52 protein-coding genes (2 of these 52 only partly in view) are annotated in these 55,561 nt (G+C 66.0%); 21 read left to right on the forward strand and 31 right to left on the reverse strand.

The features are described from left to right. The 4 genes from ACM0M4_RS29320 to ACM0M4_RS29335 form a co-directional block, all read right to left on the reverse strand. A protein-coding gene (locus tag ACM0M4_RS29320) for a LysE family transporter (protein ID WP_003096365.1) crosses the window boundary here: on the reverse strand, positions 1-567 show its 5' portion. The gene continues 63 nt to the left of window position 1, outside the view; the window shows 567 of its 630 coding nt (coding positions 1-567); the start codon lies at positions 565-567; the stop codon falls past the left edge of the window. A 229-nt stretch (positions 568-796) separates the two neighbouring features. After that, on the reverse strand, positions 797-1,555 hold the full coding sequence (locus tag ACM0M4_RS29325; protein WP_003099222.1) for a TerC family protein: 759 nt from the start codon (positions 1,553-1,555) through the stop codon (positions 797-799). Between the two features lie 6 nt (positions 1,556-1,561). After that, complete coding sequence (locus tag ACM0M4_RS29330) at positions 1,562-2,140, reverse strand: mechanosensitive ion channel family protein (protein WP_003111256.1); 579 nt, start codon at positions 2,138-2,140, stop codon at positions 1,562-1,564. Next, positions 2,140-4,056, reverse strand: a complete 1,917-nt coding sequence (locus ACM0M4_RS29335) for an ATP-binding cassette domain-containing protein (protein ID WP_034017188.1) — start codon at positions 4,054-4,056, stop codon at positions 2,140-2,142. Before ACM0M4_RS29335 ends, ACM0M4_RS29330 begins: the two co-directional genes overlap by 1 nt. A 72-nt stretch (positions 4,057-4,128) precedes the next feature. On the opposite strand from ACM0M4_RS29335, the gene ACM0M4_RS29340 reads away from it, so the two are divergent. Then, entirely contained in the window at positions 4,129-4,581 is a 453-nt protein-coding gene (locus tag ACM0M4_RS29340) for a TIGR02444 family protein (protein ID WP_003114036.1), read from the forward strand. Here the strand turns inward: ACM0M4_RS29340 and algP are convergent. Beyond that, positions 4,578-5,600: an alginate regulator AlgP gene (algP, locus tag ACM0M4_RS29345; protein WP_034017189.1), complete on the reverse strand. Its 1,023-nt coding sequence runs from the start codon at positions 5,598-5,600 to the stop codon at positions 4,578-4,580. The two genes, ACM0M4_RS29340 and algP, sit on opposite strands and share 4 nt — an antisense overlap. A 125-nt stretch (positions 5,601-5,725) precedes the next feature. Between algP and ACM0M4_RS29350 the strand changes: the two genes are divergently transcribed. After that, on the forward strand, positions 5,726-6,355 hold the full coding sequence (locus tag ACM0M4_RS29350; RefSeq protein WP_033986878.1) for an FKBP-type peptidyl-prolyl cis-trans isomerase: 630 nt from the start codon (positions 5,726-5,728) through the stop codon (positions 6,353-6,355). A gap of 61 nt (positions 6,356-6,416) precedes the next feature. Here the strand turns inward: ACM0M4_RS29350 and rsd are convergent, their stop codons facing one another. The 8 genes from rsd to algZ form a co-directional block, all read right to left on the reverse strand. Then, positions 6,417-6,899, reverse strand: coding sequence for a sigma D regulator (gene rsd, locus ACM0M4_RS29355; protein WP_003120370.1), 483 nt, complete (start codon positions 6,897-6,899; stop codon positions 6,417-6,419). 279 nt (positions 6,900-7,178) lie between these two features. Further along, the gene (locus tag ACM0M4_RS29360; RefSeq protein WP_003099230.1) at positions 7,179-7,670 is read right to left on the reverse strand and encodes a disulfide bond formation protein B; all 492 of its coding nucleotides are present in this window, start codon (positions 7,668-7,670) and stop codon (positions 7,179-7,181) included. Positions 7,671-7,848: 178 nt separating this feature from the next. Further along, on the reverse strand, positions 7,849-9,087 hold the full coding sequence (locus tag ACM0M4_RS29365) for a heme biosynthesis protein HemY (protein WP_003096390.1): 1,239 nt from the start codon (positions 9,085-9,087) through the stop codon (positions 7,849-7,851). Continuing rightward, the gene (locus tag ACM0M4_RS29370) at positions 9,084-10,214 is read right to left on the reverse strand and encodes a uroporphyrinogen-III C-methyltransferase (protein WP_003123705.1); all 1,131 of its coding nucleotides are present in this window, start codon (positions 10,212-10,214) and stop codon (positions 9,084-9,086) included. The genes ACM0M4_RS29365 and ACM0M4_RS29370 overlap by 4 nt, the downstream gene beginning before the upstream one ends. Before the next feature lie 26 nt (positions 10,215-10,240). Next, positions 10,241-10,996: a uroporphyrinogen-III synthase gene (locus ACM0M4_RS29375; protein WP_003096395.1), complete on the reverse strand. Its 756-nt coding sequence runs from the start codon at positions 10,994-10,996 to the stop codon at positions 10,241-10,243. Then, complete coding sequence (gene hemC, locus ACM0M4_RS29380) at positions 10,993-11,934, reverse strand: hydroxymethylbilane synthase (protein ID WP_003114031.1); 942 nt, start codon at positions 11,932-11,934, stop codon at positions 10,993-10,995. Before hemC ends, ACM0M4_RS29375 begins: the two co-directional genes overlap by 4 nt. Before the next feature lie 108 nt (positions 11,935-12,042). Further along, the gene (gene algR, locus ACM0M4_RS29385; RefSeq protein ID WP_003096397.1) at positions 12,043-12,789 is read right to left on the reverse strand and encodes an alginate biosynthesis regulator AlgR; all 747 of its coding nucleotides are present in this window, start codon (positions 12,787-12,789) and stop codon (positions 12,043-12,045) included. Between the two features lie 4 nt (positions 12,790-12,793). Continuing rightward, positions 12,794-13,870, reverse strand: coding sequence for an alginate biosynthesis two-component system sensor histidine kinase AlgZ (gene algZ / locus ACM0M4_RS29390; RefSeq protein WP_003096404.1), 1,077 nt, complete (start codon positions 13,868-13,870; stop codon positions 12,794-12,796). A gap of 224 nt (positions 13,871-14,094) precedes the next feature. Between algZ and argH the strand changes: the two genes are divergently transcribed. After that, the gene (gene argH, locus ACM0M4_RS29395; protein ID WP_003114030.1) at positions 14,095-15,489 is read left to right on the forward strand and encodes an argininosuccinate lyase; all 1,395 of its coding nucleotides are present in this window, start codon (positions 14,095-14,097) and stop codon (positions 15,487-15,489) included. Positions 15,490-15,632: 143 nt separating this feature from the next. Here the strand turns inward: argH and ACM0M4_RS29400 are convergent, their stop codons facing one another. The 6 genes from ACM0M4_RS29400 to ACM0M4_RS29425 all read right to left on the reverse strand — a co-directional run bounded on the left by ACM0M4_RS29400 (position 15,633) and on the right by ACM0M4_RS29425 (position 24,167). Next, a complete protein-coding gene (locus tag ACM0M4_RS29400) occupies positions 15,633-16,256 on the reverse strand; it encodes a hypothetical protein (RefSeq protein WP_003099240.1) in 624 nt (207 codons plus the stop codon). A gap of 578 nt (positions 16,257-16,834) precedes the next feature. Next, entirely contained in the window at positions 16,835-20,104 is a 3,270-nt protein-coding gene (locus tag ACM0M4_RS29405) for a hypothetical protein (RefSeq protein WP_054376189.1), read from the reverse strand. Then, the gene (locus ACM0M4_RS29410) at positions 20,101-22,176 is read right to left on the reverse strand and encodes a type VI secretion system tip protein VgrG (RefSeq protein ID WP_115288911.1); all 2,076 of its coding nucleotides are present in this window, start codon (positions 22,174-22,176) and stop codon (positions 20,101-20,103) included. The genes ACM0M4_RS29405 and ACM0M4_RS29410 overlap by 4 nt, the downstream gene beginning before the upstream one ends. 199 nt (positions 22,177-22,375) lie before the next feature. Continuing rightward, positions 22,376-22,894 carry an Hcp family type VI secretion system effector gene (locus ACM0M4_RS29415; RefSeq protein WP_003083317.1) on the reverse strand — a complete coding sequence of 173 codons (519 nt, stop codon included), beginning with the start codon at positions 22,892-22,894 and terminating at the stop codon, positions 22,376-22,378. A gap of 51 nt (positions 22,895-22,945) precedes the next feature. Then, positions 22,946-23,137, reverse strand: a complete 192-nt coding sequence (locus ACM0M4_RS29420) for a hypothetical protein (RefSeq protein WP_126152514.1) — start codon at positions 23,135-23,137, stop codon at positions 22,946-22,948. Between the two features lie 49 nt (positions 23,138-23,186). After that, positions 23,187-24,167 (reverse strand): magnesium transporter CorA family protein, encoded by a 981-nt coding sequence (locus ACM0M4_RS29425; RefSeq protein WP_003096411.1) that lies wholly within the window; start codon positions 24,165-24,167, stop codon positions 23,187-23,189. Positions 24,168-24,268: 101 nt separating this feature from the next. Here ACM0M4_RS29425 and ACM0M4_RS29430 point away from each other — a divergent pair, with 101 nt between their 5' ends. The 5 genes from ACM0M4_RS29430 to ACM0M4_RS29450 all read left to right on the forward strand — a co-directional run bounded on the left by ACM0M4_RS29430 (position 24,269) and on the right by ACM0M4_RS29450 (position 29,475). Next, on the forward strand, positions 24,269-24,544 hold the full coding sequence (locus ACM0M4_RS29430; RefSeq protein ID WP_003114340.1) for a hypothetical protein: 276 nt from the start codon (positions 24,269-24,271) through the stop codon (positions 24,542-24,544). A 132-nt stretch (positions 24,545-24,676) separates the two neighbouring features. Continuing rightward, positions 24,677-25,444 carry a substrate-binding periplasmic protein gene (locus tag ACM0M4_RS29435; protein ID WP_003096415.1) on the forward strand — a complete coding sequence of 256 codons (768 nt, stop codon included), beginning with the start codon at positions 24,677-24,679 and terminating at the stop codon, positions 25,442-25,444. Between the two features lie 42 nt (positions 25,445-25,486). Next, positions 25,487-25,720 carry a TIGR02647 family protein gene (locus ACM0M4_RS29440; RefSeq protein WP_003096418.1) on the forward strand — a complete coding sequence of 78 codons (234 nt, stop codon included), beginning with the start codon at positions 25,487-25,489 and terminating at the stop codon, positions 25,718-25,720. A 148-nt stretch (positions 25,721-25,868) separates the two neighbouring features. Then, positions 25,869-28,721 carry a class I adenylate cyclase gene (locus tag ACM0M4_RS29445; RefSeq protein WP_031756743.1) on the forward strand — a complete coding sequence of 951 codons (2,853 nt, stop codon included), beginning with the start codon at positions 25,869-25,871 and terminating at the stop codon, positions 28,719-28,721. Positions 28,722-28,761: 40 nt separating this feature from the next. Beyond that, positions 28,762-29,475 carry a glycine-rich domain-containing protein gene (locus ACM0M4_RS29450; RefSeq protein WP_003114342.1) on the forward strand — a complete coding sequence of 238 codons (714 nt, stop codon included), beginning with the start codon at positions 28,762-28,764 and terminating at the stop codon, positions 29,473-29,475. Positions 29,476-29,518: 43 nt separating this feature from the next. On the opposite strand, the gene rnk is transcribed toward ACM0M4_RS29450, so the two are convergent. From rnk to cyaY, 3 genes are all read right to left on the reverse strand, one after another. After that, the gene (gene rnk / locus ACM0M4_RS29455; protein ID WP_003096424.1) at positions 29,519-29,923 is read right to left on the reverse strand and encodes a nucleoside diphosphate kinase regulator; all 405 of its coding nucleotides are present in this window, start codon (positions 29,921-29,923) and stop codon (positions 29,519-29,521) included. Between the two features lie 135 nt (positions 29,924-30,058). Then, the gene (locus ACM0M4_RS29460) at positions 30,059-30,268 is read right to left on the reverse strand and encodes a DUF1289 domain-containing protein (protein WP_003161172.1); all 210 of its coding nucleotides are present in this window, start codon (positions 30,266-30,268) and stop codon (positions 30,059-30,061) included. After that, positions 30,246-30,581, reverse strand: coding sequence for an iron donor protein CyaY (gene cyaY / locus ACM0M4_RS29465; RefSeq protein WP_003121284.1), 336 nt, complete (start codon positions 30,579-30,581; stop codon positions 30,246-30,248). Before cyaY ends, ACM0M4_RS29460 begins: the two co-directional genes overlap by 23 nt. 253 nt (positions 30,582-30,834) lie before the next feature. On the opposite strand from cyaY, the gene lptM reads away from it, so the two are divergent. The 6 genes from lptM to ACM0M4_RS29495 are packed head-to-tail and all read left to right on the forward strand — an operon-like array spanning position 30,835 to position 35,432. Next, positions 30,835-30,975, forward strand: coding sequence for an LPS translocon maturation chaperone LptM (gene lptM, locus ACM0M4_RS29470; protein ID WP_003096430.1), 141 nt, complete (start codon positions 30,835-30,837; stop codon positions 30,973-30,975). Between the two features lie 10 nt (positions 30,976-30,985). After that, positions 30,986-32,233 carry a diaminopimelate decarboxylase gene (lysA, locus tag ACM0M4_RS29475; protein WP_003118055.1) on the forward strand — a complete coding sequence of 416 codons (1,248 nt, stop codon included), beginning with the start codon at positions 30,986-30,988 and terminating at the stop codon, positions 32,231-32,233. Between the two features lie 10 nt (positions 32,234-32,243). Beyond that, positions 32,244-33,074 carry a diaminopimelate epimerase gene (gene dapF / locus ACM0M4_RS29480; RefSeq protein ID WP_003114344.1) on the forward strand — a complete coding sequence of 277 codons (831 nt, stop codon included), beginning with the start codon at positions 32,244-32,246 and terminating at the stop codon, positions 33,072-33,074. Between the two features lie 30 nt (positions 33,075-33,104). Continuing rightward, entirely contained in the window at positions 33,105-33,806 is a 702-nt protein-coding gene (locus ACM0M4_RS29485) for a DUF484 family protein (protein WP_003096433.1), read from the forward strand. A gap of 19 nt (positions 33,807-33,825) precedes the next feature. Then, a complete protein-coding gene (gene xerC / locus ACM0M4_RS29490; protein ID WP_003096434.1) occupies positions 33,826-34,737 on the forward strand; it encodes a tyrosine recombinase XerC in 912 nt (303 codons plus the stop codon). Then, the gene (locus ACM0M4_RS29495; protein ID WP_003121285.1) at positions 34,734-35,432 is read left to right on the forward strand and encodes an HAD family hydrolase; all 699 of its coding nucleotides are present in this window, start codon (positions 34,734-34,736) and stop codon (positions 35,430-35,432) included. The genes xerC and ACM0M4_RS29495 overlap by 4 nt, the downstream gene beginning before the upstream one ends. Positions 35,433-35,461: 29 nt before the next feature. On the opposite strand, the gene ACM0M4_RS29500 is transcribed toward ACM0M4_RS29495, so the two are convergent. Beyond that, positions 35,462-36,631, reverse strand: a complete 1,170-nt coding sequence (locus ACM0M4_RS29500) for an MFS transporter (RefSeq protein ID WP_221345456.1) — start codon at positions 36,629-36,631, stop codon at positions 35,462-35,464. 162 nt (positions 36,632-36,793) lie between these two features. Between ACM0M4_RS29500 and ACM0M4_RS29505 the strand changes: the two genes are divergently transcribed. Further along, entirely contained in the window at positions 36,794-38,170 is a 1,377-nt protein-coding gene (locus ACM0M4_RS29505) for a PLP-dependent aminotransferase family protein (RefSeq protein ID WP_003098233.1), read from the forward strand. Positions 38,171-38,194: 24 nt separating this feature from the next. Here the strand turns inward: ACM0M4_RS29505 and ACM0M4_RS29510 are convergent, their stop codons facing one another. From ACM0M4_RS29510 to glnK, 5 genes are all read right to left on the reverse strand, one after another. Then, positions 38,195-39,109 carry a fimbrial protein gene (locus tag ACM0M4_RS29510; protein WP_003114348.1) on the reverse strand — a complete coding sequence of 305 codons (915 nt, stop codon included), beginning with the start codon at positions 39,107-39,109 and terminating at the stop codon, positions 38,195-38,197. 423 nt (positions 39,110-39,532) lie between these two features. Beyond that, positions 39,533-39,850 (reverse strand): transcriptional regulator SutA, encoded by a 318-nt coding sequence (sutA, locus tag ACM0M4_RS29515; protein ID WP_003098240.1) that lies wholly within the window; start codon positions 39,848-39,850, stop codon positions 39,533-39,535. A 77-nt stretch (positions 39,851-39,927) separates the two neighbouring features. After that, positions 39,928-40,353, reverse strand: a complete 426-nt coding sequence (locus tag ACM0M4_RS29520) for a secondary thiamine-phosphate synthase enzyme YjbQ (RefSeq protein ID WP_003096441.1) — start codon at positions 40,351-40,353, stop codon at positions 39,928-39,930. A gap of 260 nt (positions 40,354-40,613) precedes the next feature. Further along, complete coding sequence (locus ACM0M4_RS29525; RefSeq protein WP_003109815.1) at positions 40,614-41,942, reverse strand: ammonium transporter; 1,329 nt, start codon at positions 41,940-41,942, stop codon at positions 40,614-40,616. A gap of 39 nt (positions 41,943-41,981) precedes the next feature. Next, positions 41,982-42,320, reverse strand: coding sequence for a P-II family nitrogen regulator (glnK, locus tag ACM0M4_RS29530; protein WP_003096476.1), 339 nt, complete (start codon positions 42,318-42,320; stop codon positions 41,982-41,984). A 439-nt stretch (positions 42,321-42,759) separates the two neighbouring features. Here glnK and ACM0M4_RS29535 point away from each other — a divergent pair, with 439 nt between their 5' ends. The 3 genes from ACM0M4_RS29535 to betT all read left to right on the forward strand — a co-directional run bounded on the left by ACM0M4_RS29535 (position 42,760) and on the right by betT (position 46,664). Next, the gene (locus ACM0M4_RS29535) at positions 42,760-43,020 is read left to right on the forward strand and encodes an accessory factor UbiK family protein (protein WP_003096478.1); all 261 of its coding nucleotides are present in this window, start codon (positions 42,760-42,762) and stop codon (positions 43,018-43,020) included. A gap of 40 nt (positions 43,021-43,060) precedes the next feature. After that, positions 43,061-44,554 carry a YifB family Mg chelatase-like AAA ATPase gene (locus ACM0M4_RS29540; RefSeq protein ID WP_003098248.1) on the forward strand — a complete coding sequence of 498 codons (1,494 nt, stop codon included), beginning with the start codon at positions 43,061-43,063 and terminating at the stop codon, positions 44,552-44,554. Positions 44,555-44,678: 124 nt separating this feature from the next. Beyond that, complete coding sequence (gene betT, locus ACM0M4_RS29545; protein ID WP_003096496.1) at positions 44,679-46,664, forward strand: choline BCCT transporter BetT; 1,986 nt, start codon at positions 44,679-44,681, stop codon at positions 46,662-46,664. Between the two features lie 42 nt (positions 46,665-46,706). Here the strand turns inward: betT and pchP are convergent, their stop codons facing one another. Both pchP and ACM0M4_RS29555 read right to left on the reverse strand, forming a co-directional pair. Next, positions 46,707-47,756 (reverse strand): phosphorylcholine phosphatase, encoded by a 1,050-nt coding sequence (gene pchP, locus ACM0M4_RS29550; RefSeq protein ID WP_003110458.1) that lies wholly within the window; start codon positions 47,754-47,756, stop codon positions 46,707-46,709. A gap of 150 nt (positions 47,757-47,906) precedes the next feature. Beyond that, positions 47,907-48,824 (reverse strand): LysR substrate-binding domain-containing protein, encoded by a 918-nt coding sequence (locus ACM0M4_RS29555; protein ID WP_003098255.1) that lies wholly within the window; start codon positions 48,822-48,824, stop codon positions 47,907-47,909. 148 nt (positions 48,825-48,972) lie between these two features. On the opposite strand from ACM0M4_RS29555, the gene ACM0M4_RS29560 reads away from it, so the two are divergent. Then, positions 48,973-50,439 (forward strand): NorM family multidrug efflux MATE transporter, encoded by a 1,467-nt coding sequence (locus ACM0M4_RS29560; protein WP_016254044.1) that lies wholly within the window; start codon positions 48,973-48,975, stop codon positions 50,437-50,439. Here ACM0M4_RS29560 and ACM0M4_RS29565 read toward each other — a convergent pair. Further along, a complete protein-coding gene (locus ACM0M4_RS29565) occupies positions 50,351-52,027 on the reverse strand; it encodes a putative bifunctional diguanylate cyclase/phosphodiesterase (protein ID WP_031756745.1) in 1,677 nt (558 codons plus the stop codon). The genes ACM0M4_RS29560 and ACM0M4_RS29565 overlap by 89 nt on opposite strands. A 187-nt stretch (positions 52,028-52,214) precedes the next feature. Here ACM0M4_RS29565 and rep point away from each other — a divergent pair, with 187 nt between their 5' ends. Both rep and ACM0M4_RS29575 read left to right on the forward strand, forming a co-directional pair. Further along, positions 52,215-54,224 carry a DNA helicase Rep gene (rep, locus tag ACM0M4_RS29570; RefSeq protein ID WP_003110454.1) on the forward strand — a complete coding sequence of 670 codons (2,010 nt, stop codon included), beginning with the start codon at positions 52,215-52,217 and terminating at the stop codon, positions 54,222-54,224. Between the two features lie 133 nt (positions 54,225-54,357). Then, positions 54,358-55,561 carry the 5' portion of a thiamine pyrophosphate-dependent enzyme gene (locus tag ACM0M4_RS29575; RefSeq protein ID WP_003098265.1) on the forward strand. The gene runs 515 nt beyond the window's last position, so only the first 1,204 of its 1,719 coding nucleotides appear in the window; the start codon lies at positions 54,358-54,360; its stop codon lies off the right edge, out of view.

Below are 55,561 nucleotides of genomic sequence, written 5' to 3' on the forward strand. Positions count from 1 at the left end.
GGTACGGTTCACCAGCTTCTGCTGGCGCGGCGAACGCAGTACGCGTAGCACGCGCGCAGCCAGCCCGGTGTAGCCGGCCATGACGATCAGGTCGACGACGATCATGGTGCCGCCCATGATCAGGTATTGCGCCAGCAGCGGCTGGTGCGGGTCGATGAACTGCGGCAGCACCGCGAGCATGAAGATCACCGCCTTGGGATTGCTGGCGTTGACCAGGAAACCACGCAGCACCAGGGTCAACGGTCGCCCCAGAGGCCGTTCGCCATCGGTGCTCAAGGCCTGTGGCGGCGCCTGCCACTGGCGCACCGCCAGGTACACCAGGTAGGCCACGCCGAACCACTTGATCAGGCTGAAAGCCAGTGCCGAGGTCGCCAGCAACGCACCGACGCCGGCGGCGACGATGGCGATCTGCAGGGCCAGGCCGATCTGCAGGCCCAGCGCGTTCCAGTAGCCTCGCGCAAAGCCGTACTGCAACCCGCAGGACATCGAGGCGATGGCTCCGGCGCCCGGCGACAGGCTGATGGCCCAGCAGGCGAGGAAGAAGGCGAACCAGGTACTGACGAGCATTGCACACCTCGGAAAGCGAACGCGGCTGGCGGCGGGAACGAAAAAGCCAGTGTGCACCAAGGCGGAGCAGCCGCACAGGTTTTCCGACCACGCGCCTCGCCCAACCTTTGCGGGCGCAACCTGGCGGACAGAAAAAACCCGGCAGATGCCGGGCTTTCCCGAGGATACGCGCTCAGCCATGTTGGGCAGACCACCGCGATGCGGCTATTCGCCCTGGCCCCGAACGCTCTCAGTCCGGCGAACCCTTGCGCAGCTTCACCGGCTCTTCGCCGCGCTTGCGCGCCAGGGCTCCGCGCAAGCGGATGTTCAGCGCCTCCACCGCCAGGGAGAAGGCCATGGCGAAGTAGACGTAGCCTTTCGGCACGTGCACTTCGAAGGACTCGGCCACCAGCACGGTGCCGACCACGATGAGGAACGACAGGGCGAGCATCTTCAGCGAGGGGTGTTTCTCGATGAAGTCGCTGATGGTGCCTGCCGCCAGCATCATCACGCCGACCGAGATGACGATCGCCGCGACCATCACCGGCACGTTCTGCACCAGACCGACGGCGGTGATCACCGAGTCCAGGGAGAAGATGATGTCGATGATCGCGATCTGGACGATGATGCCCATGAAGCCGTGGACCTTGCCGCCGCTCTTCTGCTCTTCTTCCGCGCCTTCCAGGCTGTGGTAGATCTCCATGGTGCTCTTGAACAGCAGGAACAGGCCGCCGAAGAAGAGGATCAGGTCACGCCCGGAGATGCCCTGGCCGAACAGGTGGAACAGGTCGGTGGTCAGGCGCATGACCCAGGTGATCGAGAGCAACAGCAGGATCCGCGTGCCCATGGCCAGGGCCAGGCCGAAGAAGCGCGCCTTCGGTTGCTGGGCCGGCGGCAGGCGCCCGACCAGGATCGAGATGAAGATGATGTTGTCGATGCCGAGGACGATTTCCAGGGCGGTCAGGGTCAGGAACGCAACCCAGATTTCAGGACTGGCGAGCCATTCCATAGATGGTTATTTCCCGTTTTTTGTTGGAGTTGAAAAACCTGGCCCACGCCAGCGACGCACGGCTTTCTGGAAGAACAGGCTGTTGGGAACCTGCAGCAGCGGGCCCGGCGAGCCATCCTCGAGGGTTTCTTCCAGTGTCGTATACAAGAGATTGATGGCAACCACGCGTCCGGTGACGCCCGGTTTGTCGGCGCTATCGATCAGCTCCACGCGGTCGCCGATGCGGAACGGCCCGACGGTGAAGATCAGCAACGCACAGAACAGGTTGGAGAGCACGCTCCAGATGGCGAAGAAGGCTACCGCCGCCACCGCGGCGAAACCGGTCAGCGCGGTCCACAGCACTTCGGCGGACACGCCCAGGCGCTCCAGCACCATGATCAGTGCGCTGACCATGATCAGCCAGCGCAGGCCCCCACGCAGCGGCAGGAGCAGCTCCGGCGGCACCGGATAACGCTCGCCGATACGGGTCACCGTGCGTCGGACCAGGCGCTGTAGCAGCCAGGCGACCAGCAGGATGAGCAGGATCTGCAGCGCCACCACCAGCGGCCCGCTCCAGGTCTGCGTCAACACCTGCAAGTCTTCCATCACTCACTGGCCTCTAGTTCTTTCTGCAGGGCTTCGAGGGTTTCCAGGGCCTCCAGCCAACGTTCCTCCAGCTCGCCTTCGCGAACCTTCAGGCTCGATTGTTCGGACAGCAACTCGCGCAATTCGTCCTTTCGCGATACGTCGTACAGGGCACTGTCGCCCAGCCGCGCCTCGATAGCGGCTAGCTTTTCGTGCAGGCCGCCGAGTTCGCGCTCCAGCTTGTCGGCCTCGCGCTTGTGCGGCGCCAGCTGCTGGCGCAGCGCGGCCGCTGCCTGGCGCTGGGCGCGCTTGTCGGTGCGTTCGGTCGGCGCACCCGGCGCGGTCTCGGCCTGCGGCGCCTTGCGCGCGCGATAGTCGACCAGCCAACGGGCGTAATCGTCGAGATCGCCATCGAACGGCACCACGCGCCCATCGGCGACCAGGAGGAATTCATCGGTGGTGCTTTTGAGCAGGTGCCGGTCGTGGGAAACCACCAGGACCGCCCCGGAAAACTCCTGTAGAGCCATGGTCAAGGCCAGGCGCATTTCCAGGTCGAGGTGGTTGGTCGGCTCGTCGAGCAGCAGCAGGTTGGGCTTCTGCCAGGCGATCAGCGCCAGGGCCAGGCGCGCTTTCTCGCCACCGGAGAAGTTCAATACCGGCTCGTCCACCCGAACGCCGCGGAAGTCGAAGCCGCCGAGGAAGTCCTTGAGGGTCTGTTCGCGCTCGCCGGGGGCGATACGCTGCAGATGTAGCAACGGGCTGGCCTGTGGATCCAGCGAATCGAGCTGGTGCTGGGCGAAGTACCCGATGGCCAGGTTCTCGCCGCGCAGCAGGCGGCCGCCCAGCTCGGGCAGGTCCCCGGCCAGGGTCTTGATCAGGGTCGACTTGCCGGCGCCGTTGGGACCGAGCAGGCCGATCCGCGCACCGGGCACCAGTTGCAGCTTGACCTTCTCCAGCACCGCCTTGTCGCCATAGCCGAGACGGCCTTCGCCGAGATCCAGCAACGGCCGGGAGATCTTGTCCGACTCGCGGAAACTGAAATTGAACGGCGAATCGACATGTGCCGGCGCCAGTTCCTCTAGACGCTCCAGCGCCTTGATCCGGCTCTGCGCCTGGCGCGCCTTGGTGGCCTTGGCCTTGAAGCGGGCGATGAAGCTTTCCATGTGCGCACGCTGCGCCTGCTGTTTCTCGTAGGCCTGCTGTTGCTGAGCCAGCCGCTCGGCGCGGGTCCGCTCGAAAGCGGAATAGCCGCCGCGGTAGAGGGTCAGCTTGCGGTTTTCCAGATGCACCACGTGGTCCACCACCGCATCGAGGAAGTCGCGGTCGTGGGAGATCAGCACCAGAGTGCCGGGATAACCCTTGAGCCACTCTTCCAGCCAGAGGATGGCGTCCAGGTCGAGGTGGTTGGTCGGCTCGTCGAGCAACAGCAGGTCGGACGGGCACATCAGCGCCTGCGCCAGGTTCAGGCGCATCCTCCAACCGCCGGAGAAATCACCGACCCGGCGCTCCATCTGCTCGCTGCTGAAGCCGAGTCCGGCCAGCAGCTTGCGCGCCCGTGCATCGGCGGTGTAACCGTCGGCGTTGTCCAGTTCGGTATGCAGGCGCGCCAGGGCAGAACCGTCGTGCGCCGCTTCGGCGGCGGCCAGTGCCGCCTGGATCTCGCGCAGGCGACTGTCGCCGTCGAGCACGTAATCCACCGCCAGGCGATCCAGGGTATCGACCTCCTGGCGCATGTGCGCGATGCGCCAGTCGGCGGGCAACAGGCAGTTGCCGGCATCCTGGCCGAGCTGGCCGCGCAACAGCGCGAACAAGCTGGACTTGCCAGCGCCATTGGCCCCGATGAGACCGGCTTTCTGGCCGGCGTGCAGGGTCAGTTCAGCAGCTTCCAGGAGGCGCTGCGGCCCGCGCTGTAGCGTAAGATTGAGGAGTCGGATCATGGCGGCGGAGTTTATCAGTTTCGCCCTTGCGGAGCGTGAGGCTGTATGACTGGAAATGTCTGGAAATTCGCGGTGGACGTCTATGCCCGGCCGGGCGTGGAAACGGCTTGCCTCGCGCTTCAGGAGCAAGGTGCGGACGTCTGCCTGTTGCTGGTCGCCGCCTGGCTTGGCAGGCGCGGTGTGAGCTGCTCGAAAGAACGCGCCCAGATCCTGGAGAACGCCGCGCGCCCCTGGCGCGAAACGGTCATCGAACCCCTGCGCAGATTGCGTTGCGCCTGGCGCGAAGCGGCAACCCACGATGCCTGCCTGGCCGAACTCCGCGAGGAAATGAAGGCCCAGGAACTACGAGCGGAACGGGAACACCTGCAACGCCTGGCCGACCTGGCCACAGCCTGGCTGGAGGGCCAGGAGGCGAATCGCAGTGCGGATGCCTGGCTGCAAGCCTGCAGCCGGGACATCTGCACGGAAGCAGAGCGCCGGGCTTTGCTGGTGCTTGGCTCGGCGGCTTTGCAGACAGCGCCTTAGGAGGCGCTGGTCGGGGCGGCGCCGTTGCTGCCCGCGGCAGGCGTTGCCGAAGCAGCGCTGGAGGCGGCTGCCGGGGCGCTGGGAGTCGCCGCAGGCTTCGCAGCAGGAGCGGTGGCGGGCTTGGCTGCGGCAGGTTTCGCGGCTACGGGTTTCGCCGCAGGCTTGGCCGCCGGTTTCGCCGCAGGCTTCGCAGCCGGCTTGGCTGCAGGCTTCGCGGCCGCGGGTTTCGCCACAGGCTTCACCGCCGGCTTGGCTGCGGGCTTAGCGGCTGCGGTTTTCGCCGCGGGCTTGGCCGCCGGTTTCGCCACAGGCTTCGCCGCCGGCTTGGCTGCGGGCTTCGCGGCTGCGGTTTTCGCCGCGGGCTTGGCCGCCGGTTTCGCAGCAGGCTTCGCCACCGGCTTGGCTGCGGGCTTCGCGGCTGCGGTTTTCGCCGCAGGCTTGGCCGCCGGTTTCGCAGCCGGTTTCGCAGCCGGCTTGGCTGCGGGCTTCGCTGCCGCGGTTTTCGCCGCAGGCTTGGCCGCCGGTTTCGCAGCCGGCTTGGCCGCAGGCTTCGCCGCTACGGTTTTCACCGCAGGCTTGGCTGCCGCCTTCGCAGCAGGTTTGGTCGCGGGTTTCGCCTTGCGGCTCTCCAAAGCCTTGCCAGCAGCTTCCTTCACCTTGCCGACACCCTGCGCCAGCTTGAGGCTTTCCTGTACGTCACGCTTGAGGCCGACGATGTAGGTACGGGTGTCCGCCTGCCGGGCCTTCAGGGTATCCAACGCTTCTTCCAGGTCGCTGATGGTCTCGCGCGCCTTGGCCTGTGCCTTGGTCTTGCCGGCCTTGGCAGCATCCTGCAGCTTGGTGCGAGCCTTGTGCAGTTTTTCCTGGGCTTTGCCACGTTGCTTTTCAAGTTTGGCCAGGAGCTTTTCCGAATCGACCAGCGCTTGTTTGCACGCACCTTCCAGGTGCTCGACAAGGCTGTGGGAAAGTTGCTGCAACAGGTGCAAGGGGGTGGTGACGGGCTTCTTGTTGGCCGACATGACGTGCCTCCAGGCGGACGTGGTTGCGCCCATACTAGACCCGCAACCCCCCTCTCGCCAACGGGTTCGATGTGCTACAAGCGACGTGCGCCAGGATTGCCCGCCGATTCGTCTGGAGAAACCGCATGCCGCGCCGCCTTTTCATCGGTCTTTTTCTACTGCCGCTGCCGCTTTTCGCCGCGCCCCCCAAGGACGAACTGGCCTATGCTGTAGGCGCCCGTCTGGGCACGCGCCTACAGCAGGAAATGCCCGACCTAGAGCTATCCGAACTACTTCTCGGACTGCGCCAGGCCTATCGCGGCGAGGCACTTGAAATCCCCCCCGAACGCATCGAAAAACTTCTGCTGCAACACGAGAACGCCACGACGGAAACACCGCGGACCACACCCGCCGAGGCCCGCTTCCTGGCCAACGAAAAAGCCCGCTTCGGCATCCGCGAATTGACCGGCGGCGTCCTCGTCAGCGAATTACGTCGTGGCCAAGGTAACGGCATCGGCGCGGCAACCCAGGTACACGTCCGTTACCGCGGCCTGCTTGCCGACGGTCAAGTGTTCGACCAGAGCGAAAGCGCCGAGTGGTTCGCCCTGGACAGTGTGATAGAGGGATGGCGCACAGCGTTGCGAGCGATGCCTGTCGGCGCGCGCTGGCGAGTGGTGATTCCTTCGGCGCAAGCCTATGGCCACGAAGGCGCTGGCGACCTGATCCCGCCCGACGCTCCGCTGGTCTTCGAGATCGACCTGCTGGGCTTCCGCTGAAATGCAAAAACGGCGCTCTCCCGCATGGAGACGCGCCGTTTCGTAACGACTCGCCGGTGAATCAGACCGGTACTGCCGAACCCTCTGCGCCGCTCTGGCTGTGGGCGTTGTGCAGGACTTCGATGAGGCAGTCCTCCAGCTCGAAGCGTTCGTGCAATTGTTGCCGCAGGACCTTCAGCTCCGCGATGAGGCAGGCTCCTTCACGGCAATCGCCGTTGTCGCAGCGGTCGTTGAAGTTCAGCGCGGATTCGGTGATGGCTTCCAGCCGGGGGAAGATCTGCTTGGCCAGCTCCAGGCCGCGCTGATCGCCGAAGGCCTTGCCTTCCGCCGTCAGTTGCTCGTAGACCTCGAAGTGTCCGGCAGATACGTAGTCCAGCAGCAATTGGCAGAAATGCTGGAGTTCTTCGGCGTTGGGCGCCGGTGCCTGAATACCGCTCAGGGCATCGAAGGCCTGCACCAGTTGCTGGCGCTCATGCAGCCAGCGATCGATCAGTTGGTGCACACCCCCCCACCGCTCTTGGGCATTACGGCAGCTTTCGAGCATGTTGTCCTCGCTTCCCTCTTCGGACGTCCCGGAGAATCATCGTCCGCTCCGAGACGCATTGCTGACGCACTCTCTGCGCTCTGTGGGAGAACGCCTGTGCAAGGGGCGGACTCCGGCGCTATGGAAAGCCAGATTATGCCCCCGGGATGACCCCATCAAGACGCCCGTACAGAAAAATTCATACGGATGTTTGATCGGTATCCCGCATCCGCTCTGGTTTTCGCCAAATCGATACGGCCGACGCTCGAGAGCTGACGAAAGACCACGCGACAGCCCGCATCAGGCACGTCGGAGGAACTGCACGATGGAGAAGCCGAGATAGGCAACGAACGCCAGCAGGCTCCATTCCGGAATGCTCAGGGTGAATAGCGTCCAGCTCACCTGGGCACAATCCGCGGTGCCATGCAGGACCAGGCGGATCACTTCCTGGAAGGGAAGCGCCTGCATCATGTAGTCGAGGCTGGGCAGGCAGGCCGGCAGTTGGTCCAGCGGAACGGTCTGCAACCATACCTGGCGGGCGGCCGTGGCCCCGCCGCCGAGAGCGAGCAGGAACACCAGCACGGAGTAGATACGCCGCCCACGCAGGCCGGGCCCCTGGATCGCGCCAGCAAGGCAGGTCAGGCCGATCAGGATGAAGAAGATCCGCTGCACGACGCACAGCGGGCAGGCCTCCAGGCCAACCACATGTTCCAGGTACAGCGCCCCGCCCATGATGGCGACGCAGGCCAGGAACGCGAGAAGGAAAAGCTGACGGGGGCTGGCCAGGGGCATGGCGGATCCACAGGTACACAGGGGAAAGGCCGCCTACGGTAGTGGAAAGCCTCCGGCCGTTTCAAGCCGCAAGTCCGCTCTGCGGCAAGACATCCCGAATCATGCCGGGCGCCCGCGACAAGCCGCCACAGTCCTGCCGATGGAGCCGAACGGGGAACGCCGGGGGCGTTCCCCATGCTCAAATGCCCGCCACCACCACGGGCAGCCCCGGAGTACGCCGATCGAGCAGGACCAGGCCCTCCTGGAACAACTGGTTGCTGCGCTCGACCTCGCCGAGCTGCGCCAGCAGGCGGCCCAGCTCGGCGCAGGTCTCGGCACTGCGCTGGAAGCTCAGGCTGGCCTCCAGGTATTCCCGGGCCTTGCCCCAGAGCTTGTTGATCAGGCACAGGCGCCCCAGGGTCAGCAGCAGGCCGGGATCGTTCGGATGTTCCTTGAGCCAACCTTCCGCGGCCTGCAATTGCTTGCCCGGATCGCGCCCGCGCACCTGCCCGTAGAGTTGCACCAGGGTCGCGTCGAAGCCTTGCTTGAGCGCATGGCGGAGGACTTCTTCGGCCTCTTCCTCGGCGCCCAGGCGAAGCAGTTGGGCGGCATAGCCCGCGACGATCGCCGGGTCTGCACGCAGCGCCGAAGGCACGTTCTGCCAGCGCTGGGTCAGCGGCTGCAACGCCGTCTCGCCCTCGTTCAGTCCACGCTCGCCGGCTTCCTGCAAGGAAGCCACCCAGGCACGGCGTTCGAGGTCGCGCAGTTCGGAATCCTTCAGCACACGCTCCTTGCGCAGCTCCGGCAGCAGGACGCAAAGAGCCTGCCAGTCGTGCTGGGTGACGTACAGCTGCTGCATCAGCCGCAATACCGTGCGGTGCTGCGGCTGGAGCCCGTGCAGCTCTTCAAGGGTATTGCGTGCCTGCGGGTAGTCGCCGCGATTGATCAGCAGTTGCGCACGGGTCAGGCCGACCAGCAATTGGGCGTCCGGCTCGCGCTCGCGAGCCCGGTTCAGCAGGTCGTCGGCCTCGTCGTAGCGTTCGAGTTCGTTGGCGGCCCGCGCCGCGCCGAGGTAATGCATCAGCGGCCGCTCGCCCATCTCCGCCGCCCGCCGCAAGTGACGCAGTGCCTGCGGCCAGTTGCCTTCGCCGAGATCGCGCAGGCCGCTGTGCTCGGCCATCTGCACGCGACGCCGGCGGTTGTAGCGCGACCAGGGGTTGACCACCCGCCCCGAGCTGCCGAGCAGGCGCAGGACCAGGCGCACCAGCACCACCAGCAGCCAGACCACCGCCAGCAGGGCGAGAAACGACCACAGGCTGGATTCGTAACGGAAGCTCTTGTAGGCGATCAGCACATAGCCGGCCTGCTCGGAAATCGCCAGCCCAACCAGCGTGGCGACCAGCACCACCGCCAGGACCAGGAGGTAGATGCGTCTCATGGACGGCCCTCCGTGGCCGGAGCCGCCTGCGCCTCGGGCACCAGGTTGCCGGCGGCCTCGCGGCGCGACACGTAGGACTGCAAGGCGCTCAGGGCCGGTGCGAGGTCAGGGACCTGCACGGTGACCGGCTGCTTCGCCAACTCATCGATACGCAACTTCAACGCGCGGCTGTCGGCCAGCTCTACGTTGAAATAGCCGTCCAGCACGTCCTGGGCCTGCTTCAGCGCCTGCTCGTAGACTTCCTGCTTGCCATTCAGCGCCGCCCACTGGGCTTGCTCCAGGGCCAGGCCGATGGTCAGGCGCACCTGCGCCAATTGCTCGCCGGCCAGCAGCGGACGAATGTCCTGGCCGGCATTGAAGTCGATGCGGATGTAGCGCGAGATCTTCTCCCACCACAGCTCCCAGGTGCTGTTGCCGTCGCCCCAGGCGACATTGCTGGCACCGCTTTCGCCTTCCTTGAAGGTCGGCGTGAGCGGTTGCAACTGGTTGACCTGCTCGCGCAACGCCGCCAGTTGCACGAACAGCCCGGTACGGTCCGGCTCCGGCAACGCACGCAGGGCCTCGAGGCTGGCCGCCAGCTTGGCGCGGGCGGCATAGGCGCCGGGATCGTTCTGCGCGCGCAGGATGTCATCGGCGCCCTGCACCAGTTCGGTGGCGCTGCCCACGTCCTGCAAGGCGGACAGGCGCAGGCTGGCCAGGCGCAGCAGGTGTTCGGCCTCGGCCAGTCGCCATTGCTGGCGGCTCTGGCCGAGGACCTTCTTCAGTTGCTCGCTGAGATGCTGCTGGTCGCCCTGCAGCTCCACCACAAGGCGTCGCCGGGCCTCCAGTTCGTCCGCGGTAGGCAAAGCGTCCAGGCGGGCAGCCAGTTGCTGGTTACGCTGGGCCAGGGATTCGGTCTTGCCACGGGCATCTTCCAGCTGCGCCAGCTGGTCACGCTCGGTGCCCTGCAACTGCTGGACCTGCCAGAAGCTCCAGCCACCCGCGCCGAGTCCCGCCACGCCAACCAGCAGGGCGAGCAACGCCAGGCCGGTGGCGGTACCGGAACGCCTGGATGCATCGGGTGCAACGGGAGAAGGGGTGGAAGTGGAAGTTCTTGCGTCGTCTTGGGGAGTGACTGCTTCGCTCACAGGTCCATCCTTTGGTCAAGAAAGTTCTAGGCGGCGCTCGTCAGGGCCGCCAGCAAGGCCGGCGCGCTCGCGCCCCGGCAATCAATCACCCGTTGCGCACCCAGTTCGCGCGCCATCTCGGCGACCCGCGGGCTGGGTACGAACAGCGGCAACCGGCCTATCTCGGGCCAATCGGCTGCCGCCAACTGATACAGATTTTGCAAACCCTGTCCACTGCTGACCACCAGGCCGTTCAGGCGTTCCGCCCGCACCCTTGCCAGCAGCTCTCCGGCCGGATAGTCCGGAGCCCGGCGCCGGTAGAGTGGCAGGTAGTCCACCTGCACGCCTTGGCCGCGCAGGCGCTCGGCGAGGAATTCTCGGCCACCTTCGCCGCGCATGATCAGCACTTTCGGATCGTGCACGCGCAGGGAATCCTGGAGCGCCGGCAGCGCCAGCAACGCTTCGCTGTCGTCGCCCTGTTCAGGGTAGGTTACGTCGAGGCCGTAGGCCTCGAGGATCGCCGCGGTCGCCGCGCCGACGCTGCACCAGGTCTGCTGCGGCGGCTGCGGCCAGTAGCGGTCGAGCCGCTCCAGCCCCAGGCGCGCCGCCGGCTTGCTGACCACCACCACCGCGCAGTAGCGGTCCAGGTCGAGCATCAGCGTACGCTGCTCCGGGGTTTCTTCCAGCGGATCGATCGCCAACAGCGGCAGGCTGCTGCTATGGACGCCCGCCTCGCCGAGGCTGGCGGCCAGGGCCGCGCACTCCTCGTCGGGGCGCGTCAGCAGGAGCCGCCAGCCGCTCACGGATGTCCGGCCTCGCCGTAGACGGCTTCGAGAATCGCTTCGGCGCCCTGCTCCAGCAGGTCCTCGGCCACCCGCACGCCCAGCGCCTCGGCTTCCGCCAGTGGCGCCCGCCCCTCGGCGCGCAGCAACTGGGTGCCATCAGGCTGGCCGACCAGGCCGCGCAGCCACAGCTGGTCGCCCTCGCGGATGGCGTAGCAGGCGATCGGCACCTGGCAACCGCCGTTGAGCCGCTTGTTCAGCGCGCGCTCGGCAGTGACCCGCAGAGCCGTGTCGGTATGGTGCAAGGGTTCCAGCAAGGCATGCAGGTCGCTGTCGGCCGTACGGCATTCGATGCCGACGGCGCCTTGTCCGCCGGCGGGCAGGCTGTCGTCGACACTGATCGAGGAGCGGATGCGCGACTCGAAGCCGAGGCGGATCAGGCCGGCGGCGGCGAGGATGATCGCGTCGTATTCGCCGGCATCCAGCTTGGCCAGGCGGGTATTGACGTTGCCCCGCAGGAAACGGATCTGCAGGTCCGGCCGGCGCGCCAGCAGCTGCGCCTGGCGGCGCAGGCTGGAGGTGCCGACCACGCTGCCGGCGGGCAGTTGCTCGAGGCTGGCGTAGGTGTTCGAGACGAAAGCGTCACGCGGGTCTTCGCGCTCGCAGATGGTGTAGAGGCCGAGCCCCTCGGGAAAGTCCATCGGCACGTCCTTCATCGAATGCACCGCGATGTCGGCGGCGCCTTCGAGCAGGGCGGTTTCCAGTTCCTTGACGAACAGGCCCTTGCCGCCGATCTTCGCCAGCGGTGCGTCGAGCAGCTTGTCGCCGCGACTGGTCATCGGCAGCAGGGTGACGGTCAGGCCAGGATGAGCCTGCTCCAGGCGCGCCTTGACGTATTCGGCCTGCCACAAGGCGAGGGCGCTCTGGCGAGTGGCGATGCGGATTTCGCGGGACGACATGGGATATTCCGTGCACAGGGATGCGCCCATGATAACAGTTCGAACCCGAGTGCGCGGACGCTGGGCCCGATAGCCGCACCCGGGTCGCTGGCGAACCGCCGACCGCCGTCAGAGCTGATGCATCAGACGCCTGACTCCGGCCACGTGCCGCCGGCTGACGGTCAGCGCATCGCCGTCGAGGCCTTTCAGGTAGAGCTGGAAATGCCCCAGCGGCGTACGCTGCAGGCGTTCGATCCGTTCGCGGGCGACCAGCGCGTTGCGGTGGATGCGCACGAAGCGCTCGCCGAACTCGTCTTCCAGCGCCTTCAACGGCTCGTCCAGCAGCACCTCGCCCTGCGCATGGCGCAAGGTCACGTACTTGTGGTCGGCAATGAAGAAGATCACCTCTTCCAGCGGGATCAGCTCGATCCCCTTGCGGGTCCGTGCACTGATGTGGCTGCGCGGACCGCTGCCGCCGGAGGCCGGGGGCTTGGTCAGCGCGGCCAGTTGCACGCGGTTCGGTCGCGAGGCTTTCTTCAACGCCTCGGCCAGGTCTTCGCTGCGCACCGGCTTGACCAGGTAGCCCACGGCGCTGACCTGGAAGGCTTCCAGGGCGAATTCGTCATGGGCCGTGCAGAAGATCACAGCCGGCGGCGCTTCCCGCTCGCAGAGTCTGGCCGCGACCTGGAGGCCGTCCAGACCGGGCATGCGGATATCCAGCAGGACGATATCGGGCTTGAGGCTGTCGATCAGCGTCAGCGCTTCTTCGCCATTGCTGGCCGAGGGCTCGAGGACGCGATAGCCGTCCAGTTGCCCTACCAATCGGGCCAGGCGCTCTCGCGCCAGAGGTTCGTCATCGACAATCAGGACATTCATAAGCTCAGGCTTCCTGCATGAGTCGCGCACATGGATAGCGTAGACAGGTGTAGTGCCGTCCGTCACGGCGCTCGACGCTGAGACTCGCTTTAGGCCCGAAAAGTGCCCCAAGTCGTGCATCGATATTGTGTAACGCCTGTCGCGTGCCTTTCGACGGGGGCGACTCGAGCGCCTCGTCGTAGGGGTTGCTCACACATAGCTGGAACACTCCTTCACGATAAACCGCCTCGACCTGCACCAGGCCGCCTTCGACCCGCGGCTGGATGCCATAGATAAGCGCATTTTCCAGCAGCGGCTGCAAGGTCAGTTGGGGGATCGGCAGGTTGGCCGGCACCCCGTGCACCTGCCAGTCCAGTTGCAGGCGATCGCCAAGACGATACTGCTCAATGGAAAGATAGCGCCTTGCCAGCGCCAGTTCCTCCTCCCAGGAAACTAAAGTGCCGGGCTTCGCCAGGCTGGCCCGGAACAGGTCGGACAGGTCCAGCACCGCATGCTCGGCCTTCAGCGGGTCCAGCTCGATCAGGCTGGCGATGCTGTTCAGGCTGTTGAACAGGAAGTGCGGGCGAATCCGCGCCTGCAGCGATTCCAGGCGCGCCTGCAACTCGGCCTGCTGCTGCCGGCGCCACTGGCTCTGCAGGTAAAAGTAGCGCAGCACCAGGGCGGACATGATCAGCGCGATCAGCGCGTGCCGCAGATACAGATTGACCTCGCCGGCACGCGTCAGTTCTCCGCCCAGCTGATAGTGCTCGGCGACCGCCGTGCAGCCCAGGGTGAGGGCCACCACCAACAGGCAGCAGGCACTCCCCGCCAGCGCCACCGGCAGGCGTGCGAGCAATGGCCGCAGGCGGCAGAACAGCGCCGCCGAGAGCAGTACGATCCACTGCACGAACAGCGACGCCAGGGCCAGGCGCACCCAGTTGAAGCTCGGCGTCATCGGCTCCGCCAGCACCAGCACGAGCACCAGCAGCTCCGCCAGCAGCACCAGGGTGAACAGGGCTTCGGCTTCGCAGAGCTCGGGAATGAAGAAGTCGTCTTGGACGGCCGGCCGGGTCGAGCGGCCGGGCTTGAATCGGATAGGCATCGACAGAGTTTCCGCAAGGCCCGTGGCGCCCGCAAGACAGCCGCGGGCGTACGGGCGAAATAAAGCACCGAAATGCCATCTGCCGCAAAAAACCGCGAAACAGCGCTCGTTCCGGCTTCGTCGACGAGCCGCCGGTTTTTCCTCCCGGCCTGCTATCATCGTCGCACTTTGCCCGTCACGCAGGCCGCGCGGCCTGTCCGTTTCTTGTTGCAGCGAGAGATACCATGAGCGTAGAGAAGACCAACCAGTCCTGGGGCGGCCGCTTCAGCGAGCCCGTCGACGCCTTCGTCGCCCGTTTCACCGCCTCCGTCGACTTCGACAAGCGTCTCTACCGCCACGACATCATGGGTTCCATCGCCCACGCCACGATGCTGGCCAAGGTCGGCGTGCTGAGCGACGCCGAGCGCGATGCGATCGTCGACGGCCTGCAACAGATCCAGGCGGAAATCGAAGCCGGCAGCTTCGACTGGCGCGTCGACCTGGAAGACGTGCACATGAACATCGAGGCGCGCCTGACCGACCGCATCGGCGTCACCGGCAAGAAGCTCCACACCGGCCGCTCGCGCAACGACCAGGTGGCCACCGACATCCGCCTCTGGCTACGCGACGAGATCGACACCATCCTCGCCGAGATCACCCGCCTGCAGGAGGGCCTGCTGGGCCTGGCCGAAGCGGAAGCCGACACCATCATGCCCGGTTTCACCCACCTGCAGACCGCCCAGCCGGTGACCTTCGGCCACCACCTGCTGGCCTGGTTCGAGATGCTCGGCCGCGACTACGAGCGCCTGGTCGACTGCCGCAAGCGGGTCAACCGCATGCCGCTCGGCTCGGCGGCCCTGGCCGGCACCACCTACCCGATCCAGCGCGAGATCACCTGCCAGTTGCTGGGCTTCGACGCGGTTGGCGGCAACTCCCTGGACGGCGTCTCCGACCGCGACTTCGCCATCGAATTCTGCGCCGCCGCCAGCCTGGCGATGATGCACCTGTCGCGCTTCTCGGAAGAGCTGGTGCTGTGGACCAGCGCGCAGTTCCAGTTCATCGACCTGCCCGACCGCTTCTGCACCGGCTCCTCGATCATGCCGCAGAAGAAGAACCCCGACGTGCCGGAGCTGGTACGCGGCAAGTCCGGCCGGGTGTTCGGCGCCCTCACCGGCTTGCTGACCCTGATGAAGGGCCAGCCGCTGGCCTACAACAAGGACAACCAGGAAGACAAGGAACCGCTGTTCGACGCCGCCGACACCCTGCGCGACAGCCTGCGCGCCTTCGCCGACATGGTCCCGGCGATCCGGCCCCGGCGCGAGATCATGCGCGAGGCGGCACGCCGCGGTTTCTCCACCGCCACCGACCTGGCCGACTACCTGGTGCGCAAGGGCCTGCCGTTCCGCGACTGCCACGAGATCGTCGGCCACGCAGTGAAGTACGGCGTGGACAGCGGCAAGGACCTCGCCGAGATGAGCCTCGACGAACTGCGCCGCTTCAGCGAGCAGATCGACGCCGACGTCTTCGACGTGCTGACCCTGGAAGGCTCGGTCAACGCCCGCGACCATATCGGCGGCACCGCGCCGAACCAGGTCCGTGCCGCCGTCGCCCGCGGCAGAAAACTGCTGGCACAGCGCTGAAGTCGCGCCCAGTGCCCGGCAGACCTCCCTGTCCTACCCGAGACTTGATCGCACGGCGGGACAGGAACGCCCTTGGAGGTCGACAGCCACTCTAGTGAAAGTCCTTCTTCGCTAACCGGTCGCAATGGCGGAATAACTCAGCATCAGTGCTCATCATTGAAATCATCGGCCCTGGGCGTGGCAAAAATGCCCTTGGCTTCCTGGCGCCGGTAATAGGCTTCGATGCTTAGCCCGGGATCGATGCGCGCCCTGACGATGCAGGGCTGCTGTTGCCAGGGATACTCATGCAGGCGTCGGTCCAGCTCCTTGCGCTCCTTGGCTGGCCAGCCCTGGTAGGTGCGCTGGCGCCAGTAATGGGGATCGCGTCCGGTATGCCGATCATGCTCGGCGGTGACCGGATCCAAGGGGCGGCTCGGCTCCAGGACCGGCAGGTCGGGCAACGGCTGGGTCACGTCCATGTAGCGTTGCAGGCAGTCCCAGAAGGCCAGGGCATTGACCTTGTCGAGACCGAGGGAGTGGACGCGGGTGGCCAGACAGACCTTGTTGTCGGTATAGCGGTGATGCAACCAGAGCGCATAGTCGTGGCTGCCGTAGCCACTGGGCAGCAATTGCAGCACCGGATCGAACTCGTCGAAGGGAGCGACGAACAGGCGGCGGAAGCGACGCTTGAAGCGGAGCATGCCGTCCAGGCGATTGAATTCACTGCCATCTTGCTTGAAGACTTTGCTGTAGAGCCAAAGGATGGCGCTGAAGCCGACTGCACCCATAAAATAAGTAGCTACGCCTATCCAAATTGCTATTTGCAAACCATTGGTTCCAAATATTGTTCCATACTGGTACAAAGCCAATGGGATTGAAAATAAAAAACCCGACATCTGAATAACGTGAAGATATTTTTTATTCGAAAGAAAGGCCACCATGGATATTACTGAAACAGCCACCACAAAGAATGAGCAAACCAAGGTGTAGAGTTGCTGTATGTCCCTCCTCCACTCTCCGGTGGCTTCTCCCATTATGCCAATTCCCAAAGCAATCCATACAAAAAAATAGCACAGCATCCTAAGCGTGAATATTATATAAGGAATTCTGCTAGAGTTCTGGAACTGCCAACGCATAGAGTTGCAATATGCCTCAGCACCTCCAACCTCTGACTTATCCTCAGCCCCGATCGAAAGCTGCCCTACAATCTCCATTTCCGGATCTAGATTGGCATAGTTCCCAAAGGCAAGATGGGTGTCAAAAATACCATTACGGTTAGACTCCTCCTTCCACCTTGGCGGCGGTAAAGAGTCGTTGACTTCACTGCGATAAGCACTGGCTGAGTACGTGGCATCCATGTGTACGGTCATACGTTGAACTCACTGTTCTCTATCAACCAATAAGGTGGCGCAGCATGGGGGCCCAAGTCGTCCGGGGGAAGGTACCGATTGGCGGATGTGAATGCACTCCAACTCTTCGGGCTGGGTTGAGGCAGGACAAGCCGCTGCTCAGGCTGGTCGGCATTGAGTTCGAACTGTGCGCTGATCTTCAAACCCTGGGTCATGCGCATGCTATAGCGGGCCCGAGGAGACAACTGCGGAATCGGCAGGCTGGCCGGCAGCACATAGAGCACGCTGGCAGCATCCAACGGCAAGGCTTCGAGCTTGGCGGGGCCCGCGGGGACCCGATGGTAGCGCTTGACGCCGAACAGGGTGCCCGGATCGATCGGCAAGCTGCTGAGAAACTCCTGGGCCACCAGGCGGAACGCCTTCTGGCCATTCTCGAACATGGCCAGGAGCGGGGAACTCAGCACCACGGCCCAATCGTTTGCCTCCAGCGCCTGCAACTTGGGGTCGATGCAGGATAGCGCAGTGCGGCTGACCGCTTGGCGACCCCGTTCCGCTTCCTGCAAGACAGATCGATGCGCCGCCGGCGCCAATTTGCGCCAGTCTTCCAGGCGATGGACAAAGACCCGCGGATGGCCGAGGACTCCCAGCAATTGGCGATAGGCCGTTTGCGGGTCTTTCAGATGGGCGAAGCGCTGGTCCTGGCCCATCAGCGAATCGAGCAGGCCAGCCTCGGCGAATTGCCGGCCGAAGGGGCCTTTCTTGACGATGCTTTCCGCATCGCTGTCAGTCAGTAGATTAGCGACCACAGTGCCTCCGATCGCCAAAACCGCACCAGCCAGCAAAGCATAAGGATTTACTATCCATCCTAGGACGTAGGCACCCCACAGGCCCCCACCCACTGCGGCCACACCGTAGGCCGCAGCCGCATCGCTATCTCCCTGCCTCAAAGCTCGGTAGCCATCCCATACACTGATGCCTGCACCGAATAGTGTGGCTGCGCCACCAAGCCCACGTAGCAACCCTAACTTAGGGCTGCCTGTTTGAACTTCTAGATTCCTGGCCCATCGAGGGGATATTTGGGCTACCGATATACGTGGGGTTTCTAGATACTTTGCAGTAGATGGTCCGAAAAGCAGCTTTGCATGGCTTCCTCCAGCGGCTGTTAAATCGATTACTGCACCGACAGCCCCGATCGTCCCTCTGTGCTTTTCTCCACTGTCTACAAAGCCACTGTATGCCTGCACCTGCACATTCAAGTTATAAATCGCAAACCCCAGCATCATCGTCGGCACGATGCGAGTGTTCTCCATCACCTGGGTCAACGTGCCTAACTGCGTACGGAGTTTCGTGTAGGCAAGCAGGTCCGGGTGATCCTTGGGTACCGCCACCACCATGACGTTGCGCAGGTTGGCGCGACTCATGCCGGTGTCGCGGGGACTGGTGCCGGCCAGGGGATTGCCGGCACCGTCCTGAACGATGGCGCGCCGATAGCTCTTGCGCCTCAGCTCCTGGCGCTCGACCTCGGTCAGACCGTTGCGCAGGCCGGCTCCGCGCACGCCGACGACAACCATGTCGAGCGGCACCTGACTGTCGGGCAGCAGGCGGATACCTTTCATCTTCACCGAGAGGGCGCTCAGAGTATTGAAGGTCGGTGCGAACAAGCGGTCGAGCTGGATCTGGGTGGCGCCCTGGGACAGCCGGCCGAGTTGCTCGACTACGCTGGCGCCGAACACGTCCAGCAGGTCGCCGAGGAAGTAGGCGAGGCTCTTGCCGGCGCTGGGCTGGTCGACCTCGCCCAGCAGACTGGCTCCCAGCATCAGCGTGCTGAGGCCCATTGCGTCGGGGTCCGGCGTCCGCGGGCTATCGCGCAGCGCCTGCAGGCGCCGAACCGGCTCGGGAAGTTGTCCTTCGTCCTTGGCCAGGAGCATGGCGCCAAGCGGGTGGCTTGCCTGCAGAACCGTGCTGACCACCCGCTCGACATGTGCCGCCAGCGCCCGGTAGGCGGTACCGCTGTACAGTGCGTCGCAGCGGTCGGGAAGCTGGTTCAGCGCAGCCAGTGCCTCGCTCATCAGGCTGTAGGGCTCCAGCAGGGCTTCGTCGCACTGGTGGGTCCAGTCCTGCAACACCGGGTGCAAGGGGCCTTCCAGCAGGGCAACCAGATGCTCGACCTGCTGCGTCAGGTGGATTCGGCAAGACTGTCGCTCCTCGGCGAAGATCGCCTCGTCCAGTTCGGCCTGATCGACCTCGCCCCTGAGCTTGGCGAGCGGGCCGTCGAGCATGTTGCTCAGCACCTGTGCATAGCGTCCGTTGGGACGGTGCGGCAGCAGTGCATTGAGGCTGCGCAAGTAGGCGGCGCAGTGGCGCGCCTGCGCCGCAGCGTGGCGCAAGGCGAACAGCGAGTCGTCGAGCATCAGCCCGATGAGGTTGGGATGGCCACGCAGCTTGAGGGTTTCCAGTACGTCCTCTCCGGCTTCCAGAGTAGGTAGCGCAGAGGGCGGAGCCTGCTTCAGCAGGGGCGCCAATTCCTGCTGGCGTCGCTGCAACTGGCACACCAGCGACTCTTCGCGAAAGGCGGCGAACGCAGGTGTGAATTCCGCCGGGTCTTCCAGCGCGCTCTCGACGTTGAAGTCGCGAGGTCGCAAACCCTGGGCGTGATGATCAATGACCAGCGCGGGTTGATGGATGGAGGCTTTCCAGTGCTGGTTGGCCACCGAGGCGTTCCAAGCGGACGCCATCTGCTGGCAGCGCCGGTTGACCCGCTGCGGGTCCTCCTCCAGCCAGTCGATGTACGACCAAGGCCAGGGAGTTTCGCTATAGGCCATGGTGTAGCGTGGGATCACGAACTGCCCCTTGACCAGCACCGGCACCAGGATCAGCGCTTGTGTCTTGCCTACGGCCGGACGCTTGTCCGCACGCTGGCTGCGCCCCTGCAGGAGATCGACTTCGAACAGGTTGCCCTTGCCATCACATTCCAGTTCGCGCCACAACTTGCCGTCCTGGAACAGGTAGATCCGTCCCGCCCGCGGTAGCGCGCCGGCGGGCAGCTGGTCGCCATAACCGGCCTTGCCCAGCGTTGGCAGGCGGACCAGCGGCATCACAGCCAGGAAGGTGTTCTGCTGGATACGCTCGTGCTCCTCATGGCCGAGCATATCGCTGGCCACCGGAATCTGCAGGATACCGCCGTCCTGTCGCTCGACGTTCAATGCCAGTCGTGCACGCCGATCGTTCTGGTAGGCGGTGCGCTTGCGCACGCCTTCGTCGATACTCTGGTCCTGGAATCCGCTCATGCCTCGCTCTCCGGTGGCAACAGTACGACCTGGCTTCCTTGCGCCGGGTCTCCCCAGACATCGACGATCAATTGTTCCGGCCCCTTCCGCTCGGGACGGCTACGCGCCGGGTTGTCCAGTACCTGGCCCGCTGTCGCCGCATCCGCGTCGAGCGGCGGCCCCGGCAACAGCGGCGCCGCGCCGCTGCCGTTGCCCGGGCTGCCGCCGGAGTTGACCCGGACGTTGGCCCCGGAGAGGGTCACGCCGCTGGCGTCGAGCTTGAGGAAGCTGCCGCCGCCCTTGAGGGTCAGTTCGGCGCCGGCCTCCAGCACCACCTTCAGACCGCTGCTCAGGTGGATCTCCTGGCCGGCCTCGACGAACTGGCCGCTGGCGATCTTCAGGTGCTGGTCGTTGGCTACGGTGAGGTGGTCGCTGGCGCGGACCTCCACCTTGCGCTCGGCGTGGGTGGTGCGGTGTTCCTCGGCCTTGAACTCGCTGTAGCTGTTCGCCTGCACGGTGTCGTGGCGTTGGTGACCGACGCGGATCTTCTGGTCGTGCTCGATGTTTTCGTCCCAGTCGCGCTGGGCATGGACGCAGATCTGCTCCTGGCCCTTGCGGTCCTCGATGCGCAGCTCGTTGTAGCCACCGCCGCCAGGACTGCTGAGGCTCTTGAAGACGCTGCGGGTCTTGTGCCCCGGCAGTTCGTAGGGCACCGGATGTTCCCTGTGGAACAGGCAGCCGGTGACCAGCGGCTGGTCGGGATCGCCTTCGAGGAAGGTCACCAGTACCTCCATGCCGACCCGCGGGATGGCGATGGCGCCGTAGTTCCTTCCCGCCCAGCCGGAGGCAACGCGTAACCAGCAACTGCTGCTGTCGTCGGCCTGGCCCTCGCGATCCCAGTGGAATTGCACCTTCACCCGACCGTAGCGGTCGCAGTGGATTTCCTCACCCTTCGGGCCGGTCACCACCGCGCTCTGCGTGCCGAGGATGCGCGGCTTCGGCGGCGTCGGTGGGGGACGGAAGAACGCCTCCCAGGGCGTGGCCTGGAAGCGGTTGCGGTAACCCTGCCGGAAGTCGTCCGGGCTCGCCGAGGCATCGGAGACGATGCTTTCCTCCAGCACCTGAGGCTGCCGCCCCTCGTGAATCACCTCGGTGAGCAGCCAGAGGTCGTTCCAGCCCGCCTGGGGATGGGCGGCCAGCGGCAGGAAGTGGCCGCTGAGCAGCAACGGTTGGTCGCTGCGGCCCTCGGCCAGGCGGTAGTCGCTGCGCTGCCGTTCGAGGGCGCGCCTGGCCAGGTGCTTTCCGCGCTCGCGGTCGACGAAGCGACCGGGATAGTCGTAGTCCTCGAGGTCCGGCCGGGCTTCGCCGCGGGCGGTGCTTTCCAGCGTCAGGCGCGGTTTCTCGAAGTCGTAGTCGCGGCGGGTGACGCGGCTGGTGCGGGTTTCCAGGCGTACGCCGAAGCGCTTGACCGCCGGCCGGTCGGCGACCAGGCCGGAGTCCTGCTGGTAGGCCACCGGCGCGAGCCGCGGGAACACCGTCTGGTCGTCGCCGAACACCAGCAGGTGCGCCGTGGCGCTGTGCTGGAAATGAAAATGGATGCCCTCCTCGCAGCACAGGCGCTGGACGAACTGCAGGTCGCTCTCGTCGTACTGCACGCAGTATTCGCGCTCGGGGTAGCGGGTGCCGAGCTGGAAGCGGTAGGCGTCGGCGAGGATGCCGTGTTCCTCCAGCACCCGACCGACGATCTGCGGCACCGTGAGGTGCTGGAAGATGCGCTGGTTGGTGCGCTGGGCGAGGTAGGCCAGTTGCGGGACGAGGGTGATGCGGTAGCGGGTCAGGCGCTTGCCCGAGTCGCCCTGTCCGGCGCTGCGCACCAGGCCGTGGATACCGTTGCCGGCGGGCCCGAGGGTAAGGAAGGCGGGTTTGTGCAGCAGGCTTTCGAGGTCCGGCACGGGGCGTTCGCCGACCAGCTCCAGGTCGAAGGCGAACGGCTGGCTGATGGCTTCGCGGCCGCTGAAGGAGAGCACCTGCAGGTCGAGGGCGAGGCCGTCGATGGCGAGGCTGAAATGGGTCTGGTTGGCTGCTGCGAACATCCGTTGTCCCTCACTGGCGCAGGCGACCGATTCGATTGTCCTGCCTGGCGCGGGCGAGACAAGGGCGCGCAGGCTCGATCGGAAGCTGCCTACAACAAACAAAGCGGCATCGACCCGGCGCGGGCTTTCCTGGCCACGGCGCTATGGGTCATCGAGGGCACGACGGCCAGCGAGGCTGGCCGCGTGCGGCGGTCGCGGCTCAGCCGGCGACCGGGGAGCGCCAGTCGTCGGAGCCGGAGGTGCCGGAGACTTCGTGGGTCCAGGTGATCTTGCGGTAGGTGAAGTGCACGTCTTCCAGGTGGGTGAAGTGGGCGTTGCCCGGGTCCTGGCAGTTGTGCATGTAGTCCTTGATGTCGACGATGATCGCGTCTTCCAGGACGGTGGTGTAGTAGTGCTCCTGGGTGCCGGCGGCGGAGGTGCGGTACCACTGGATCTCCACCTTGGTCAGGCGCTCGCCGGAGGTCAGGGCGGCCAGCAGCAGCGGCGAGGCCTTGTCGAAGACCTTGGTGATGACCACCGGCTTGTGCACGCGCTGGCCGGTCGGCTGGCCGGACTGCGGGTCGCGCGGGATGATCACTTCGTGGTTGAAGCCCTGGACCATCACCTGGTCCTCGTGGCCTTCCTGGTAGGTGTTGCCGACCGAATCCTCGGTGAAGGCGCCGGCGGTGATCAGGCCCTGCTTGGTGCCGGTGATGGACATATAGGCGGGGGTTGCCATGGATGCATTCCTTGTCAGTGGTAGCCGGGACGACATGTCCTGGTGCGGCAGCTACCCAACAAGCTTCGTGCCAATAAAATATTTACCTTTTAAATCAAACTCTTGAAGAATCTCCCGGCCCGCACGAACGCTTTTCCCTGGGTTTACCCCGAAAAAGTGAGCAAGTTGTTGCACAGTGCTATGCAAAAACTTGCTCACTTCATCGAAGACCCCGTCAGGCCTTGGCCCCAGCGTGGTATCCACAGCTTTTCCCGAAGTTATCCAGCAAAAAGTTGCACACCTGCCGAGTGCCTCAGAGCCAGTTCTTGAACTTGAACCAGAGGTACGGAAGGATCGCCGATACCACCATCATCCCCAGCGCCATCGGATAGCCGATGGACCAGTCCAGCTCGGGCATGTCCTTGAAGTTCATGCCGTAGACCGTGCCCACCAGGGTCGGCGGCAGGAACAGTACGGCGGCGATGGAGAACACCTTGATGATGCTGTTCTGCTCGATGTTGATCAGGCCAAGGGTCGCGTCGAGGAGGAAGTTGATCTCGGTGGACATCTTCGCCAGGTACTCGTCCAGCGAGCGCACATCGCGCTCCACGGTCTTCGCCAGCACCTTGGCCGGCTCGGAAAGCCAGCCGTTGCAACCCTGGCGGAAATAGCTGTTCATCCGATTGATGCTGAGCAGGCTGTCGTTGAGCTTGGACAGCAGCGAGCTGCTGCGCCCGAGGTGCTTGATGATCTGCTGCAGGTCGGTCTTCGGCTTGCGGGTCTGGGCGGTGGACTCGGCGAAGATCTCCCGCGACATGCTGCTCAGTTGCCCCTGTACGGCCTCCAACACGTCGGCGATGCGGTCCACCAGGCTGTCCATCATCAGGGCGAACAACTGGGTGCTGCTGCGGTTGGCGTCGAGCTGGCGGATGCAGCGGTTCTCGAACTCGCGGAACGAACGCAGGTCGGCGTAGCGCACGGTAATCAGCCATTTCTCGCTGAGGACGAAGGTCACTTCCTCTGTGCTCGGCCGGTGCTCGGTGATCCCGCCGACCACCGAAGTGGTCATGTAGAGGACGTTGCCGTCCTCGTAGAAGCGCGACGAATCCTCGATCTCGGCCATCTCCTCGCGGGTCGGGATGTTCACCTGCAGGTGGGATTCGAGCAGGCGCTCCTCTTCGGGGGTCGGGTGATGCAGGTCGATCCACAGGGTGCCCGGCGGCAACCCCCGCTGGGCATCGTCGTGCTGGCGTCGCTCCAGGCGGTCGCCGGAAAGGATGTAATAGGTGATCATGTCGGGTATCGCTACCTTCGCGGCCATCCGTTGGCCAAGCAGGGTGGACAACTTCCCGCCGCCGCACAAGCGGTACTTTGCGCCAGAACGAGGAACGCCCGATGAGCGAACAGGACGACAACCAGGAAGACGGCTTCGCCGAGGAAAAACTGATCCAGGCCATCGAGAACCAGATCGAAAGCGAGAATCCGCCGGCGGCGCGCGCCGTGTTCAACAAGCTGACCCTGGTCGGCTACGAGCGCGACGAGGCGCTGGGCATGATGGCCTACGTGCTGGCCCACGAGATCAACGCCATGCTCGCCGCCGACCGCGCTTTCGACAGCGCCGGCTACGAGCATGCGCTGCGTGCCCTGCCGACGTTGCCGGACGACGAATGAGCGGAGCCGGGCCGACTGGTGCCGGCGAATGCCCCTCGTATCCATGCGGTTTTGTTTCGCCAAACGCCTGCCGCTCTGGTAGAAAGGTGGCGCCCACTCTCCGTGCCACCTGCTTTCGCGGAGCGATACCGGATGCGATCCTGGTTCCACTTCCTGCCCATCTGCCTGCTGCTGGCCCTTTCCGGCCCGGCAGCGGCCGTCCCGACAGAACCCCTGGTGCTCGGCGCCGAAGACGACTGGTATCCCTATACCGCCTACAAGGACGGCCGCATCCAGGGCATGAGCGCGGACATCGTGCGGGCCGCCTTCAGGGCTGCGGACACGCCGGTCCAGCTCAATCCCTACCCCTACTCCCGCTGCATGAAGCTGGCCCTGAAAGGCTTGATCGCCGGCTGCTTCAATACCTCGCCGAACCCGCACATCCTCGCCGACTACCGTCTGCCCCGGCATCCGTTGTTCCGCGCGGAGATCCAGCTCTGGGCGCGACGCGACGAAGCGCGGCCGGTGAATGCGGAGCAGGCGTTGAGCGGACGGAAAGTCGCGGTGACCCTCGGCTATGAATACGGCGACGGCTTCGATCGCCGCCACGACCTGGTGCGCATCCCGGTGCGCAAGGACTACTACGGTTTCCTCATGCTCCAGCGCGGCCGCGTCGACTACGCCCTGGCCTACCGCAATACGGCTCGCCAGTTGTTCAGCGAACATCCCGAACTGGAAGGCCAGTTCCAGCCGGTGGCCACGGTCCACCGCCCGGAGCTGTACCTGTCGTTCTCGCGCCGCCACCCGCAGGCCGAGCATCTGCTCGAACGCTTCGACCTCGGCATGCAGCGCATCCTCGCCAGCGGCGAGTACCAGAAGATCCTCGACGGCTGGAGCCAGGCCGCCGACGCTACGCCCTAGTCCAACTACACTCACCGGTGCTCAACACCGCAAGGAGCCGACATGGCCTTCACTCCCGAGCTGATCGACGAACTGGAACTGCTGGCGCTCTTCAACCTGAACAACACCCAGGAAGGACTCAAGGTCCATCACACCGCCGACGGCAAGGCCGTCGCCGCCGCCCGACGCCTGCACGACAAGGGGCTGATCGACCAGCCCGACGGCGGCTACCTGACCAGTCTGGGGCTGGACGCCGCGGAGCAGGCACAGGGCCTGCTGACCATCCTCAAGGGTTGACGGAAGCGGCCATCGCGACCTGCTCCCGACAGGCCGCGACGGTTGCCCCGGTTCGCGGTGCGGCGCTCAAGCCGCCGCGCTTCCGGGCGATACAATGGCATGACCGGAGCCAGGCACGGCGCCTGGCCTTGCCTGTGCCCGGACGCCCATGAACCGACACCCCGCACTCAGCCTCGATCTCGACGATGGCATCGACCGCAAGGTCCTCGGCCAGTTGCGCCAACGCTTCCTGGCGGTCAATGCCGGTCGCCTGCAACGCGCCCGGCAGGCGTTGTCCAGCCGCCAGGAGCGGGTCCTGCGCCTGCTACCGCTGCTGTTCCACATCAACCATCCGCTGCTGCCGGGCTACCTGTCGGCCAGCACGCCAGCGGGCCTGAGCGGTTTCGAGGCGGACGACGAAGTACTCGCCGAAGCCCAGCGCCTGGCCCGCTCGTTTGTCTACAAGCCACGCAGGCAAGAACCCGCACAGCAGCCGATCCACGGCCTGTTCCTGATGGGCAGCCTGGGGAGCCTGGCCCAGGAGGAACAGAGCGATCTCGACCTCTGGGTCTGCCATGCCCCAGAACTGGAGCCCGGCGCGCGCCAGGAGCTGCGCCGCAAGTGCGCGTTGATCGAGGACTGGGCGCGCAGCCAGGGCAGCGAGGTGCACTGTTTCCTGATCGACGTCGCCCGTTTCGGCCAGGACGAACGCAAAGACTGGAAAGAGTCCGGCGGCGACGGCAATACCCAGCACTTCCTGCTGCTCGACGAGTTCTACCGTAGCGCGATCTGGCTCGGCGGACGCACCCCTCTATGGTGGCTGGTGCCGCCGGCCCATGAACGGCGCTACGACGAATACTGCCGGACCCTGCTCGGCAAACGCTTCATCCGCGCCGAAGAGGTGCTCGACCTCGGCCACCTGGCGCACATCCCCGCCCGGGAGTTCATCGGCGCCGGCCTCTGGCAGTTGTCCAAGGCCATCGATTCGCCCTACAAGTCGCTGCTCAAGCTGCTGCTCACCGAAGCCTACGCCAGCGAGCACCCGCGGGTCCGCTGCGTCGCCCTGCGCTTCAAGGAGCAGGTATTCGCCGGCCAGCTCGATCTCGACGAACTGGACCCCTACGTCCTGGTCTATCGCCATCTCGAACGCTACCTGCGGGAACAGCAGGCGCCGGAACGCCTGGAACTCGTGCGGCGCTGCCTGTACCTCAAGGTCGGGCGCAAGCTCGGCGGTCGCCAGCGCCAGGCGCAGAAGGGCTGGCAGCACCTGTCGATGGAGCGGCTCGTCGCGGAATGGCAATGGGAGCCTCGCCGCTTGGCCCTGCTCGACAGCCGCAGCCAGTGGAAGATGCGCCAGGTGATGGAAGAGCGTCGCACGGTGGTCAACGAACTGACCTACAGCTACCGCCTGCTGTTCCAGATCGCCCGCCAGCAAGGCGCTGACAGCGGCATCGACAGCCGCGACCTGGGCCTGCTCGGCCGCCGCCTGTATGCCGCCTTCGAGCGCAAGGCAGGCAAGGTGGAGAACATCAACCCAGGGATCGCCCCGGATCTCGGCGAAGACGTCCTGACCCTGGTCCAGCTGCCCGCCGACGACGACCGCGAGCAGGCGCAGTGGGCGATCTTCCCCGGTGCCCTGGGCGCTCACCAGTGGCCTGACTACGCGCCGCTGAAACGCAGCCTCAGGCTGGTCGAGCTGCTCGCCTGGTGCCATCGCAACGGCGTCATCGACAGCGCCACCCGGCTGTCCCTGCATCCCGGCCAGAGCGACCTCGGCGATGCCGAACTGGACAATCTCCTGGGCAGCCTGCGGCAGTTCCTGCCGGTCCCCCTGGCGACCGTGGACGACGCCGACCTGCTGCAACCGCGTCGGCTCAAGAGCGTCCTGCTGCTGGTCAACGTCGGTGTCGACCCGCTGCGCCACCACAGCCAGATGAACCTGCACATGGCTACCGGGCGTACCGACGTGCTTGGTTATGCCGGGGTGCGCGACAACCTGGTGCTGACCCTCGACCAGCTCAGCCTCAACAGCTGGAACGAACTGACGGTGCGCCATTACGCAGGCCCCCAGGCGCTGCCCGAGTGCCTTGCCGAGTTCCTCGACGCCGTCCGCGAAAAGCCCGGAAGCCCGCCGCAGCCGCCTGAACTGATGGTGCGCTGCTTCTGTCGCAACCGGGCCGCCGCCATCGCCGTGCGGGTCGAAGAGCTGTTCCGCGAGACCTACGGGCAACTGCTTGGCGGCCAGCCAAGCCGCTACCTGCTGCAGATCCGCCAGCAGTACCACCTGCTGGAAATGTCGCCGGAAGCGGTCAGCCACGAGAGCCTGCCCGACCTGCCGAGCCTGCTCCAGCACCTGGGCCGCGAGCGAGATGGCTACAGCGCCCTGAAGCTGGATCGCCACGCCCTGGAGGGCGAGGACCTCGGGCTGATCCTGTCCATGGGGCGGCCGGACTGCATCCAGGTGTTCTACCGGCGCGACTTCGACAGCGCCGAGATCAGCCTGCTCGACGAACGCAACGCCCTCTGGCGCCAGCGCCAGGCATTGCGTGACGAACGCAGCCTGCTCGCACCGCTGCAGCGCTTCCTGCAATCGCTGCTGTACCGGCGCAACGCCCTGTCGCTGGCGGAACAGGTGCCGGCCGCGCTGGATATCCGCTACTACGAGTTGCTCTCCAACGACGGCAGAGTGCATGTCGAGCCTCGCGAGGCGCCGGAGGCCCTGGCCGGGCCCGCGCTGTACGAGCTACAGGCGCTACTCGAGCGCGGCGAACGCAAGCGCGTGCAGGTCACCCTGTACTGCGACCACCAGGAGTTTTCCGAACTGGAGTACGGCGTCGGCCTGTTCAAGGCGGTCGCCCGGCATATCCTGGCGCATCGCGCAGAAAGCGAACCCTACCCCTGCTACCTGACCGACCTCGACCTGTCGCGGCTGTTCGCCGACGAACAGCCGCAAACGCTGCACTATCTGCGTTATAAAAGCGTCCTGGAAACGGCGCTGAACCAGGCGCTGCTGGAACAATGACCCAGCGCCGCACCGCGCGGGGCTCGACAAGGACGTACGGATGGCACTCCTCGGTATTACCCTGCTCGCTGGCGCCGCATTCGTGGGCGGCTATCTCTACCGCCGCGGCCTGGATCGCCGGCGCTACCGCTTCATCCAGCAATTCCGCCTGCCGCCGCGGGTCACCCAGGCGGTCCGCGAGCGCTATCCGCAGCTCAGCGAGGAACAGGTCCAACGGGTGCTCGGCGGCCTACGCGAATACCTGCTGCTATGCCGCGCCGCCGGCAAGCGGATGGTCGCGATGCCGTCCCAGGTGGTGGATGTCGCCTGGCACGAACTGATCCTGCATACCCGGCTCTACCAGCACGTCTGCCGCAAGGGACTCGGGCGCTTCCTCCACCATACGCCGGCCCAGGCGATGCGCAGCCCCCGACAGGCCCAGGAGGGCATCCAGCGCGCCTGGAAGCTGGCCTGCCGCCGCGAGGGCATCGACCCACTGAATCCCACGCGCCTACCGCTGCTGTTCGCCCTCGACACGGAACTGGCGATCGCCGACGGCTTCCGCTACGCCCTGAACTGCGCGCAGCGGCAAGACGGCGGCGCAGCGGTGTATTGCGCCAGCCATATCGGTTGCAGCAGCGGCTGCGCCAGCGATAGCGGCAGTACCTTCGGTTCGGACGGACAGGATTCGCGCCACGGCTGCGGCGGCGATAGCGGCGGAGACGGCGGCAGCGGTTGCGGGGGTGGAGGATGCGGGGGCGGTGGGGGCGACTGAGGGTCGCGAAGCCCGTCGCCGAATGGCGACGGGCGAAAACCGATCAGCGCGCGTAGTCGCCGGCGGCTTCCGGCTGGTATTCGATTTCCAGCAGGGTCAGCTTCAGCGTCTTCCCGCTCGGCGCCGGCCAGTCGATGGTCTGGCCGATGGTCAGGCCCAGCAGCGCGGTGCCCACCGGCGCGAGGATCGAGACCTTGCCTTCGCCGGCGACGTCTTCGGGATAGACCAGGGTCAGGGTGTACTCCTTGCCGCTGCTTTCCTCGCGGCAGCGCACGGTGGAGTTCATGGTCACGACGCCCGGCGGAATCTCGTCATGCCCCACCACCTGGGCGCGCGACAGTTCGGCCTCCAGCGCCTCGGCGGCGGGTCCGAATTCGTCCAGGCCATCCAGCAGGCGCTCCAGGCGCTGCAGGTCCAGACGAGTGATGGTGATCGGCGGCGTGCTCATGATCGCAGGCGTGCTCCTTGGTCCGGTTCGGTTGATCGATGAAAAGCAGGAATCGCAAAAAAGCAAAAACCCCGCCCGAAGGCGGGGTTTTCCCGGACACTAACACAGTCGCAGGAATTAGCAACATCCCCCCTATCAGGAGAGACGGCCCGCCAGCGACTGGCGTCGAGCGGCCTGTGACCTGATCTGCAAGCGGCGGGAATCGTCGGCCTTGCCCCACTCGCGGATTTCCGCCAGGGAACGTCCGCAGCCGACGCAAACGTCCGCATCGTCGAGGCAGCACAGGCGCCGGCAGGGCGAGGCCACCGCCGGCGGCGAAGCCTCAGAGGCCGGGGAACTCGACATCCTCGCCCCCCTGCTCCAGGGTCGCCCGGTTGAGCAGCGCGCCCAGCGGTTCCTGGCTGCCATCGTGGCGCCAGAGGCCGCTGGCCTCGTCGTAATCGAAGTGGAAGCCGCCCGACTTCGCCGCCACCCACAGCTGGCGCAACGGCGCCTGGCGGCTGAGGATCAGCTGCGAGCCGTTCTCGAAGCGTACGGTGAGCACGCCGCCGGCGTTCTCCAGGTCGAGGTCCAGGTCGCTGTCATCGAAGGCGTCTTCCACCTGCTGCTGGAGCGCATCGACCAGGTCGTGGAAACGCGCTTCATTCATCGTACTCATGCATTGCCTCGGCATTCGCTAACGGGAAAAAAGGCGGACGACTACCTTCGTCTTGCCCTATTCCGACAATTCTACGCTGGTATTGCCGTAGTCCGCGCTGTTTTGCCGCGACGCTCGCGGAAAACGCCGGCATCCCCTCTGCCGCAGGCCATTCCCCTGCAAGCCCCGGCACACCTGATCCGGCTCGCATAGGCAAGGCGCCGGGGGGTCGGTATACTCCGGAACAATTCACGTTTTCTACAAGGATTCCGTCATGAAGCGGCTGTTCCTGTCCTTCGTCGCGCTCGCCCTCCTCGCCGGCTCCATCGCCGCCTGCGGCCAGAAAGGCCCGCTGTACCTGCCGGACGACGAAAAAGCCAAGAAAGAACACAGCAAAGACCGCTACGGTTTCTGAGAGAGCGCCCATGGACACATTCAGTTACCGCGACGGTGAGCTGTTCGCGGAAGGGGTGGCGCTTTCCCGCATCGCCGAGCGTTTCGGCACGCCCACCTACGTCTATTCCCGCGCACACATCGAGGCCCAGTACCGCGCCTATGCCGATGCCCTCGCCGGCATGCCGCATCTGGTCTGCTTCGCGGTCAAGGCCAACTCCAACCTCGGGGTGCTGAATGTGCTGGCGCGCCTCGGCGCCGGTTTCGACATCGTTTCCCGCGGTGAGCTGGAGCGTGTCCTGGCCGCCGGCGGCGATCCGGCCAAGGTGGTGTTCTCCGGCGTCGGCAAGACCCGCGACGACATGCGCCGCGCCCTGGAAGTCGGCGTGCACTGCTTCAACGTCGAGTCCGGCGAAGAGCTGGAGCGCCTGCAACGGGTAGCTGCGGAACTCGGCGTGAAAGCGCCGGTATCGCTGCGGGTCAACCCGGACGTGGACGCCCAGACCCACCCCTATATCTCCACCGGCCTGAAAGAGAACAAGTTCGGCATCGCCATCGACGAGGCCGAGGCGGTCTACGCCCGCGCCGCCGAGCTTGACCACCTGGAGGTGATCGGCGTCGACTGCCACATCGGCTCGCAGTTGACCCAGCTGGAGCCCTTCCTCGACGCCCTCGAGCGCCTGCTCGGGCTGGTCGACCGCCTGGCCGGCAAAGGCATCGGCATTCGCCACCTGGACCTCGGTGGTGGCCTCGGGGTGCGCTACCGCGACGAACAGCCGCCGCTGGCCGGCGACTACATCCGCGCCATCCGCGAGCGCCTGCACGGCCGCGACCTGACCCTGGTGTTCGAGCCGGGCCGGTCCATCGTCGCCAACGCCGGCGTGCTGCTGACCCGTGTCGAGTACCTCAAGCACACCGAGCACAAGGATTTCGCCATCGTCGACGCGGCGATGAACGACCTGATCCGCCCGGCTCTCTACCAGGCCTGGATGGACGTGCAGGCGGTACGCCCGCGCGACGCCGCGCCGCGCCGCTACGACCTGGTCGGGCCGATCTGCGAGACCGGTGACTTCCTCGCCAAGGATCGCGACCTGGCGCTCGCCGAAGGCGACCTCCTGGCGGTGCGCTCGGCCGGCGCCTACGGCTTCGTCATGAGCTCGAACTACAACACCCGCGGCCGCGCCGCCGAGGTGCTGGTGGATGGCGAGCAGACCCACGAGGTCCGTCGCCGCGAGACCGTCCAAGAGCTCTACGCCGGCGAAAGCCTGCTGCCGCAGTGAGGCCCAGACCATGCTTTTGCGCTTCACCAAGATGCATGGCCTGGGCAACGACTTCATGGTCCTCGACCTGGTCAGCCAGCACGCCCATGTGCAGCCCAAGCACGTCAAGCTCTGGGGCGACCGCAACACCGGAATCGGCTTCGACCAGTTGCTGATCGTCGAAGCCCCGAGCAGCCCCGACGTCGACTTCCGCTACCGGATCTTCAACGCCGACGGCTCCGAGGTCGAGCAGTGCGGCAACGGCGCTCGCTGCTTCGCCCGCTTCGTTCAGGACAAGCGCCTGACGGTGAAGAAGAGCATCCGCGTAGAAACCAAGGGCGGCATCATCGAGCTGAATATCCGCCCGGACGGCCAGGTCACGGTGGACATGGGTCCGCCGCGCCTGGCCCCGGCCGAGATACCGTTCCAGGCCGAGCGCGAAGCCTTGTCCTATGAGATAGAGGTGAATGGCCAGCGCGTCGAACTGGCCGCGGTATCCATGGGCAATCCCCATGGCGTGCTGCGCGTCGAGAACGTCGACAGCGCACCGGTACACAGCCTCGGTCCGCAACTGGAAGTCCATCCGCGCTTCCCGAAGAAGGCCAACATCGGCTTCCTCCAGGTGCTCGATCCGCACCATGCGCGCCTGCGCGTCTGGGAGCGCGGCGTCGGCGAGACCCAAGCCTGCGGCACCGGCGCCTGCGCCGCGGCGGTTGCCGGGATTCGCCAGGGCTGGCTGCAATCGCCGGTGCAGATCGACCTCCCCGGCGGCCGCCTGCACATCGAGTGGGCAGGTCCCGGCCAGCCCGTTATGATGACCGGGCCTGCCGTCCGCGTGTATGAAGGCCAGGTCCGCCTGTAAGGGCCGTCGCCCGCGAGAACCGAGACGCTTATGACCGAGAAAAGCCAGGAACCGACAGCAGCGCTGGACGCCGAGCAGGTGGCCGCCTATCTGAGCCAGCACCCGGAGTTCTTCGTCGAGCATGACGAGCTGATCCCCGAGTTGCGCATCCCACACCAGCCCGGCGACGCAGTGTCGCTGGTGGAGCGCCAGGTACGCCTGCTGCGCGAGCGCAACATCGAGATGCGCCACCGGCTCTCGCAACTGATGGACGTGGCCCGCGAGAACGACCGCCTGTTCGACAAGACCCGCCGCCTGGTCCTCGACCTGCTCGACGCCACCAGCCTGGAAGACGTGGTCAGTACCGTCGAGGACAGCCTGCGCCACGAGTTCCAGGTGCCCTACGTGAGCCTGATCCTGTTCAGCGACAGTAGCGTCTCGGTGGGCCGCTCGGTGAGCAGCGCGGAGGCGCACCAGGCCATCGGCGGCCTGCTCTCCGGCGGCAAGACCGTCTGCGGCGTGCTGCGTCCGCACGAACTGGCGTTCCTCTTCGGCGAGAGCGACCGCGACGAGATCGGCTCCGCAGCGGTGGTCTCCCTGAGTTTCCAGGGCCTGCACGGCGTGCTCGCCATCGGCAGTCCCGATCCGCAGCATTACAAGAGTTCCCTCGGCACCCTGTTCCTCGGCTACGTCGCCGAGGTCCTGGCCCGCGTGCTGCCGCGTTTCTCCTCGCCGCTGCGCTCGGTCCGCTGAGCGCGGCGGGCGGTCCGAGATGCGCGCCGACCTGGATGCCTTCCTCGAACATCTGCGCAGCGAGCGCCAGGTCTCCGCGCACACCCTCGACGGCTACCGCCGCGACCTGCTGAAGATCCTCGCCCTCGCCGAAAAGGCCGGGCTCTCCGACTGGAACGCCCTCGACACCCGCAGCCTGCGCACCTTCGTCGCCCGCCTGCACCAGCAGGGCCAGTCCAGCCGCAGCCTGGCACGGCTGCTCTCGGCGACGCGCGGCCTCTACCAGTACCTGCTACGCGAAGGGCGCTGCCGGCACGACCCTGCCAACGGCCTGAGCGCGCCGAAGAGTCCGCGCAAGCTGCCCAGGACCCTCGACGCCGACCGCGCCCTGCAATTGCTCGACGGTGCCGTGGAGGATGACTTCATCGCCCGCCGCGACCAGGCCCTGCTGGAGCTGTTCTATTCCTCCGGGCTGCGCCTCTCGGAACTGGTCGGCCTCGATCTCGAATGGCTGGACCTCAAGGAAGGCCTGGTGCGAGTGCGCGGCAAGGGCAACAAGGTCCGCGAGCTGCCGGTCGGCAAGGCCGCGCGCCAGGCGCTCGAAGCCTGGCTGCCGCTGCGCGCCCAGGCCGCTCCGGAAGACGGTGCGGTGTTCATCGGTCGCGGCGGCAAGCGCCTGACGCCGCGGGCGATCCAGCTGCGGGTGCGCCAGGCCGGCGTCCGCGAGCTGGGCCAGCACCTGCACCCGCACATGCTGCGGCACTCCTTCGCCAGCCATCTGCTGGAGTCGTCCGGCGACCTGCGCGCCGTGCAGGAACTGCTCGGCCACGCCGACATCGCCACGACCCAGATCTATACCCACCTGGACTTCCAGCACCTGGCCTCGGTCTACGACCGCGCCCATCCCCGCGCCAAGCGCAAGGGCAACGCCGATGGAGGCAACGACCCATGAGCAGCCTGCGACTGATCACCTTCGACCTCGACGACACCCTGTGGGACGTCGCCCCGGTGATGAACAACGCCGAGGCCCTGCTCCGCGAATGGCTGGCGAGCAACGCGGCGCGCCTGGGTCCGGTACCCATCGAGCACTTGTGGGCGATCCGCACCCGCCTGCTGGATCGCGAGCCGATGCTGCGCCACCGTCTCAGCGAGCTGCGCCGGCGCATCCTGTTCCATGCCCTGCTCGACGCCGGTTATCCACAGGCGGAGGCGGAAAGCCTGGCCGAGGCCGGTTTCCAGGTATTCCTCGAAGCGCGCCACCGGGTCACCCTGTTTCCCGAGGTCCACCCGACCCTGGAGATCCTCGCCGACCGCTTCACCCTCGGCGTGCTCACCAACGGCAACGCCGACGTGCGCCGCCTGGGCCTGGCCGACTACTTCCGGTTCGCCCTCTGCGCCGAGGAACTGGGCGTCGGCAAGCCCGACCCGACGCCATTCCGCGAAGCCCTGAAGCGCGCCGGCGTCGAGGCCTCGGCAGCGGTACACATCGGCGACCACCCCAGCGACGACATCGCCGGAGCGCGCCGCGCCGGCATGCGTGCCATCTGGTTCAACCCAAGCGGCAAGCCCTGGGCCGGGGAGGAAGAGCCGAGCGCGGAGATCCGCAGCCTCGCCGAGCTGCCGGCCCTGCTCGCCCGCCTGCAATGACGGACCGGGCCCCCGGTCGCGGGTAGCGCCTAGGCACGCGAAGCGCTGGCCTTTAAGCGCCCGACCCCGCGCAAGATGGAAAACGCCACCGCAACGGCAGCCAACGTCAGCGACACGCCGAAAAGCAGCAACGCCGTCGACGCACCGAAGCGATCCGCGATCAACCCGGTGAAGATCACCGGCAGGCTGAAGCCGAGGTAGGCCAACAGGAAGTAGCCCGCGCTGGCCCGCGGCTTTTCCGCACCGGCCAGGACATTCACCGCCGACAGCCCGCCCAGGTAGGTGAAGCCGTAGCAGGAACTGCTCGCGCCCAGCGCACCGAACAGCACCGCAGCCAGTGAGCCGTGGATCGCGCCCCAGGCCAGCAGGGCATAGCTCGGCGGCAGGATCACCAGCCCCAGGCAGGTCGCCGAGGCCGGCGCCATCCGCCGCGCCAGCGGCTGGAACAGCAGGCCGCAGCTGATCACGGTGAAGGTCGAGAAGCCCGACCAGCGCGCCAGCCCGTGGGCCGCCAGCAGCGAAGGCAGGACCGCGATGACCAGACCCACAGTGGCCCATGCCAGCAGGATCGAGAGGCCGTACGGCAGGCTGCCGGCGGGAAAGAACGGCAGCCACAGCATCGGCGTATCGCGCCCGCGCGGCGCCTCGTCCGGCAGGCCCGCCACCGCCGCCAGGGCCACGCAGGCCAGTCCCAGCTGGACCCAGAAGCTGCCGGGCACCAGGCTCTCCCGGAACAGCAGGAACAGACTGGTCAGTGCCGCGCCGAGGCCGAAGCCGAGCGAGGTGCTGGCGGTCACCCAGTTGGCCGAGGTGCGAGAATCCCCGCCCGCGATCAGTTCGCTCATGTAGGCCGTCCCGGTGGCCGATGCCAGGGCCGTGCCGACGCCGAGCAACAGGCGCGCCACGCCGAGCGCCTCCAGGCGCGGCCAGAGCGCCATCACCAGGGTGGCCACCATCGACAGCAGCAGCGCGACGACGATCGGCGGCTTGCGCCCGATCCGATCGGACAACCCGCCGAGTACCAGCAGCACCGGCAGTACGCCGAGCACATAGCCGGAGAAAGCGCTGGCGGTAGCTGCCGCGCCGTAGCCGGAAAGCTCCGCGTAGGCGGTGTACAGCGGCGCCTGGAGGTTCACCGCCAAGGTGATCAGGCACAGGCCGAAGGCCAGGCATGCGGCGTGGCGACGGGTATTGCTCATGCGTTTCTCCGTTCAAGGGCCTGCCGCGGCAGAGCGGTGGGCATTGGCTAGCCCGCGAGAAGAGGCGTCGACTATCCGGCGCGGCGGCGCTACGGAACAAGTAACAGCTGTTCGGATTTGTGCTTAACTGTTCGCCCCAAAAGACCAAACAGTGAGTCAGGCATGCACCTCCGGATCGACCGCAATGCCAGCGAGCCGCTGGTGCAGCAGATCGTCGCAGGGGTCAGCGGCTGGATCCGCGGCAATCGCGTCCGCGCCGGCACGCGGATTCCGTCGATACGCCAGTTGGCCAGGGAAAACCAGCTCAGCCAGTCCAGCGTGATCGAGGCCTACGACCGCCTGGTCGCCCTGGGGATGCTGGAATCGCGGCACGGCTCGGGGTTCTTCGTCGCCGAGGCGCCCGCCGCCACTACCGACCTCGACAGCGAATGGCACGAAGGCGCGGAAAACGCATGGGGCCAGTTCAGCGGCAGCTCGACGAAACTCAAGCTCGGCTGCGGCTGGATTCCGGACAGTTGGCGGGAAGTCGAGGAACTCAGCTACGCGATCCGCCAGGTCGCCCGCAGCGAACTCGCCGGGCTGTTCGACTACAGCACTCCGCTGGGCCTGCCGGCGCTGCGCCAGCACATCCAGAAACGCCTGCGGCTGATCGATATCCATGTCGACCCGGAGCAGATCCTCACCACCACCGGCGCCAGCCATGCCCTCGACCTGTTGGTACGCACGCTGCTCAAGCCGGGCGACGTGGTGGTGGTGGAGAACCCCGGCTACTACAACCTGTTCAACCTGCTGAAGTTCCACGGGGTGAAGATGCTCGGCGTGCCGCGCACCCGCCACGGCCCGGACACCGCCGCGCTGGAGACGATCCTCCGCGCGCACAAGCCGAAGTTCCTTTTCACCAACAGCATGTACCACAACCCCACCGGCACCAGCCTCAGCCCCTCAGTGGCCCACCGCGTGCTGCAACTGGCCGAGCAGCATGATTTCCACATCGTCGAGGATGACATCTACGCCGACTTCCAGAACGGCCCCAGCACCCGCCTGGCAACCCTCGATTCGCTGCGCCGGGTGATCTACCTGGCGAGCTTTTCGAAGACCCTCAGTTGCTCGCTACGGGTCGGCTACCTGATCGCCGGCCCCGAGCTGATCCGGCGCCTGGCGGATGTGAAGATGTACACCAGCATCGGCAGCCAGCGCTTCGCCGAATGCGTGGTCTCGACCATGCTCGCCAACGGCAGTTACCGCAAGCTGGTGCAACGCCTGCGCCAGCGCCTGACCCGGCAGATGGCGGCGACCCTGCGGGTGCTTGGGGACAACGGCTGGGAGGTGTTCGCCGAACCGGTCGGCGGGATGTTCGTCTGGGCCCGTATCGGCGACTACCCGTTCGCCGAATTGCAGGCCGTGGCGACACGCCTGGACGTGCTGCTGTCGCCGGGCAGCGGCTTCAGCCCGGAAGGCGAGGAGAGCGACTGGCTGCGTATCAACATCGCCTATGCCAGCGACCCGCGGGCCCTGGCGTTCTTCGAGGCGTTCGGGTGAGGCGCGCTCTTGCCCTCCCCTGCCTCACTGGTAGTCGAGCAGGATCACCATCGCGGCCAGGACCGAGCCGGGCGTGATTTTCTCGGCGGTCTGCACATAGGACGCTTTCATCGGGATCCAGTAAGCCCCGCCGGTGTTCTTGTCGTACGCGGTCACCGGCAACGAGAGTCCCATCCGTAGCGGCACGCCGGCCTCGTCGGTGACCCGGATCGATACGCCGGTCGCGGTGCTGCCCGCCAGGCGCGGCAATACACCCGAGCCTTCGGCCACCGCGCCCCCCACCGCTTGAAGGCTGTAGCCGACGCGGTTGTACCCGCGAGGACAGCCGGCCACTACCAGATTGAACGGGGTAACGGCCGCGTAGGTGCCGACGCCGTTCAGCCGGGCGGCAGCGATCGACTGCAGCTTCACGGTCTGGTCGGCGACCTGGCAGGTCGCATTGATCGTGGTGACGCTCCCGGTCAACCTGATGGAGGAGGTGCCAGACGCGATAAGCCCGTCCTTGTAGGTAATGAGGAAGTACGAGTTGAAGGCTCCGCTCGCGAACTGGCCGTCGGAGAGCGGCGTCGAGTTGCGGAACAACTGGATCTCCGCGATTTGCGAGAAAGTGCCCTTGAAACGGCTGCTCGCCGGTATGCCATCCAGCAGCAGGCGCACCGAGAGGCCCGGCACGTTGGTATTCAGGTCCGGACCATCGACCGGGTCCCAGACACTTCCCTTGTTGTACAGAGAGACGCCGATGAGATCGCAGCTGGGCTTGCCGCACAGTTGCATGGGAGTGAACGTGTAGCGCGACATGACACTTCCCTCGGGAAGGATCGAGGGCACGGCGATATCGCGGCCGCCGAAAGCGTACAGATTGGCAGCCATGCTGGTGCCGGCGGGAACGAACAGGACTGCCGCGAGCAGCAGGGTTCGACGGAACGTCTTGAACTCCATGGGATGACAACCGATGTGTCCGGCATGTCCGGGAAAATCCGCCGGAACCGGAGTGAACTTGATGGGTGGCTAATCTTTTCAGAACACCTGGAAAGGAGCCATAAGACAGGACCTACACGGCTCCGCGAATCCGCCTAAGAATCGCTAGGAAAATTCTTAAGCAAGCTCTACAGCTCGCTCTCCGGCAACCCCGGACGTCGCTTGGAGCGCCTGGATGGCAAGCAGCTTCGGTTGACGATGTGGAACGGTAGCGCTGCCACCGGAAAGGAAAAGGCCTTGGCCCGTCGCCAGCCGTGCCTGAACAGGCGAAAGATCGGCTCGCCAACCGGGATGCGGCGGGGCGAGATGCCCGTCAAAGTGACCGGCGCCATAGCACAAGGCCCGCCATCCCTTGCGGGAGGCGGGCCTTGGGATGGCGCGAAATCAGATGGGGCGGCTGCCGTACTTGCTGTCCGGCTTCTTCGGCGGATCGGCCACCACGTTGGGTTCGATCTCCTGCACCTTTCCACCGCGGGAAAGGAACTCCTCCATCGCCTTGGCGAGGGCGTCACGCTCTTTCTGCTTGGCTTCGACCGAGGGCAGCTCCTCTTCCACCACGGCGGCTTTCGCCTTCTTCCCGGGGGCGGGGGCCTCGTCGCCGTCGCCGCTGTCCGCTTCGCCGTCGTCGGCCGCGGCCAGCTCTTCGCCGTCGTCCTCGTCAGCGCCGTCCAGCTCGTCCTGTTCCAGTTCTTCTTCGCTCATGGTCAACCTCTCGGTGCTGCAAAAGCAGGTTAGTTATAGCCCAGCCGCGCGTTTTGATGAGCGCCGCCGGAAAAAATTCATACTGACTCGCCCTGCCAGGTGGCGAGCACGCGCCGTGCCCCGCCCCTGTCCCGGTGTTCACCGAGATAGATCCCCTGCCAGGTGCCCAGTGCCAACCCTCCCGACTGTATCGGCAGGGTCAGTTGGCAGCCCAGCAGGCTGGCCTTGAAATGCGCCGGAAGGTCGTCCGGACCTTCGTCGTTGTGTTCATAGCCGACTTCGCCGCGTGGCGCCAGCCGCTCGAAAAAACGCTCGAAATCCCGGCGTACGGCAGGATCGGCATTTTCATTCAGGGTCAGTGAAGCCGACGTATGTTGCAAAAGCAGGTGCAGCAGGCCGACCCGGCACCGCCGAAGCTCCGGCAAGGCGTCGAGTATCTCCTCGGTGACGAGGTGAAAGCCCCGCGGACGCGGGCGCAAGGTGATCAGGGTCTGCTGCCACATGCTGCTGTTCCAAATCGGCTCCGATCCGTCGCGCCGCGCATTCTAGCGCGGCATTTGAAAAAGCAAAGAGCGTAAGAGGCAGACCTGTGAAAGCTGATGGTGGCGCAGTCCGCTGGCAGTCACTGAAAGACCGGTTGCGGAAAGGTGGTGGCAGTCGCGGGAAGCGCCCAGGACTTTCGACGCACAAGGGCATGGCGTTCGGCGAAGGCGAGCGCGGGAGGCAAACCGACGCCCGGCGGAAAGCCGGGCGCCGGCAGGTATTACAGGTTGTAGCCGCGCTCGTTGTGCAGCGCCAGGTCGAGGCCGACCGCTTCCTCTTCCTCGGTGACCCGCAGGCCCATGACCAGGTCCAGCACCTTGAGGATCACGAAGGTCACCACGGCGGTGTAGACCACGGTGAAGGCCACGCCCTTGAACTGCACGAAGAACTGCGCGCCGATGTCCTCCACGCTGCCGAAGCCGCCCAGCGACGGCGCCGCGAAGATCCCGGTGAGCAGCGCGCCGACGATACCGCCGACCGCATGTACGCCGAAGGCGTCGAGGGAATCGTCGTATTTCAGCGCGCGCTTGAGACTGGTGGCGGCGAAGAAACAGATCACCCCGGAGGCCAGGCCGATCACCAGCGCGCCCATCGGACCGGCGGTGCCGGCGGCCGGGGTGATGGCCACCAGACCGGCGACCACGCCGGACGCGATGCCCAGGGCGCTCGGCTTGCCGTGGGTGATCCACTCGGCGAACATCCAGGCCAGGGCCGCGGCGGCGGTGGCGATCTGGGTCACCAGCATGGCCATCCCGGCGGTGCCGTTGGCGGCGGCGGCGGAACCGGCGTTGAAACCGAACCAGCCGATCCACAGCATGGCCGCCCCGACCAAGGTGTAGCCGAGGTTGTGCGGCGCCATCGGCGTGGTCGGGTAGCCCTTGCGCTTGCCCAGCACCAGGCAGGCGACCAGACCGGCGATACCGGCGTTGATGTGCACCACGGTGCCGCCGGCGAAGTCCAGCACGCCCCAGTCCCACATCAGGGCGCCGTCACCGCTCCAGACCATGTGCGCGATCGGCGCGTAGACCACGGTGAACCAGACCGCCATGAAGATCAGCATCGCCGAGAACTTCATGCGCTCGGCGAAGGCGCCGACGATCAGCGCCGGAGTGATGATCGCGAAGGTCATCTGGAAGGTGATGAACACGCTTTCCGGGAACAGCGCGGTGGCGGAAGTCAGGCCGTCGGCGGTGAGACCGCTGAGGAAGGCCTTGTCCAGTCCGCCGACGAAGGAATTGAAGTTGAGGACGCCCTTCTCCATCCCGGCGGTATCGAACGCCAGGCTGTAGCCATAGACCACCCAGAGAATGGTGATCAGGCCGGTGATGGCGAAGCACTGCATCATGATCGACAGCACGTTCTTCGCTCGCACCATGCCGCCGTAGAACAGCGCCAGGCCGGGGATGGTCATGAGCAGGACGAGCGCAGTGGAGATCAGCATCCAGGCGGTGTCGCCGCTGTTCAGGACGGGCTCCTCGGCGGCCAGGGCGACGCCCGGCAAAGCGAGGGACAATAGGGCTCCTAGCCCTGCGATCTTACGCAGAGTCATGTTGGTATTCTCCTGGGGCTTTTGGGGGTTCGGTTGGGCTTAGATCGCGTCGGTATCGGTTTCGCCGGTACGGATGCGGATGGCCTGTTCCAGGTTCACCACGAAGATCTTGCCGTCACCGATCTTGCCGGTATTGGCCGCCTTGGTGATCGCCTCGATGACGCGGTCCAGCTGGTCGTCGGCGATCGCCACGTCGATCTTCACCTTGGGCAGGAAGTCGACGACGTACTCGGCGCCGCGATACAGCTCGGTGTGGCCCTTTTGCCGGCCGAAACCCTTGACCTCGGTCACCGTGATGCCCTGCACACCGATCTCGGACAACGACTCGCGGACGTCGTCCAACTTGAACGGCTTGATGATGGCAGTGACTAGCTTCATGAAACTCTCTCCCGTGTTTGGTGGACTCGCCCCAGGAAAACGAACCCGAGGACAGTCTAAGCGCAGTGTCTGGCTTTGTAACGCGCCGGTCCCTCTGGGAAGCATGATCGGGACCCTCCGCCCCGACCTGGCCCTGCTGCGGCCGTTCGATGCCGCAACCTGCCGGCCTCCCGCAACCGCCTCATCTGCCGCACCGGTACTGCTTCAGTGCACGCCTCACACCGGCCAAAGCAGAAAGCTTGCCAGCTCCGGCAAATCCGCCGGATTTCAAGCCCTTAGCCGCCAACCCGGGGATAGTGCGGAACGCCGGCCTCCGGGCGGCGCACCAAATAGGCGCAGACGCGCTCCGACAGTTGCGCAAAAAGTGTGCAATGGCCCTCCCGCGAGCGCCGCCGACATCGTGCTAGACTGCCGCCCACTCGTTACCGGAACCCTCGCCATGCTGCCGCCCAAAGCCGTCTTCGAAGCCCTCAGCCAACAAGCCAGCCGCCTGTTCGCCGGCGAATCGCCGTTGCCCAAGGCCGAGCTGGAGTCGCAGTTCCGCGCCCTGATGCAGAGCGCTTTCAGCAAGCTCGACCTGGTCAGCCGCGAGGAATTCGACAGCCAGATGCTGGTCCTCGCCCGCACCCGCGCACGGCTGGAAGCCCTGGAGGCCAAGGTGGCGGAACTCGAAAGCAAGCTGACGCCGCCCGCCGACTGATCCTCCCCCCTGCGAGCGGCGTGAGATCAAGGAGCGATCCATGTCCCTGGCGATTGTCCACAGCCGAGCCCAGGTCGGCGTCGAAGCCCCCTGCGTCAGCGTCGAGGCGCACCTGGCCAACGGCCTGCCTTCGCTGACCCTGGTCGGCCTGCCGGAAACCGCGGTGCGCGAGAGCAAGGACCGCGTGCGCAGCGCCCTGCTCAATGCCGGTTTCGACTTCCCCGCGCGGCGCATCACCCTCAACCTCGCCCCCGCCGACCTACCCAAGGACGGCGGTCGCTTCGACCTGGCCATCGCACTCGGCATCCTCGCCGCCAGCGGCCAGTTGCCCGGCACCGCCCTCGACGGCCTGGAGTGCCTCGGCGAACTGGCCCTGTCCGGGGCGATCCGGCCAGTGCGAGGCGTATTGCCGGCCGCGCTGGCGGCGCGCGACGCAAGGCGCGTTCTGGTGGTACCGAAGGAAAATGCCGAAGAGGCCAGCCTGGCCAGCGGGCTGACGGTGTTCGCCGTGGACCACCTGCTGGAGATCGCCGGACACCTCTCCGGCCAGGCCCCGCTGCCGCCCTACCAGGCCCGCGGCCTGCTCCGCGCGCCCTTCCCTTATCCAGACCTGGCCGAGGTCCAGGGCCAGGCCGCCGCCAAGCGCGCCCTGCTGGTGGCCGCCGCCGGCGCGCACAACCTGTTGCTCAGCGGCCCGCCGGGCACCGGCAAGACCCTCCTGGCCAGCCGCCTGCCCGGCCTGCTGCCGGCGCTCGACGAGGACGAAGCCCTGGAGGTCGCGGCGATCCATTCGGTGGCCAGCCACGTCCCCCTCAGGCACTGGCCGCAGCGACCGTTCCGCCAGCCGCACCACTCCGCCTCCGCGCCGGCCCTGGTCGGCGGCGGCAGCCGCCCGCAGCCGGGCGAGATCACCCTGGCGCACCAGGGCGTGCTGTTCCTCGACGAACTGCCGGAGTTCGAGCGCAAGGTCCTGGAGGTCCTGCGCGAGCCGCTGGAAAGCGGCGAGATCGTCATTGCCCGGGCCAACGGCCGGGTACGTTTCCCGGCGCGCTTCCAACTGGTGGCGGCGATGAATCCCTGTCCCTGTGGCTACCTCGGCGATCCCAGTGGCCGCTGCCGCTGCACCCCGGAACAGGTCCAGCGCTACCGGGGCAAGCTGTCCGGACCGCTGCTCGATCGCATCGACCTGCACGTCAGCGTGCTCCGCGAAAGCACCAGCCTGCAGCCAGGACACGGCGAAACCGCTACCGCCGAGGTCAGCGAACGGGTGGGCGCCGCACGGCAACGGCAACTGGCCCGCCAGGGCTGCGCCAATGCCCATCTCGATCTCCAGGCGATGCACCGCAATTGTGCACTCGCCGAAGCGGACCGCCGCTGGCTGGAGGCTGCCGGAGAGCGCCTGGAACTTTCCTTGCGCGCCTTGCATCGCATACTCAAGGTGGCCCGGACGCTGGCCGACCTGGAGCGCATCGATGCCATCGAACGCCGGCACCTGGCGGAAGCCCTGCAGTATCGGGCAATGACCTCCACGTGAAGCGTAATAATTCAGCAAAGCTATCGATTAAGGCTTTTCGAATCAAATTAGCTATCACGATGTGTTAGGCTGTTTCGTCTTCCGCCTTCGGCGGGCAATCCGATCACAAGGAGAGCTAGCTTACATGGAGACACCCACTACCCCCCGGAGCACCCTGAATCCTCCGGTCTTCTATACCTCCGCCGCCCTGATCCTGGCCCTGGTGCTGTTTACCGTCCTCCTCCAGGAAGAAGCGCAATCGCTGTTCAACCACGTCCAGCAATGGATCATCACCAACGCCAGCTGGTTCTACGTACTGGCCGTGGCGCTGATCCTGATCAGCGTGGTGTTCCTCGCCGTCAGCCGCTACGGCGACATCAAGCTCGGCCCCGACCACAGTCGTCCCGACTACCGCAACACCACCTGGTTCGCCATGCTGTTCTCCGCCGGCATGGGCATCGGCCTGATGTTCTTCGGCGTTGCCGAACCGGTGATGCACTTCACCACCCCGCCGGTGGGCGAGCCGAACACCGTGCAGGCGGCGAAGGAAGCGATGAAGCTGACCTTCTTCCACTGGGGCCTGCATGCCTGGGCGATCTACGCCATCGTCGCGCTGATCCTGGCCTTCTTCAGCTATCGCCACGGCCTGCCGCTGACCCTGCGCTCGGCGCTGTATCCGCTGATCGGCGAACGTATCTACGGCCCCATCGGCCACGCGGTGGATATCTTCGCGATCATCGGCACCGTGTTCGGCGTGGCGACTTCGCTCGGCTACGGCGTGCTGCAGATCAACAGCGGCCTGCACCACCTGTTCGGCTGGCCGGTAAACCAGACCGTGCAGATCGCCCTGATCGCCGCCACCTGCGGCCTCGCCACGCTCTCGGTGGCCAGCGGACTGGACCGCGGCATCCGCATCCTGTCCGAACTGAACCTGAGCCTGGCGGTGATCCTGCTGCTCTTCGTGCTGGTCCTCGGGCCGACCGTGTTTCTCCTGCAGACCTACGTGCAGAACACCGGGGCCTACCTGTCCGACATCGTCAACAAGACCTTCAACCTGTACGCCTACGAGCCCACCGACTGGATCGGCGGCTGGACCCTGCTGTACTGGGGCTGGTGGCTGTCCTGGTCGCCCTTCGTCGGCCTGTTCATCGCCCGTATCTCGCGCGGCCGCACCATCCGCGAGTTCGTCTGCGGCGTGCTGTTCGTCCCGGCCGGCTTCACCCTGCTGTGGATGACGGTGTTCGGCGATACCGCCATCCACATGGTCCTGCAGGAGGGCTTCACCCAGTTGGCCGAAGTGGTCAACCAGGACAGTTCGGTGGCGCTGTTCGCCTTCCTCGAGCACTTCCCGCTGGGCAGCGTGATCTCGCTGGTGGCGGTGCTGATGGTGGTGGTGTTCTTCGTCACCTCGGCCGACTCCGGCGCGCTGGTGGTGGACATGCTAGCCTCCAGCGGCAAGGACCACTCGCCGCTCTGGCAGCGGATATTCTGGTCGGTGCTGATGGGCGTGGTGGCCATCGCCCTGCTCCTCGCCGATGGCCTCAAGGCGCTGCAAACCGCGACCATCGCCAGCGCGCTGCCATTCTCCATCGTGCTCCTGGCGTCGATCTGGGGCCTGTTCAAGGCGCTGCACCTGGATGCCACCAAGCGCGGCATCCGCTACCAGGCGCTGACCTTCTCCCGCCCCACCACGCGCAGCGGCGCAAGCGAGGGCGACGGTTGGCAGCGCCGCCTGCGCAACATCGCCATGTTCCCAAGGCGCAGCCACGTCAACCGCTTCATCACCGATGTGGCGCGACCGGCCTGCGAGGACGTCGCCGCCGAACTGCGCAAGCAGGGCTACGAAGTCCAGGTGCAGGACGGCGAGGACGGCCGGGTTCGGCTGGAAGTCAGCCACGGCGGCGAGGTCGATTTCATCTACGAGGTGCGTCCGCGCGCCTTCACCACGCCGAGCTTCGTGATGCGCGACACCGAGGACAGCAGCGAGTCGCGCAAGTATTTCCGCGCCGAGGTCCATCTCCAGGAAGGCGGCCAGGACTACGACATCATGGGCTGGAGCCGCGACGGCGTGATCGGCGACATCCTCGACCAGTACGAGCGGCACATGCACTTCCTGCACGTGGTGCGCTGAGGGATGCGGGGGCCGGCCAATGCCGGCCCCTCGCCGTTTCGCCTACTGGATCTGCTCCGGAGTGACGATCACCCAGTTCCTGTCCGCCGTCACCGGCAGGCCGGCCTTGGCCTGTGCGGCGGAATGCTGCTTGATCATGCCGTTGATCTGCTCCATGTACTTGGCCTTGCGGTTGACCCACAGGTGCACGCCGTTTTCCGCGGTGCCGTTGAACAGCATGTAACCGTCGCTGTCCGGGGTATCGCCGGCGACCAGGATCGGCCGCTTCCAACGGTCGATGTAGGTGAGGATCGCAGCCTGCTTGCCGGCCATCCAGGTCGCCGGGGTCCACAGGTAGGGGGTCACCTCCAGGTCGAGGTTGGCCTTGGGATCGTACTTGCCCTCGGCGATCTGCTTGCGCGCAGTGGTCAGCTCGCCGGTCTTGCGGTTCTTCAGCAGGGTGGTGACGCCGATGACGTTCTCCGGCTTGGCGTTGTAGCCATACCTGGGGTCCGCCGCGACCATCCGCACCAGTTCCTCATGGGCCGCGCTGATCACGTAGACCTCGATGCCGTTTTCCATCAGCTTGTTGTACAGCTCGCGCTGGCCGCTGAACACGCGCGGCGGCTCGACGTCGAGCGTGGCGAGCTTGTCGCCGTCGTAATAGGTGGCGGGGATCGGCTTGCCGTAGGCCATCAGTTCGTCGACATAGCCCTTCAGTTCCCTGAGGGTGAAGCCTGAGAACACCTGGGCGACCCAGGGATAGCAGACCATGTCGTCGATCTCGCAAAGCCGGTAGTAGTAGCTGAACAGGCTCTCCTTGTGCCCGGCCTGGTCCTTGAACGGGATCAGTTTCAGCGAAGGGTCGAGCCTGTCGCGGGTCAGCACGCCCTTCATTTCCAGATAGGGCAGCAGCGATTCTTCCAGGTCGTAGCGATAGCTGGTGTTGTCCATGTCGAACACGGCATAGGCGCCCTTGTTCGCGTTGGCCTCGATCAGTGCATTCAGTTGCCTGGCGGCGGGGGCCGGCCAGTGCTCGAGTTCGGTGGCGCTGGCCTGGCCGACTGCGGCGGCGAGCGCCAGCGCGGCGAGTATTCCTTTGGCGAAGGTCATGGCGGGTTCCTTTGGGCGGTTGGAAGGAAGCTCCGTCCCCTGCCGCTCCCGACAGGCAACGACCAACGACCCTAGCGCAAACCCTGCGCCCGGCCCAGCGACGGCAGCGACCTGTAACGTCGCGTCAGCGCCAGGAGTTGTCCGGCGGCGTCACGCCAGCCGCTCGACGACGGGCAGACGCATCGCCGCCACCTCCGCGAGGAGGAAGTCGCGCAATCGCTGGAAGCGTTCCTGTCCCCTGCGGGCACGAGGCCAGACCAGGTGATAGCTTTCGCCGCTGGCCACCGCCACCGGCCAGGGCAGGCCGATGCGGCCCTGGGCGACATCCTCGGCGACCATCACCAGGTCGCCGATGGACACGCCATAGCCTCGCGCGGCGGCGACGATGCCCAGTTCCAGCGTGTCGAACACCTGGCCGCCCTTGAGCGACACCTCCTCCCCCAGCCCGGTCCGTTGCAGCCAGCGTCGCCAGTCGCGACGATCCGGCGTGGGGTGCAGCAACTCGCTGTCACGCAGGCGTTGGAGGGTCCAGGGCTCCACGGCCTCGTCGGGATCGCAGACCGGCACCAGCCATTCGGCGAACAGCGCTGCCGTTTCCCATTCCGGGCTGAACTGGCCGCTGCCCAGCAACACCGCGCAGTCGAAAGGCTCGCGCTGGAAGTCCACCGAGTCCACATCCATCCAGGCACTGGTGAGCTGCACCTCGATATCCGGGTTCAGGTGGCGGAAGCGGCTCAGGCGCGGTAGCAGCCAGCGCAGGGTAAGGGTGGAAGGCGCCTTCAGGCGCAGGGTGGCGTCGTCCACACGCAGGGCGGTGCAGGCCCGTTCCAGCGCATCGAAGCCGTCGCGCAGCCCGGGCAGCAGCAGGCGTGCCGGCTCGGTCAGCTGCAACTGGCGGCCATGGCGCTCGAACAGACGACAACCGAAGTGCTCCTCCAGGGTACGGATGTGCCGGCTCACCGCGCTCTGGGTTATCGCCAGTTCCTCGCCGGCGCGGGTGAAAGAGGCGTGCCGGGCGGCAGCCTCGAAGGCGCGCAGGGCATACAGCGGGGGCAGGCGACGGGTCATTGGGGAATTACCTCTTTCATGACTTTTACTCATGCCTGGCATCTTGTTTTTCCTTTTGTGGAGCCATGCCAGTCGCACCGAGAATAGCCGCATTCTCAACGCCGACAGGCCATCGCGGCAACCATCTCCTCCTGAGCCTTACTCATCCATGTCCTCGCCATCCCTCGTCGAACTCAAAGCCATCCTGCGCCTGGCGGGCCCGTTGATCGCCGCCCAGCTGGCCTATGTCGCCATGGTCTTCACCGACACCGTGATGATGGGCAAGCTCGGCCCCGACGCGCTGGCCGCCGGCGGCCTGGGCGCGGTCAGCTACGCCTTCGTCTCGACGTTCTGTGTCGGCGTGGTGGCAGCGGTCGGCAACCTGGTGGCGATCCGTCACGGCTGCGACGACGCCGCTGGCGCCGCCGCGGCCGCTCGCTCCGGACTCTGGGTCGGCGCCGCGCTGGCCCTGGCCGCCGGCCTGCTGCTATGGAACCTGCGGCCGCTGCTCCTGGTCTTCGGCCAGGCGCCGCAGACGGTGGACGGCGCCATGCAGTTCCTCCACAGCCTGACATTCGCCCTGCCCGGCTACATGGCCTTCATGGTCCTGCGCGGCTTCACCAGCGCCATCGACCGCGCCGGCCCGGTGATGGCGATCAGCGTGCTCGGCGCGCTGGCCAACCTGGCTCTCAACTATTCCTTCATAGAAGGCCTGTTCGGCCTGCCGCGCCTGGGCCTGGCCGGTATCGGCCTGGTCACCGCCCTCGTCATGAACTGCATGCCGCTGCTGCTGGCCCTGTATATCCGCCTGCAGCCGGCCTATACCGAGTACTCGCTGCTGCGCGGACTGGGACGGCCGCAGCGGGCGATGGTCGAGGAGATACTGCGCCTGGGGCTGCCCATCGGTGGCACCTACGCGGTGGAGTCGGGGATGTTCACGGTCGCCACCCTGTGCATGGGCATCATCGGCGATCACGCCCTGGCCGCGCACCAGATCGCCATCCAGGCGGTATACGTGGCGTTCATGGTGCCGGTGGGGTTGTCGTACGCCACCACCTACCGCATCGGCCAGCATTTCGGCGCCGGCCGCCTGCTCGAAGCACGCCGCGCCGGGCGTGTCGGCATCGGCTTCGGCGCGCTGTGCATGCTGCTCTTCGCCGGGCTCTTCTGGTGGATGCCGGAGGCCATCATCGGCCTGTTCCTCGACCGCGACGCCCCGGCCAACCGGGAGGTGGCCGCGATGGCCGTCTCGCTGCTGGCGATCGCCGCCTGGTTCGAGCTGTTCGACGGCACCCAGAACGTCGCCATGGGCGCGATCCGCGGTCTCAAGGACGCCCGCACCACCTTCCTGGTCGGCCTGGCCTGCTACTGGCTGGTCGGCGTGCCGCTGGCCTGCCTGCTGGCGTTCGCGGCCGGCTGGGGCGCCGCGGGCGTCTGGTGGGGGCTGGCCGGCGGCCTGGCCTGCGCGGCCATCGGCCTGACCCTGGCCTTCGAGTGGAAGACCGCGCGGTTGCTGCCGAAAGCCACGGCCAGCGAGGCGTCGGCGCTCAATTGCCGAGCGGCTGGCCGCGGTGCGCCGAGCGCTCGCCGATGCCCAGGAAACGCGCCAGTTCCGCCAACGGCAGCGGCGGACTGATCCAGTAGCCTTGCACCTGGTCGCAACCGAAATCGCGCAACTGCTCCTGCTGGCGCAGGGTCTCCACGCCTTCGGCAACCACTTCCAGGTTGAGGTTGTGCGCCAGGTTGATCATCGCCCGCACCAGTTGGAAGTTTTCCGCCCGCTGGTCCATGCCGCCGACGAAGCTGCGGTCGATCTTCAACAGGGTGATCGGCAGGCTATTGAGGTGGACGAAGGACGAGAAACCGGTGCCGAAGTCGTCCAGCGAAAAGCGCACGCCCAGTTGGCCGAGCGCCTGCATGGTCTGCAGCACCTGGTCGCTGCGCCGCATCACGGCGGTCTCGGTCAGTTCGAACTCGAGCCAGCGCGCGTCGACGCCGTGCTCTTCGATCAACCGTTGCAGGGTCGGCAGCAACTGGCTGTCCTGGAACTGGCGGAACGACAGGTTCACCGCCATGTGCAACGGCTCCAGGCCGCGCCCGTTGAGCCACTGCATGTCGCGCAGGGCGCGGGCGATGACCCAGTAGCCGAGCGGCACGATCAGCCCGCTCTCCTCGGCCAGCGGGACGAACTCGCTGGGCGTGAGCAGGCCCCGCTCGCCGTGGCGCCAGCGCACCAGCGCCTCCAGGCCGACGATGCGCCCGCTGTCCAGGCACAGTCGCGGCTGGTAGTGCAGCTCCAGCTCGTCGCGACGCAGCGCCCGGCGCAGTTCGGCTTCGAGGTCGGCGAGGCTGCGCACGCCACGGTTGATGCGTTCGTCGAAGACATGGAAGGTGCAACCCTGGCGGCTCTTGGCCTGCTGCATGGCGATGTGCGCATGCCACATCAGCGGGTCGGCGCCTTCGTCGGCACGGGCGTGGGCGAGTCCCAGGCTGCAACCCAGCAACAGGCTCTCGCCATCGATCCAGTAGGGCTCGCCGAGGCATTCGACGATGCGTTCGGCGACCCGCTCGGCGCGTTGCGGATCGCGACGGGTGTCCAGCAGCAGGGCGAACTCGTCGCTGCCCAGGCGCGCCAGGCTGTCGCCGTTCTCCATGAAGCCGCGCAGGCGGTTGACCACCTGCAGGATCAGGCGGTCGCCGCCCTGGTGGCCGAGGGAATCGTTGACGTGACGGAAGTTGTCCAGGTCGAGGTGGCCGAGCACCAGGCCACGCCCGTCGAATTCGCTGAGGCGCGCCGCGAGCAGGGTCTGGAAGCCCTGGCGGTTGGCGATGCCGGTCAGCGGATCCTGCTCGGCGAGCAGTTGCAGGGTCGCCTGCAAACCCAGGCGCTCGCGCGCGTAGCGCAGGCAGCGGCGCAGGCTGTCCTCGGAGAGCTGTTCGGCGGCCAGCCAGTCGACCACCCCAACCGGCGTCTGCGCCGGCTCCTGCTGCAACAGCAGGATCACCGGCCAGGGACAGGGAGTCCCCAGCGGCAGGCAGGCCGGCGTGGCCAGGAGCAGCCCCCGGGGCTCGGCGGCGAACAGGGTGGCCGCGCCCTCCCAGGTGGTGACGATGCTCAGCGAAAAGGCAGGCCCCAGCGCTCTCAGGCGTTCACCTAGCAGTGGCGCCCAGTCCGGCGTATCCGCCAGAAGGAGCAGGCGCAAGGGTTCTGCGGGCGCTGACAAGCAACCTCCAAAGTTTTAAGAATCTTCGTAAAGAACGAACGGCATCATCCTAATGCGGTAGGGAATCTACAGCAAAATGGCGTGAACGATCTCGGGATCGGTCACAGCTTGCACGCTAATTCTCGCGGATGCCAGCCAGCCTGTTAGAATACGTCCCCGCTTCAACCCTCTCTTCCGGCCTGTTCCTATGTCCCGACTCAATCCCCGGCAGCAAGAAGCCGTGAACTACGTCGGCGGTCCCCTGCTGGTCCTGGCTGGCGCCGGCTCCGGCAAGACCAGCGTGATCACCCGCAAGATCGCCTATCTCGTCCAGCAGTGCGGTATCCGCGCCCAGTACATCGTCGCCGTGACCTTCACCAACAAGGCCGCGCGGGAGATGAAGGAGCGCGTCGGCACCCTGCTGCGCGGCGGCGAGGGCAAGGGCCTGACCGTCTCGACCTTCCACAACCTCGGCCTGAACATCATCCGCAAGGAACACGAACGGCTCGGCTACAAGCCCGGTTTCTCGATCTTCGACGAGTCGGACATCAAGGCGCTGCTGACCGACATCATGCAGAAGGAGTATTCCGGGGACGACGGCGTCGACGAGATCAAGAACTACATCGGCGCCTGGAAGAACGACCTGATCCTTCCGGAGGAGGCGCTGGAAAAGGCCCGCAACCCCAAGGAGCAGACCGCCGCGATCGTCTACCTGCATTACCAGCGCACCCTGCGCGCCTACAACGCGGTGGACTTCGACGACCTGATCCTGCAACCGGTGAAGCTGTTCCAGGAACATCCGGACGTCCTCCAGAAGTGGCAGAACAAGGTGCGCTACATGCTGGTGGACGAGTACCAGGACACCAACGCCAGCCAGTACCTGCTGGTCAAGCTGCTGGTGAAGGACCGCGCCCAGTTCACCGTGGTCGGCGACGACGATCAGTCGATCTACGCCTGGCGCGGCGCGCGTCCGGAAAACCTGATGCAGCTGAAGGAAGACTTCCCTTCGCTGAAGGTGGTGATGCTGGAGCAGAACTACCGCTCCACCAGCCGCATCCTCAAGTGCGCGAACGTCCTCATCGCCAACAACCCGCACGTATTCGAGAAGCAGTTGTGGAGCGAGATGGGCCACGGCGATCCGATCCGGGTGATCCGCTGCCGCAACGAGGACGCCGAGGCCGAGCGCATCGCCATGGAAATCCTCACCCTGCACCTGCGCACCGAGCGGCCGTACAGCGAGTTCGCCATCCTCTACCGTGGCAACCACCAGGCCAAGCTGATGGAGCTGAAGCTCCAGCACCACCAGATTCCCTATCGGCTCTCTGGCGGCACCAGCTTCTTCGGGCGCCAGGAAGTGAAGGACCTGATGTCCTACTTCCGCCTGCTGGTGAACCCCGACGACGACAACGCCTTCCTCAGGGTGATCAACGTGCCGCGCCGGGAAATCGGTTCGGCGACCCTGGAGAAGCTCGGCAACTACGCCACCCAGCGCAAGATCTCGATGTACGCCGCCTGCGACGAGATGGGCCTGGCCGAGCACCTCGACAGCCGTTTCCACGAACGCCTGCAACGCTTCAAGCGCTGGATGGACGGTATCCGCCGACAGTGCGCGGAGAACGAGCCGATCGCCGTGCTGCGCAGCATGGTGATGGACATCGACTACGAGAACTGGCTGCGGCAGAACGCCTCCAGCGACAAGGTCGCCGAATTCCGCATGAGCAACGTCTGGTTCCTCATCGAGGCACTGAAGAACACCCTCGAGCGCGACGAGGAAGGCGACATGACCATCGAGCAGGCCATCGCCAAGCTGGTCCTGCGCGACATGCTGGAGCGCCAGCAGGAAGAAGAGGAAGGCGCCGAAGGCGTGCAGATGATGACCCTGCACGCGTCGAAGGGGCTGGAGTTCCCCTACGTGTTCATCATGGGCATGGAGGAAGAGATCCTGCCCCACCGTTCCAGCATCGAGGCCGACACGGTGGAAGAGGAGCGCCGCCTGGCCTACGTCGGCATCACCCGCGCGCGGCAGAACCTGGCGATGACCTTCGCCGCCAAGCGCAAGCAATACGGCGAGATCATCGACTGCTCGCCGAGCCGCTTCCTCGACGAACTGCCCCCGGAAGACCTCGAATGGGAAGGCATGGAAGACGCCCCGCAAGAGGTCAAGGCGGCCAAGGGCAACGCCGCCCTCGCCGACATCCGCGCCATGCTCAAGCGCTGAGCCCGCCGCGCCTCGACTGTCTCGATTTTCACAAAAGTGTCTTGCCCGATGCCTAGCCTCGGGCGAGGAACTTTTGCCGCTCCACGCGCGACCAAAATTAGCTAGCTAACGAATTCCATTCGAGGACAGCTTCATGTCGAGCAAGAAAGTCGCCGAGATCGTCGTGGAAACCCTGGAAGCCGCCGGCGTCCGCCATTGCTATGGCATCGTCGGCGACACCCTCAACCATGTCACCGACGCCATCCATCGCAGCCAGATCCAGTGGGTCCACGTGCGCCACGAAGAAGCGGCGGCCTTCGCCGCGGGCGCCGAGTCCTACATCAGCGGACGCCTGACCGCCTGCGCCGGCTCCTGCGGACCGGGCAGCCTGCACTTCATCAACGGCGTCTACGAGGCCCAGCGCAACCGCGCGCCGATGGTCCTGATCGCCAGCCAGATCGTTACCCCGCAACTGGGCATGGAGTTTCCCCAGGAGGTCGACTTCAAGGCGGTCTACGCCAGCTGCTCGGTGTTCTGCGAGCAGGTGCACAGCCCGGAACAGGCGCGCCGGGTGGTGGCCCTGGCCTGCCAGGCGGCGCTCAACCGGCGCGGCGTGGCGGTGGTGATCCTGCCGGCCGACATCAGCCAGGCCACGGTGAAGGACGACCTGCCGTTCTCGGTGCATTTCCCGCAACCGGTGCTGCGCCCCAGCGACGCCGAACTGCAGGACGTCGCCCGCCTGCTGGCCCACGGCAAGAAGATCGGCATCTACGCCGGCTCCGGCTGCCAGGGCGCCCACGACCTGCTGGTGGCCCTCGCCGACCGCCTCAAGGCGCCCATCGCGCACACGTCGCGGGCCAAGGACTTCGTCGAGTACGACAACCCCTTCAACATGGGCATGACCGGTATGCTCGGGATCGAGTCCGGCTTCCACATGATGACCGAGTGCGACACCCTCCTGCTGCTCGGCGCCGACTTCGCCTGGGCGCAGTTCTATCCGCAGAAGGCCACCCTGATCCAGGTCGACCGCGATGGCAGTCACCTGGGCCGCCGCCACCCCATCGATCTCGGCGTGGTCGGCGACGTGATCCCCACCCTCGAGGCGCTCTTGCCGTTGCTCGAAGCCCGCGAGGAGCGCAGCTTCCTCGACGAATGCCTGGAGCACCGCGAGCGCTCGCTGCGGACGCTGGAAAAAGAGGAGCAAGCCGGCAAGGGCGAGCTGATCCATCCGCAGCACCTGGTCAGCCTGCTCGACCAGCACGCCAGCGAGGACGCCCTGTTCACCGCCGACGGCGGCTCGGCGATGGTCTGGCTGTTGCGTCACATCCACAGCAACGGCAAGCGCCGCACCCTCACCA

The organism is Pseudomonas sp. 18-147, from assembly GCF_051048045.1.
Lineage (GTDB): Bacteria > Pseudomonadota > Gammaproteobacteria > Pseudomonadales > Pseudomonadaceae > Pseudomonas > Pseudomonas aeruginosa.

Excerpts from the sequence above, each read along its gene's own strand:
- ACM0M4_RS29400 (WP_003099240.1), bottom strand. The coding sequence starts at position 16,256 with ATGGGTGCAGTCGGCTTCAGCGCCATCCTTTGGCTCTACAGCAAAGTC.
- ACM0M4_RS29410 (WP_115288911.1), bottom strand. The coding sequence starts at position 22,176 with ATGTTCGCAGCAGCCAACCAGACCCATTTCAGCCTCGCCATCGACGGC.
- rep (WP_003110454.1), top strand. The coding sequence starts at position 52,215 with ATGTCCCGACTCAATCCCCGGCAGCAAGAAGCCGTGAACTACGTCGGC.
- ACM0M4_RS29555 (WP_003098255.1), bottom strand. The coding sequence starts at position 48,824 with ATGACCCGTCGCCTGCCCCCGCTGTATGCCCTGCGCGCCTTCGAGGCT.
- ACM0M4_RS29535 (WP_003096478.1), top strand. The coding sequence starts at position 42,760 with ATGCTGCCGCCCAAAGCCGTCTTCGAAGCCCTCAGCCAACAAGCCAGC.
- pchP (WP_003110458.1), bottom strand. The coding sequence starts at position 47,756 with ATGACCTTCGCCAAAGGAATACTCGCCGCGCTGGCGCTCGCCGCCGCA.
- rsd (WP_003120370.1), bottom strand. The coding sequence starts at position 6,899 with ATGCTCGAAAGCTGCCGTAATGCCCAAGAGCGGTGGGGGGGTGTGCAC.
- argH (WP_003114030.1), top strand. The coding sequence starts at position 14,095 with ATGAGCGTAGAGAAGACCAACCAGTCCTGGGGCGGCCGCTTCAGCGAG.
- glnK (WP_003096476.1), bottom strand. The coding sequence starts at position 42,320 with ATGAAGCTAGTCACTGCCATCATCAAGCCGTTCAAGTTGGACGACGTC.
- algR (WP_003096397.1), bottom strand. The coding sequence starts at position 12,789 with ATGAATGTCCTGATTGTCGATGACGAACCTCTGGCGCGAGAGCGCCTG.
- algP (WP_034017189.1), bottom strand. The coding sequence starts at position 5,600 with ATGTCGGCCAACAAGAAGCCCGTCACCACCCCCTTGCACCTGTTGCAG.
- lysA (WP_003118055.1), top strand. The coding sequence starts at position 30,986 with ATGGACACATTCAGTTACCGCGACGGTGAGCTGTTCGCGGAAGGGGTG.
- ACM0M4_RS29445 (WP_031756743.1), top strand. The coding sequence starts at position 25,869 with ATGAACCGACACCCCGCACTCAGCCTCGATCTCGACGATGGCATCGAC.
- rnk (WP_003096424.1), bottom strand. The coding sequence starts at position 29,923 with ATGAGCACGCCGCCGATCACCATCACTCGTCTGGACCTGCAGCGCCTG.
- xerC (WP_003096434.1), top strand. The coding sequence starts at position 33,826 with ATGCGCGCCGACCTGGATGCCTTCCTCGAACATCTGCGCAGCGAGCGC.
- ACM0M4_RS29560 (WP_016254044.1), top strand. The coding sequence starts at position 48,973 with ATGTCCTCGCCATCCCTCGTCGAACTCAAAGCCATCCTGCGCCTGGCG.
- ACM0M4_RS29440 (WP_003096418.1), top strand. The coding sequence starts at position 25,487 with ATGGCCTTCACTCCCGAGCTGATCGACGAACTGGAACTGCTGGCGCTC.
- ACM0M4_RS29495 (WP_003121285.1), top strand. The coding sequence starts at position 34,734 with ATGAGCAGCCTGCGACTGATCACCTTCGACCTCGACGACACCCTGTGG.
- ACM0M4_RS29350 (WP_033986878.1), top strand. The coding sequence starts at position 5,726 with ATGCCGCGCCGCCTTTTCATCGGTCTTTTTCTACTGCCGCTGCCGCTT.
- ACM0M4_RS29450 (WP_003114342.1), top strand. The coding sequence starts at position 28,762 with ATGGCACTCCTCGGTATTACCCTGCTCGCTGGCGCCGCATTCGTGGGC.
- ACM0M4_RS29460 (WP_003161172.1), bottom strand. The coding sequence starts at position 30,268 with ATGTCGAGTTCCCCGGCCTCTGAGGCTTCGCCGCCGGCGGTGGCCTCG.
- ACM0M4_RS29525 (WP_003109815.1), bottom strand. The coding sequence starts at position 41,942 with ATGACTCTGCGTAAGATCGCAGGGCTAGGAGCCCTATTGTCCCTCGCT.
- dapF (WP_003114344.1), top strand. The coding sequence starts at position 32,244 with ATGCTTTTGCGCTTCACCAAGATGCATGGCCTGGGCAACGACTTCATG.
- ACM0M4_RS29500 (WP_221345456.1), bottom strand. The coding sequence starts at position 36,631 with ATGAGCAATACCCGTCGCCACGCCGCATGCCTGGCCTTCGGCCTGTGC.
- betT (WP_003096496.1), top strand. The coding sequence starts at position 44,679 with ATGGAGACACCCACTACCCCCCGGAGCACCCTGAATCCTCCGGTCTTC.
- ACM0M4_RS29325 (WP_003099222.1), bottom strand. The coding sequence starts at position 1,555 with ATGGAATGGCTCGCCAGTCCTGAAATCTGGGTTGCGTTCCTGACCCTG.
- sutA (WP_003098240.1), bottom strand. The coding sequence starts at position 39,850 with ATGAGCGAAGAAGAACTGGAACAGGACGAGCTGGACGGCGCTGACGAG.
- ACM0M4_RS29360 (WP_003099230.1), bottom strand. The coding sequence starts at position 7,670 with ATGCCCCTGGCCAGCCCCCGTCAGCTTTTCCTTCTCGCGTTCCTGGCC.
- ACM0M4_RS29405 (WP_054376189.1), bottom strand. The coding sequence starts at position 20,104 with ATGAGCGGATTCCAGGACCAGAGTATCGACGAAGGCGTGCGCAAGCGC.
- ACM0M4_RS29365 (WP_003096390.1), bottom strand. The coding sequence starts at position 9,087 with ATGAGACGCATCTACCTCCTGGTCCTGGCGGTGGTGCTGGTCGCCACG.
- ACM0M4_RS29415 (WP_003083317.1), bottom strand. The coding sequence starts at position 22,894 with ATGGCAACCCCCGCCTATATGTCCATCACCGGCACCAAGCAGGGCCTG.
- ACM0M4_RS29485 (WP_003096433.1), top strand. The coding sequence starts at position 33,105 with ATGACCGAGAAAAGCCAGGAACCGACAGCAGCGCTGGACGCCGAGCAG.
- ACM0M4_RS29425 (WP_003096411.1), bottom strand. The coding sequence starts at position 24,167 with ATGATCACCTATTACATCCTTTCCGGCGACCGCCTGGAGCGACGCCAG.
- hemC (WP_003114031.1), bottom strand. The coding sequence starts at position 11,934 with ATGTCGTCCCGCGAAATCCGCATCGCCACTCGCCAGAGCGCCCTCGCC.
- cyaY (WP_003121284.1), bottom strand. The coding sequence starts at position 30,581 with ATGAGTACGATGAATGAAGCGCGTTTCCACGACCTGGTCGATGCGCTC.
- ACM0M4_RS29510 (WP_003114348.1), bottom strand. The coding sequence starts at position 39,109 with ATGGAGTTCAAGACGTTCCGTCGAACCCTGCTGCTCGCGGCAGTCCTG.
- algZ (WP_003096404.1), bottom strand. The coding sequence starts at position 13,870 with ATGCCTATCCGATTCAAGCCCGGCCGCTCGACCCGGCCGGCCGTCCAA.
- ACM0M4_RS29520 (WP_003096441.1), bottom strand. The coding sequence starts at position 40,353 with ATGTGGCAGCAGACCCTGATCACCTTGCGCCCGCGTCCGCGGGGCTTT.
- lptM (WP_003096430.1), top strand. The coding sequence starts at position 30,835 with ATGAAGCGGCTGTTCCTGTCCTTCGTCGCGCTCGCCCTCCTCGCCGGC.
- ACM0M4_RS29435 (WP_003096415.1), top strand. The coding sequence starts at position 24,677 with ATGCGATCCTGGTTCCACTTCCTGCCCATCTGCCTGCTGCTGGCCCTT.
- ACM0M4_RS29330 (WP_003111256.1), bottom strand. The coding sequence starts at position 2,140 with ATGGAAGACTTGCAGGTGTTGACGCAGACCTGGAGCGGGCCGCTGGTG.
- ACM0M4_RS29335 (WP_034017188.1), bottom strand. The coding sequence starts at position 4,056 with ATGATCCGACTCCTCAATCTTACGCTACAGCGCGGGCCGCAGCGCCTC.
- ACM0M4_RS29540 (WP_003098248.1), top strand. The coding sequence starts at position 43,061 with ATGTCCCTGGCGATTGTCCACAGCCGAGCCCAGGTCGGCGTCGAAGCC.
- ACM0M4_RS29505 (WP_003098233.1), top strand. The coding sequence starts at position 36,794 with ATGCACCTCCGGATCGACCGCAATGCCAGCGAGCCGCTGGTGCAGCAG.
- ACM0M4_RS29430 (WP_003114340.1), top strand. The coding sequence starts at position 24,269 with ATGAGCGAACAGGACGACAACCAGGAAGACGGCTTCGCCGAGGAAAAA.